Annotated in this window: 38 protein-coding genes (1 of these 38 running past the window's edge); 23 read left to right on the top strand and 15 right to left on the bottom strand. The window is 68.2% G+C overall.

Annotated elements, in window-relative coordinates:
• Window positions 1-229, top strand: a 229-nt coding sequence (locus J2X20_RS28155; RefSeq protein ID WP_310272846.1) for a hypothetical protein, incomplete at its 5' end; no start/stop codon positions are given.
• A 148-nt stretch (window positions 230-377) separates the two neighbouring features.
• On the opposite strand, the gene J2X20_RS28150 is transcribed toward J2X20_RS28155, so the two are convergent.
• Window positions 378-560 carry a hypothetical protein gene (locus J2X20_RS28150; RefSeq protein WP_310272844.1) on the bottom strand — a complete coding sequence of 61 codons (183 nt, stop codon included), beginning with the start codon at window positions 558-560 and terminating at the stop codon, window positions 378-380.
• Window positions 561-693: 133 nt separating this feature from the next.
• Here J2X20_RS28150 and J2X20_RS28145 point away from each other — a divergent pair, with 133 nt between their 5' ends.
• The 5 genes from J2X20_RS28145 to udk all read left to right on the top strand — a co-directional run bounded on the left by J2X20_RS28145 (window position 694) and on the right by udk (window position 3,231).
• On the top strand, window positions 694-1,083 hold the full coding sequence (locus tag J2X20_RS28145; protein ID WP_310272842.1) for a hypothetical protein: 390 nt from the start codon (window positions 694-696) through the stop codon (window positions 1,081-1,083).
• 76 nt (window positions 1,084-1,159) lie between these two features.
• A complete protein-coding gene (locus J2X20_RS28140; RefSeq protein WP_310272841.1) occupies window positions 1,160-1,555 on the top strand; it encodes a hypothetical protein in 396 nt (131 codons plus the stop codon).
• Between the two features lie 20 nt (window positions 1,556-1,575).
• Entirely contained in the window at window positions 1,576-2,004 is a 429-nt protein-coding gene (locus J2X20_RS28135; protein WP_310272838.1) for a hypothetical protein, read from the top strand.
• 95 nt (window positions 2,005-2,099) lie between these two features.
• Window positions 2,100-2,348, top strand: a complete 249-nt coding sequence (locus tag J2X20_RS28130; RefSeq protein WP_310272837.1) for a hypothetical protein — start codon at window positions 2,100-2,102, stop codon at window positions 2,346-2,348.
• Between the two features lie 241 nt (window positions 2,349-2,589).
• Window positions 2,590-3,231 (top strand): uridine kinase, encoded by a 642-nt coding sequence (gene udk, locus J2X20_RS28125; RefSeq protein WP_310272835.1) that lies wholly within the window; start codon window positions 2,590-2,592, stop codon window positions 3,229-3,231.
• Between the two features lie 45 nt (window positions 3,232-3,276).
• Here the strand turns inward: udk and J2X20_RS28120 are convergent, their stop codons facing one another.
• The 3 genes from J2X20_RS28120 to J2X20_RS28110 all read right to left on the bottom strand — a co-directional run bounded on the left by J2X20_RS28120 (window position 3,277) and on the right by J2X20_RS28110 (window position 6,884).
• Window positions 3,277-4,995 carry a M14 family metallopeptidase gene (locus tag J2X20_RS28120; protein ID WP_310272833.1) on the bottom strand — a complete coding sequence of 573 codons (1,719 nt, stop codon included), beginning with the start codon at window positions 4,993-4,995 and terminating at the stop codon, window positions 3,277-3,279.
• Window positions 4,996-5,094: 99 nt separating this feature from the next.
• Complete coding sequence (locus J2X20_RS28115) at window positions 5,095-5,853, bottom strand: LytR/AlgR family response regulator transcription factor (RefSeq protein ID WP_310272831.1); 759 nt, start codon at window positions 5,851-5,853, stop codon at window positions 5,095-5,097.
• Window positions 5,850-6,884 (bottom strand): sensor histidine kinase, encoded by a 1,035-nt coding sequence (locus J2X20_RS28110; protein WP_310272829.1) that lies wholly within the window; start codon window positions 6,882-6,884, stop codon window positions 5,850-5,852. The genes J2X20_RS28115 and J2X20_RS28110 overlap by 4 nt, the downstream gene beginning before the upstream one ends.
• 116 nt (window positions 6,885-7,000) lie before the next feature.
• On the opposite strand from J2X20_RS28110, the gene J2X20_RS28105 reads away from it, so the two are divergent.
• The 3 genes from J2X20_RS28105 to pcaF all read left to right on the top strand — a co-directional run bounded on the left by J2X20_RS28105 (window position 7,001) and on the right by pcaF (window position 10,659).
• Entirely contained in the window at window positions 7,001-7,798 is a 798-nt protein-coding gene (locus J2X20_RS28105) for an enoyl-CoA hydratase-related protein (RefSeq protein ID WP_310272827.1), read from the top strand.
• Window positions 7,795-9,210, top strand: a complete 1,416-nt coding sequence (locus J2X20_RS28100) for an FAD-dependent oxidoreductase (RefSeq protein WP_310272825.1) — start codon at window positions 7,795-7,797, stop codon at window positions 9,208-9,210. The genes J2X20_RS28105 and J2X20_RS28100 overlap by 4 nt, the downstream gene beginning before the upstream one ends.
• Window positions 9,211-9,456: 246 nt before the next feature.
• On the top strand, window positions 9,457-10,659 hold the full coding sequence (gene pcaF / locus J2X20_RS28095; protein WP_310272823.1) for a 3-oxoadipyl-CoA thiolase: 1,203 nt from the start codon (window positions 9,457-9,459) through the stop codon (window positions 10,657-10,659).
• Window positions 10,660-10,663: 4 nt separating this feature from the next.
• Here the strand turns inward: pcaF and J2X20_RS28090 are convergent, their stop codons facing one another.
• The 3 genes from J2X20_RS28090 to J2X20_RS28080 all read right to left on the bottom strand — a co-directional run bounded on the left by J2X20_RS28090 (window position 10,664) and on the right by J2X20_RS28080 (window position 17,241).
• A complete protein-coding gene (locus J2X20_RS28090; RefSeq protein ID WP_310272821.1) occupies window positions 10,664-11,860 on the bottom strand; it encodes an NAD(P)/FAD-dependent oxidoreductase in 1,197 nt (398 codons plus the stop codon).
• A gap of 108 nt (window positions 11,861-11,968) precedes the next feature.
• Entirely contained in the window at window positions 11,969-14,686 is a 2,718-nt protein-coding gene (locus tag J2X20_RS28085) for a TonB-dependent receptor (RefSeq protein ID WP_310272819.1), read from the bottom strand.
• Between the two features lie 383 nt (window positions 14,687-15,069).
• Entirely contained in the window at window positions 15,070-17,241 is a 2,172-nt protein-coding gene (locus J2X20_RS28080) for a malate synthase G (RefSeq protein WP_310272817.1), read from the bottom strand.
• 158 nt (window positions 17,242-17,399) lie between these two features.
• Here J2X20_RS28080 and J2X20_RS28075 point away from each other — a divergent pair, with 158 nt between their 5' ends.
• Both J2X20_RS28075 and J2X20_RS28070 read left to right on the top strand, forming a co-directional pair.
• Window positions 17,400-18,305, top strand: a complete 906-nt coding sequence (locus J2X20_RS28075; RefSeq protein ID WP_310272815.1) for a LysR family transcriptional regulator — start codon at window positions 17,400-17,402, stop codon at window positions 18,303-18,305.
• A 172-nt stretch (window positions 18,306-18,477) separates the two neighbouring features.
• A complete protein-coding gene (locus tag J2X20_RS28070) occupies window positions 18,478-20,082 on the top strand; it encodes an outer membrane protein assembly factor BamB family protein (protein WP_310272813.1) in 1,605 nt (534 codons plus the stop codon).
• Window positions 20,083-20,084: 2 nt separating this feature from the next.
• Here J2X20_RS28070 and J2X20_RS28065 read toward each other — a convergent pair whose 3' ends face one another.
• From J2X20_RS28065 to J2X20_RS28035, 7 genes are all read right to left on the bottom strand, one after another.
• A complete protein-coding gene (locus J2X20_RS28065; protein WP_310272811.1) occupies window positions 20,085-20,576 on the bottom strand; it encodes a P-loop nucleotide/nucleoside kinase family protein in 492 nt (163 codons plus the stop codon).
• Window positions 20,577-20,766: 190 nt separating this feature from the next.
• Window positions 20,767-22,467: an AMP-binding protein gene (locus J2X20_RS28060; RefSeq protein WP_310272809.1), complete on the bottom strand. Its 1,701-nt coding sequence runs from the start codon at window positions 22,465-22,467 to the stop codon at window positions 20,767-20,769.
• A gap of 122 nt (window positions 22,468-22,589) precedes the next feature.
• Window positions 22,590-25,373, bottom strand: coding sequence for a serine/threonine-protein kinase (locus J2X20_RS28055; RefSeq protein WP_310272807.1), 2,784 nt, complete (start codon window positions 25,371-25,373; stop codon window positions 22,590-22,592).
• 25 nt (window positions 25,374-25,398) lie between these two features.
• Window positions 25,399-25,983, bottom strand: coding sequence for an ECF-type sigma factor (locus J2X20_RS28050; protein ID WP_310272805.1), 585 nt, complete (start codon window positions 25,981-25,983; stop codon window positions 25,399-25,401).
• Between the two features lie 83 nt (window positions 25,984-26,066).
• Entirely contained in the window at window positions 26,067-27,350 is a 1,284-nt protein-coding gene (locus tag J2X20_RS28045; protein WP_310272803.1) for a tryptophan--tRNA ligase, read from the bottom strand.
• Between the two features lie 36 nt (window positions 27,351-27,386).
• Window positions 27,387-28,409, bottom strand: a complete 1,023-nt coding sequence (locus J2X20_RS28040) for a LacI family DNA-binding transcriptional regulator (protein ID WP_310272801.1) — start codon at window positions 28,407-28,409, stop codon at window positions 27,387-27,389.
• A 31-nt stretch (window positions 28,410-28,440) separates the two neighbouring features.
• Window positions 28,441-30,375, bottom strand: a complete 1,935-nt coding sequence (locus J2X20_RS28035; protein ID WP_310272799.1) for a glycoside hydrolase family 3 protein — start codon at window positions 30,373-30,375, stop codon at window positions 28,441-28,443.
• A 217-nt stretch (window positions 30,376-30,592) separates the two neighbouring features.
• Here J2X20_RS28035 and J2X20_RS28030 point away from each other — a divergent pair, with 217 nt between their 5' ends.
• The 9 genes from J2X20_RS28030 to J2X20_RS27990 all read left to right on the top strand — a co-directional run bounded on the left by J2X20_RS28030 (window position 30,593) and on the right by J2X20_RS27990 (window position 44,246).
• Window positions 30,593-33,349, top strand: coding sequence for a TonB-dependent receptor (locus J2X20_RS28030; RefSeq protein WP_310272798.1), 2,757 nt, complete (start codon window positions 30,593-30,595; stop codon window positions 33,347-33,349).
• A gap of 62 nt (window positions 33,350-33,411) precedes the next feature.
• Window positions 33,412-34,758, top strand: a complete 1,347-nt coding sequence (locus tag J2X20_RS28025) for a GH1 family beta-glucosidase (RefSeq protein ID WP_310272796.1) — start codon at window positions 33,412-33,414, stop codon at window positions 34,756-34,758.
• A gap of 132 nt (window positions 34,759-34,890) precedes the next feature.
• Window positions 34,891-36,123 carry an ABC transporter substrate-binding protein gene (locus J2X20_RS28020; protein WP_310272794.1) on the top strand — a complete coding sequence of 411 codons (1,233 nt, stop codon included), beginning with the start codon at window positions 34,891-34,893 and terminating at the stop codon, window positions 36,121-36,123.
• On the top strand, window positions 36,123-36,998 hold the full coding sequence (locus J2X20_RS28015; RefSeq protein ID WP_310272793.1) for a carbohydrate ABC transporter permease: 876 nt from the start codon (window positions 36,123-36,125) through the stop codon (window positions 36,996-36,998). The genes J2X20_RS28020 and J2X20_RS28015 overlap by 1 nt, the downstream gene beginning before the upstream one ends.
• Entirely contained in the window at window positions 36,998-37,861 is an 864-nt protein-coding gene (locus J2X20_RS28010) for a carbohydrate ABC transporter permease (RefSeq protein ID WP_310272791.1), read from the top strand. Before J2X20_RS28015 ends, J2X20_RS28010 begins: the two co-directional genes overlap by 1 nt.
• On the top strand, window positions 37,858-38,910 hold the full coding sequence (locus J2X20_RS28005) for an ABC transporter ATP-binding protein (protein WP_310272789.1): 1,053 nt from the start codon (window positions 37,858-37,860) through the stop codon (window positions 38,908-38,910). Before J2X20_RS28010 ends, J2X20_RS28005 begins: the two co-directional genes overlap by 4 nt.
• Window positions 38,907-40,394 carry a tryptophan halogenase family protein gene (locus tag J2X20_RS28000; RefSeq protein WP_310272787.1) on the top strand — a complete coding sequence of 496 codons (1,488 nt, stop codon included), beginning with the start codon at window positions 38,907-38,909 and terminating at the stop codon, window positions 40,392-40,394. Before J2X20_RS28005 ends, J2X20_RS28000 begins: the two co-directional genes overlap by 4 nt.
• Window positions 40,395-40,405: 11 nt before the next feature.
• Window positions 40,406-41,791, top strand: coding sequence for a glycoside hydrolase family 30 protein (locus J2X20_RS27995; RefSeq protein ID WP_310272785.1), 1,386 nt, complete (start codon window positions 40,406-40,408; stop codon window positions 41,789-41,791).
• Between the two features lie 157 nt (window positions 41,792-41,948).
• A complete protein-coding gene (locus tag J2X20_RS27990; protein ID WP_310272783.1) occupies window positions 41,949-44,246 on the top strand; it encodes a putative bifunctional diguanylate cyclase/phosphodiesterase in 2,298 nt (765 codons plus the stop codon).
• Here J2X20_RS27990 and asd read toward each other — a convergent pair.
• A complete protein-coding gene (asd, locus tag J2X20_RS27985; RefSeq protein WP_310272781.1) occupies window positions 44,188-45,024 on the bottom strand; it encodes an archaetidylserine decarboxylase in 837 nt (278 codons plus the stop codon). The genes J2X20_RS27990 and asd overlap by 59 nt on opposite strands.
• A 71-nt stretch (window positions 45,025-45,095) precedes the next feature.
• On the opposite strand from asd, the gene trhO reads away from it, so the two are divergent.
• From trhO to J2X20_RS27970, 3 genes are all read left to right on the top strand, one after another.
• Window positions 45,096-45,893: an oxygen-dependent tRNA uridine(34) hydroxylase TrhO gene (gene trhO, locus J2X20_RS27980; protein WP_310272779.1), complete on the top strand. Its 798-nt coding sequence runs from the start codon at window positions 45,096-45,098 to the stop codon at window positions 45,891-45,893.
• A 226-nt stretch (window positions 45,894-46,119) separates the two neighbouring features.
• A complete protein-coding gene (locus tag J2X20_RS27975) occupies window positions 46,120-47,421 on the top strand; it encodes a UDP-N-acetylglucosamine 1-carboxyvinyltransferase (RefSeq protein WP_310272778.1) in 1,302 nt (433 codons plus the stop codon).
• On the top strand, window positions 47,422-47,869 hold the 5' portion of the coding sequence (locus J2X20_RS27970) for a TIGR02285 family protein (RefSeq protein ID WP_310272776.1). It continues 455 nt past the right edge of the window; only the first 448 of its 903 coding nucleotides appear in the window; the start codon lies at window positions 47,422-47,424; its stop codon lies beyond the right edge, outside the window.

The following is a 47,869-nucleotide window of genomic DNA, read 5'->3' as shown; positions in this document are numbered from 1 at the left end:
CCAATCCGCCCCGGAGGGCGGCGAGCCTGCGGATAGAGGCCTAGACAATGACCTCCGCGACGCAACTGAAGGAATGCCGGGCTTGCCGGCATTGTTGATGCTGTATAAATTAACAGTCAAACAGCTTGAAATCAAGCAATGGCGCGGCCTGCGGGCCAGAGAGGTGTCCGATGTTATGCAGACAGGTGCCGGTGTTATGCAGCAAAACAGCGCCCTACAACCTAGTTAGGTCTCAGATGCTGTCGCCATCCACGCTGTCATTATTATCCGAGCTTCAAGAGAAGTCGCACGCCGCTTATTCAGAGGGTGGCTTGCTCTATACATATGTAGAGGCATCCAATCAAGCGCACTCTCGGTATCCGGAAAGCGCAGTTGGCTCAACGATTCGACGGCCGAGCGAACTTGCGGACCTCGGTAGATTCCTTCAAGCCTCGCAGGGCGACTACGTTTCTGAAGCCGCTGCCCCGCAATTTCTCTTGGCCGCTCAGCAACTCATGGAGCACCTGCGAGCCGATCTCCACTTCGACGAAATGATTCTTCTCCTTGAGGATGGAGGGCACGACATGGAGGCAACAGTGAAGATGGCTCGCCGTTCAGATAATCGCTTCTTCGAACTGGAGTTGTGGTGGTCAATAGACTGACACCTAACCTGTTGCTGCAGCGGACGGCTTCGCCGCCCGCTGAGCGCACACGTTGAGCATCATGAAAAGGCGTGCTGCTTTTATCGGGCTTGTTGCCTTCGCGACCGCGGTCTCTGCACAGTCGGTCGACGTCTCGTTAATCAGCCTCATCGCTACGCCGAGGGAGTTCGACGGCAAGCAGGTCAGAGTAATAGGCTTCGCGCGGCTGGAGTTCGAAGGCAATGCGATCTACCTCCATCGGGAAGACTACTTGCAGGGCATCACGAAGAACGGGCTTTGGCTCGATGTCGAGCGCTTGCCAAAGAAGTCAGCGGCGAGCGCCAACAATCAATATGTCATCGTGGAGGGTGTCTTCTCGATGACGGATAAAGGCCACTTGGGTCTGTGGTCTGGCTCTATCCAGAAGGTCACCCGAATGGATCCTTGGTCGGCGCCGAAATGATGCTCAACCGGTCATTGCAGCCGACCTGCGCCAGCTCCGCTGGCTGGTCGGCTGAATTCCAACGTTGGGCAGCGCAGTGCTGAAGCTCTTCGTCGCACATTTCATCCTCACCGAAGAGGCTCCGGGATCCACCGTGCACTACATAACGTCGTCGTTGTTCACTGCAGCGAATGCTGAGCAGGCCTACAACACCGCGCAGAGCTGGATTCCGGGCCATGAGGACTCAACACACAACGCAGCTGGGGAACTCGTTCGCTTCTACTCCAGCGGTCTTTACGACCTTGAAGAAGTCCCCGTTGCGCTGGATCAATTGCAACGCCAGACCTGCGAGCGGTATGGCGTAGACGTCGGGCACATAAAGGTGGCCGATCCTTGCGCTCTTCCTATGCCCAAGGAGAAAGAGAAGCTGGCCGTTTTCGCGAACTGCCCTGCCCAACCTGTTGCTGCAGCGGCCGGCTTCGCCGCCCGCTGAGCGCGAACGTTAGGCATCAGATGAATATTTCCCAGCTACTTGGATTGGCGCTAAAGGACGATCAGATCGTCGATCTCCTCGAGCACTACGGGGTCGATGTCATCTATGACTTTGATCGGCTCCGCGAAAACACCCCAGACAGATACTCGGCGTCGTTCCACGACGGAGGCTTCGAATTCATATTTAGCGATGCACAACTACTGCGGACCATCTTCCTGTATGCATCGTCGCGGGGAAAATTCAAACCGATCAGGCCAGATTACGCTGGGGTGCCGCTCTACCAATCTTTCAGAGAAGCAAAAGGCGCCTTTGAACGAGCAGGTATCCCGATCCAGGTTTCGAAATCTGACGAAGGCTATGTTAAAGGCAGCTTTGGGGATCGCACAGTTCACTACGAGTTCAGAGCTGAAGCGCTTGTTCTTGTCACTATCAGCCTTGCTAATGCCTAACACTGCAGTCAACCGGACACCCAAACTGCTGCGCAGTTTGGGTTCCCTCCGCTGGCGCTGCGGTGCCGGTTACTTTCAACGTTAGCCATCAGCAGATGAACATCCGCAACTTCGCCCGTGTAGCGCTTGCAGTGCTCGCAATGCTTATGTTGTGCACGGCGGCGTACTGCTTCTTGTGGATTGCGTCGTCCTATTCAATGGCCTTCACCGAATGCGGCAGCAACAGCAGCTTGTTCTCCGAAAATCCGCGCTGCCGTCAGCCGGCGATAGCCAGCTTGCTGTGCCTGGCGTCATTGGTCGCTGCAGTCGCCGCAGCGGTTGGTGCTTGGAGGCTTGGCCGATGAGCAGCTGGCTAACCTGTCTTTGCAGCGGACCGGCTGCGCCGTCCGCTGAACTTGCACGTTGAACGGCAGCGTTCTGAAGGCCTGGTAGGCCTGCGCCGACGTCCGCTTCGGGCACTTTGCTGACTCTCGGACGCCAACTGCCAAGGACAGCAACCAGCCTGAAGCGGACCCCGAGGCCGCTCAAAATCCGCTCGCCAGCTTGTAAATTCCCAGGCATCGCCCACGCCCACCCCACGACCTCATGCCCAAAACCCCTCACAAGCCTTTCGTCATCGGTGTGGCCGGGGGCAGCGGCAGCGGCAAGTCGACGGTGACGCGTCAGGTGCTGGCCGCCATCGGGCCGGAGAAGGTGGCGGTGGTGATGCAGGATGACTACTACCGGGACCAGTCCCACATGCCGCCCGAGGACAGGCGCAAGCAGAACTACGACCATCCCGATGCTTTTGACTGGCCGCTGATGGCGCAGCACCTGGCCGCGCTGCGCAAGGGCGAGGCGATCGAGATGCCGGTGTATGACTTCTCGGCCGACAACCGCTCCAGCGACACCATCACCGTGAAGCCGGCGCCGGTGATCGTGGTCGAGGGCCTGTTCGCCTTGTACGACACCAAGCTGCGCAACATGATGTCGCTGAAGATCTATGTGGACACGGCCTCGGACGTGCGGTTCATCCGCCGGCTGCAGCGCGACATTTCGGAGCGTGGCCGCAGCACCGAGTCGGTGGTGAACCAGTACCTGGAAACCGTGCGCCCCATGCACAAGCAGTTCATCGAGCCGACCAAGCGCAACGCCGACGTGATCCTGCCGCACGGGGCCAACGGTCCGGCGGTGGACATCATCACCACCAAGGTGATGAGCCTGCTGCGCGATTTCGAGCAGGGCTGAGCCCCGGGCGCCCGTCGCCCCGACAGGCGAGCCGCAGGAGTCTCTTCAGTCCAGCACCACCTCGGTCCGCACCAGGCCGGCGCGCTCGGCGCTGGCCGACAGCGCCAGCCGCGTGCCCACCGGCGCGCGCACCACCCATTCCGCCACGGCGCGGTCGCCGGTGGGCTGCTTGTTGAACAGGAAGGCGAGCTGGCTCTGCTTGGGCGCATGGCCCTCCAGCTGCGGGCCTTCCATGCGCTCCTTGCCGCTGACCAGGCTGATGGCCGGATCGCCGCTGGGCAGGTGCAGCTCGAACATGACGCCGCGCACCGTCTTGCGCTCCAGCGCGCGCTGGGTGACATAGGCCGGCAGATAGCCCGCATTGGCGACGGCCATGCGCACCCGCCACATGTCGGGGCCCAGGGCGCGGACTTCGGTGCGGATCAGCTCCAGCTTGGGCAGGCTCATCGCGATCTGCGTCATCCAGGCCGGGAAGCGCGCGGCTTCGCGTTCGCGCAGGGCCGGCGGCGGGTTGCGCCAGTAGTTCATCTTGTCCCAGCCGCCGATCTCCACCGCACCCAGCTGCGGGTGCTGGAAGGGCGTCCAGGCGACATGGGCCTGGCCGCCGCATTTCTCGTCGCTCCACTTCAGCAGCTTGACGTCGTCCTCGACGGGATGCTCGCGGTACCAGTCGATGAACTTCTCGACCTCCAGGCCCGCCTCCTTGCTCGGCGACCACAGCTCGACGACCCAGAACAGCGCGCCCAGGTGCTCGTAGACCCAGTCCTGGGTGCCGGTGATGACGTCCTTGGGGTGGTAGCGGAAGTCCTCGTAGATGCTGACGGCCGGGTAGCCCGTGTGCTTCTCGCCCAGCTTGGAGAAGTTCTGGAACAGCCACAGGTCCTCGGGCGTCATGTCCTTGTCGCTGCGCGTGCCGCAGGGGCGCAGGATGACGCCGCTGTGGGTGTGATAGCTGATGGCCGCGCCGATATTGGGATGCTGGGTGATGAAGTCCACCATGGCCCTCACCTCGGGCTCGCTGGTCGGATAGGGGCCGGCGCCGAGCTGCTGGAATTCCTGGCGCCATTCGCCGGGGAAGTTGCGGTTCAGGTCCAGCCCTTCGCGGTCCGAATTGACCTTCACGGTCAGGCCGTCGTGGTTCTTGATGAAGCCCTCGGGGATGAGACGGTAGTACTCGCCGCCCTGCTCGCCCGGCTCGCGCGCCACCATCAGCCGCGGATCGTTCGGGTGCTTCTTGTAGCCGCCATGCGGGTCGGGCACGCGCATGGTCAGGATGCGGCCGTCGCCGTCCACGTCCTCGATGGTCAGGCCGTCGACGGCCTCCTCGGTGTAGGGGTAGGGCCGGGTCGAGCTGCGGATGTGGCGCGGCCGGTCGGCCAGGGCCAGCTCGGCGCCGTCGGGGTTCAGGCGCGGCACGATGTAGAGGGTGCGGGAGTCGAGCAGGCGGTTCACCTGCTGGGCTTCGGCCGAGATGCCGCCGTGCAGGCTCAGCAACTGGTGCACGTAGTAAATGCAGGTCGTCGACGCCGTCAACTCGGCCGCATGGATGTTCCCGTCTATCCACATCGCCGGCTTGTCGATGTCCATGCCGCTGGCGAGATTGGTGACGACGATGACCCAGATGTCGCGGCCCTCATAGCTCTTGCCGATGGAGCGCACCGACACCAGGTTGGGCCGCGCCTCGGCATAGGCGAACAGCAGGGCGGTGAGCTCGTCGTAGCGGTAGAAATGGTCGAAGCGGGGTGAGGGCAATGAAGAGGGCATGGCGCGGCGGGTCTCTTTGTGTGGCCCCCAAAACTAGGGGCTATGAAGTGCCGCGGATTGTCCGAAGCCGGCCCCTGCGGGAGGCCAAGGGTTTGCCCTTCATTGCCCCTTGAACAGGGCCTGGAATTGGCGCGACACCGGCAGCTTGTCGTCGCGCCCGCGCAGGGTCACGACCATGGTGCCTTCGTCCACGCGCACGGCCCGCGCGATGCAGCGGCTGTTGACCAGCACCGAGCGGTGGATCTGCCAGAACTGCTCGGGGTCAAGCTGGGTCAGCAGCTCGCGCAGCGGCGTGCGGATCAGCGCGTCGCCGCCCTGGTGGACGACGCGGGTGTAGCGCTGGTCGGCCTCGAAATAGATGACTTCCTCGGGCGGGATCAGATGCACCTCGCGGCCGACACTGGCCTGGATGGGTCGCATGGCCGGCCGCGCCTGGGGCAGGCTGGCCAGCAGGCGCTGCAGGGCCGTCGTATCGGGCGTGGGCTGACTCAGCCGTGGGCGCAGCCGCGTCAGGGTCTGGGCCAAACGCTCGTCATCAACGGGCTTGAGCACGTAGTCCACCGCGCCGGCGTCGAAGGCCGCCAGGGCCTGGTCGTCATAGGCCGTCACGAAGACGATCAGCGGCGGCGCCGCCAGGGATGACAGCCGGCGTGCCACGTCCAGGCCGGTCAGGCCGGGCATGCGGATGTCGAGGAAGGCGATGGCCGGCTCGAGGGCCAGGCAGTCGTCCCAGGCCTCGGCGCCATTGCTGCTGGCGGCAACGATGTCGAGCTCGGGCCAGAGGCGGGCGAGGGCGGCGCGCAGTTGCTCGCGCGGCGCTTCCTCGTCATCGGCGATCAGGGCGGTGATGGCATTCATAGGGTCAGGGTGGCGATGCAGCCGGGATGGGCGTCGGCCAGGGTCAGGGTGGCGTGAGGGAAGGCCGCGGCCAGGCGGCGCCGTGTGTTGGACAGGCCCACGCCTTCGGCCCATCCGGCGGCAAGGCCGGGGCCGTCGTCGCTGATGGTCAGCACGAGGCGGCCGGCCTCCTCGCGCGCGGCAATGTCGAGGTGGCCGCCGCGCAGCTGGGGCTCGATGCCGTGGGCAATGGCGTTCTCCACCAGGGTCAGCACGAGGCCCGGCGGCAGTTCGACGTCCAGGTCGGCCGGCACATCGATGTTGAAGGCCAGCCGCGCGCCCAGCCGTGCCTGCATGATGGCCAGGTAGCGCCTCACCATCTCGATCTCATCGGCCAGGGGCTGCAGCTCGCGCTCGAACATCGGCAGCGTGGCGCGCAGATAGGCCGTGAAGTCGCGCAGCAGCGGCGCGGCGCGGGCGTCGCCGGTGTCCACCCAGTGCTGCAGCGAGGCCAGGGTGTTGAACATGAAGTGCGGCTGGATCTGCGCGGCGGCCAGGCGGGTGGACAGCTTCAGCGCGGCCTCCTGCTCCGCCAGCTCGCGCAGCCGCGCCTCGATCTGTTCGACGCGGTAGAGCGTCAGGATCCACCAGCCGGACAGCACGGCCGTCAGGATGGCCAGCAGCATGGGCATGCCGTCCAGTACCTGCTCGCGCCAGCCGCTGCGCGCCAGCCCCATCGCCATGACGAAGATCAGGCTGAGCACGGCGTAGCAGGCCACGTTGAGACGCTTGCGCGTTGGCTGCCGCCACAGCCAGCGCGCCACGGCCAGCGTGGCCCAGCCCAGGCCAAGCACCAGGGGCCAGGTCCAGCCGGCGCTGTGGCTGCCGTAGATGGCCAGCAGCAGGATGAGGTTGACGTAGGCGTAGTGGTCGATGCCGGTCGGCCAGGGCTGGCTGCCGGCGCGCGCCATCTCCTCGGCGCTGAAGACGCGGCGCGGGCCGGGGTAGAGCCACTGGTCCCAGTCCAGGAAAAAGCGATGGTGTGACGACATGGCTTGCAGTCTAGGAGGCGCATCACGCCGGCGGCCGCCACTGGCGGCGAATGGCAGGCCGGGGCGTCTGAACGGCACAGTCGACCGATCGGTCGGGAAAAGTGCAGAATGTCCGGATGCCTTCCTGGACCTCCCTCGACCTGCAACGCCGCGACGACGGCGTGGCCGTGCTGACGATGAACCGGCCGGCGGTGTTCAACGCCTTCGACGAGACCCTGATCGCCGAGCTGGACGCGGCCTTTGCCGAACTGGGCGGCGATGCCGGTGTGCGTGCCATCGTGCTGGCCGGTGCCGGCAAGCACTTCAGCGCCGGTGCCGATCTGCAGTGGATGCAGCGCGCCGCCGCCGCTTCGCAGGAAGACAACCTCGCCGACGCGCGCCGCTTCTCGGCCATGCTGGCGCGCATTGCCGAGTGCACCAAGCCGACGCTCGCCCGCGTGCAGGGTGCGGCCCTGGGCGGTGGCGTCGGCTTGGTGGCCGCCTGCGACATGGCCGTCGCCTCCGAGGCCGCCAGCTTTTCGGTCAGCGAGGCCAAGATGGGCATCCTGCCCGCCGTCATTGGCCCGCATCTCGTCAATGCGGTCGGCCTGCGCGAGGCGCGCCGCCTGGCGCTGACGGCCAGCCGCATCGACGCCGCCGAGGCGCAGCGCGTCGGCCTCGTGCAGCGCGTGGTGCCGGCCGAGGGGCTGGATGCGGCCATCGAGGCCTTCATCGCCGACCTGCTGGCCTGCGGCCCCGCCGCCCAGGCCGAGATCAAGCAGCTCTATGCCCGCCTCGCGCCCGGCCCGGTCACGGATGAAGTGCGCGAGCTGACGGCCGGAGCAATTGCCCGCGTGCGCAAGACGCCTGAAGCTCGTGAAGGTTTCGACGCCTTCCTGGCCAAGCGCAAGCCCAACTGGACTTCCAAAGCATGACTTCCCTGAACGACTCCCGCATCCTCGTCGTCGGCGCCGGCCTGATGGGCGCTGGCATCGCGCAAGTGGCCGCCCAGGCCGGCCATCAGGTCGCGCTCTTTGACGCCCGCGCCGGCGCGGCCGAGGCGGCCAAGAGCAAGCTCTCCAGCATGCTCGACGGCCTCGTCACCAAGGGCAAGCTGACGGCCGACGCCGCGCAGACGGCGCTGGTTCGCATCACGCCGGTGGAGGCCCTTGGCAGCGCCGACCTCGTCATCGAGGCCATCGTCGAGAACCTCGACATCAAGCGCGCCCTGTTTGCCGAGCTGGAGGCCCTGCTGCCGCCCGACGCCGTCATCGCCACCAACACCTCCTCCATCTCGGTGACGGCGCTGGCGCGTGGCATGAAGCAGCCCGAACGGCTCGTCGGCATGCATTTCTTCAACCCCGTGCCGCTGATGAAGCTGGTCGAAGTGGTGTCGGGCTTGGGCACCTCGCCCGAGGTCGCGCAGGCCGTCTTCGAGCTGGCCGGCCGCTGGGGCAAGACGGCGGTGCACACGCGCTCCACGCCGGGCTTCATCGTCAACCGCATCGCCCGACCCTATTACGCCGAGACGCTGATGCTGCTGCAGGACCGCGCCGCGGCGCCCGAGCTCATCGACGCAGTGCTGCGCGCCGCGGGTTTCCGCATGGGCCCCTGCGAGCTGATGGACCTGATCGGCCACGACACCAATTTCGCCGTGACCCACTCGGTCTTCGCCGCCAACTTCTACGACCGCCGCTTCACACCGTCGCTGGTGCAGCAGGAGCTGGTCGATGCCGGCTTCTTCGGCCGCAAGAGCGGGCGCGGCTTCTACCGCTACCCCGAAGGCGCACCAGCCCTGCCGGCCGTCAACATCGCGCCGCCGCGGGCGGCCCGCCTCGTCGTGCATGGTCGCGGCGCCCTGGCCGAGCGCTTTGTCGCCAACCTGCCCGAGGCGGTGCGGGAGCTGGACAGCGACTGGGTGGGGGTGGCCATCGATGGCCGCGAGCTGCGCCTGACCGATGGCCGCCGCGCCCGCGACTTCGGCCCCGGTGCGGCCGTCTTCGACCTGCCGCTGGCGCCCACCGGCGACATCGCCTATGCGGGCGATGCCCACACCGCCGAATGGCTGACCCGCCTGGGCCTGGTGCCGCGTGCCATGGCCGACCTGCCCGGCCTCGTCGTCGCCCGCACCATCGCCATGCTGATCAACGAGGCGGCCGACGCCGTGGCCCAGGGCGTCTGCGACGAAGCCGGCGCCGACGCGGCCATGAAGCTGGGCGTCAACTATCCCGCCGGGCCTTTCGAATGGCTGGCCTTCTGGGGCGCGTCGCCCGTCGTCGCGCTGCTGGACCGACTCGATCAACACTACCGCGGTGAACGCTATCGCGTGTCGCCGTACTTGCGGTGAGCCCCTCGCCCAGCCTTGCGCCGCTGAACGCGGGCATGCCTGGTCGGTCTTGCAGACCGCGCAGCCGACCAGACGGCCGCTCTTCGGCAGGCACGACAAGTCCACAGGACTTGCCGTGTCCGGCCTCAGCCCCCGCGGGGACGGCGATGCTTGCGGCGTCAAGCCGCAAGCACATCGCCAGCCGGGCCGGCTAGGGAGCGGCCCGGCGCTCGGCCCGCAAATCCGAACATCGAATTGGAGACTTCAATGACTCAAGCCTTTATCTGCGACGCGATTCGCACCCCCTTCGGCCGCTATGGCGGCGCTCTGTCCTCCATCCGCACCGACGACCTCGGCGCCCTGCCGATCAAGGCGCTGATGGCGCGCAACGCCAATGTCGACTGGGCCCAGGTGGCCGACGTCATCTATGGCTGTGCCAACCAGGCCGGCGAGGACAACCGCAACGTGGCGCGCATGGCCGCCCTGCTCGCCGGCCTGCCGGTGGACGTGCCCGGCAGCACGGTGAATCGCCTCTGCGGCTCGGGCCTGGACGCCATCGGCACGGCTGCGCGCGCCATCCGCGCTGGCGAGGCCGGGCTGATGATTGCCGGTGGCGTCGAGAGCATGAGCCGTGCGCCCTTTGTCATGCCCAAGGCGGAGAGCGCCTTCAGCCGCGCCAATGCCGTCTACGACACCACCATCGGCTGGCGCTTCATCAACAAGCAGATGAAGGCCCAGTACGGCGTCGACGCCATGCCCGAGACGGCCGAGAACGTCGCGGCCGATTTCGGCATCGAGCGCGAAGCCCAGGACCGCATGGCCCTGGCCTCGCAGATGAAGGCCATAGCGGCCCAGAAGCGTGGCTTCTTCGAGCGCGAGATCGTGCCCGTCGAAGTGCCGCAGAAGAAGGGCGAGCCGGTGCGCGTGCTGCTCGACGAACACCCGCGCGAGACCAGCCTGGAAGCGCTCGCCAGGCTCAAGGGCGTGGTCAAGCCCGAGGGCAGCGTGACGGCCGGCAATGCCAGCGGCGTCAACGACGGCGCCTGCGCGCTGCTGCTGGCCAGCGAGGCCGAAGCGGCCCGCCACGGCTTGAAGCCGCGTGCCCGCGTCGTCGGCATGGCCACGGCCGGCGTGGCGCCGCGCATCATGGGCATCGGCCCGGCGCCGGCGACGCGCAAGGTGATGGCGCTGACGGGCCTGACGCTCGCGCAGATGGATGTCATCGAACTGAACGAGGCCTTCGCGGCGCAAGGCCTGGCCGTGCTGCGTGACCTGGGCCTGGCCGACGATGACGCCCGCGTGAACCCGAATGGCGGCGCGATCGCCCTGGGTCACCCGCTGGGCGCGAGCGGCGCGCGGTTGGTCACTACGGCGATCAACCAGCTCGAAATGACGGGCGGCCGTTATGCCTTGTGCACGATGTGCATTGGCGTCGGGCAGGGCATCGCGCTGATCGTGGAACGCGTCTAACGCGTCATTCAAAGAACAGCCTGGAGATGCCCTTCAGGCTGACCAGATTGCCCGGATTGCTGGTCTCATTGAGGACGCCGCTCATCCGCGTCAGCAGCCGTGGGCTCTTCTTGGCGCGCCAGATCAGCAGGTCGGCCAGCCAGGGGTGGGCATTGACGCGGTTGGCGCGTTCGTAGAGGTCGAACTTGGGCTTGAGGGCCGTCAGTCCGGCCTCGTAGGCCGCGCGGGCCGCGGCGTCGTCTTCGCGATGCTTGAGCAGCGCGTCGGCCGCCAGCATGCCGGTCTCCATGGCCTTGCCTATGCCCTCGCCGGTGAAGGAATAGGTGCTGCCCGCGGCCTCGCCGGTGACGAGCAGGCCGGGGCGTGTCCACTTGGCGCCGGTCAGCGTGCAGCGCAGCGGCGCGCCCTTGAGCTCGCCGACCAGTTCGCCGACGCGCATCAACTCGGCCGCCGGCGCGTATTTGGCGACGAAGGCATCGAAGATGGCGCGCAGGTTGACGTCCTTCTTGACGCCCTTGCCGCCGCCGAGGTCCCGATGCGAATCGGTCACGCCGACGCCGATGTTGAAGTGGCCGTCCGGCGCCGGGAAGATCCAGCCATAGCCCGGCCGCACCGATTTGTCCCAGACCACTTCCAGCGCCTTGATCTTGCCGACCATCTGCGGCGCCTTCACATAGCCGCGCAGGGCCACGCCGCTGGGGGTGTGGCGCTCGCACATGCCGGCGGCCGTCAGCGCCTTGGGCACGGCGCCGGTGGCGAGGACGACCCAGCGGGCGCTGATCTCCACGCTGTCGTCACCGCGCTTGAGGCGAGCTCCCACGACCCGGCCCTCGCTCTCCAGCGGGGACTCGAAGCGCGCCTGCTCGAAGCGCGCCCCGGCCTCCTGCGCACCTCGCAGCAGCAGGGCATCGAGCTCCTTGCGCGGCAGCACGGCCAGCGAGCCCGGCACGTCGATGCGCCCGCCACGCGGGCCGATGCAGCCGACATGGGCCACAGCCTGGGCGCGGCGCATGACCTCGTCCAGCAGGCCCAGCCGGGCCAGCGCCTTGTGGGCGTCGGGAATCAGGCCGTCGCCGCAGGTCTTGTCGCGGCCCGGTGGGTGCTGGTCGACCAGCAGGACGTCAATGCCGGCGCGGGCCAGCGTGCGTGCACAGGCGCTGCCGGCGGGGCCGGCACCGATGATCAGGACTTCAACGGACATCGGAAGGGCTAGGAGCTGAACGACAAAGGCAATCGGCGATTGTCGTCGGTCAGGCCTGGCCATGAAAAAAGGCCCGCCGAAGCGGGCCTTGAATCGCAGCGCCTGGGCTTAGAAGCCGTAGGCAGCGCGAACGAACAGCGCGCGACCCAGGGGGTCGGTGTAGCGCGGGTCATAGCCACGCTGCGAGCGGTTCGATTGGTTGGAGAACGGGGGATCCTTGTCGAACAGGTTCTTGACGCCGATGGTCAGCGACGTCATCTTGTTGAACTTGTAGGAAGCCGACAGGTCGACCAGCGTGTAGGACTCGACATTGCCGTAGAACGACGCGCCACCGACGACCGTGGACGGATCGTTCTGGTCGCGATAGCCGCTCTGGTGACGCAGGCTCATGCGGGCGCCGAAGTTCTCCAGGGCCCAGGCCGCGCTCAGGTTGTGCTTCCACTTGAAGACGGGGTTGCCGTCGCTGTAGATGCCGACGTTCTCCTTGAACGGATCGCTCGGGTTGGTCTGGTACTTGTAGCTGCGGACGTAGGTGCCGTCGTAGGCCAGGGCCAGCGAACCCATGCCACCCAGCTTCATGTTGTAGCCGGCGGTCAGGTCGAAGCCATTGGTCTGGATCTTGCCGATGTTGTCGTTGGTCTGGATGATGTAGCCGATGGCGGGGCTGTTGTTGTCCAGGCCAGAGCAGCGGTTCAGCGTGTTCTGGACGGCGAGCGGCAGCGTGTTGCAGCGCACGAAGTTGGCGGCGTAGCGGGTCGGGTCCGCGATGATGGTGTCGAGCGGCAGGACGTTGATCTGGTCGCGCAGCTTGATGTTCCAGTAGTCGATCGAGAACGTCAGGTCCTTCATCGGCTCGATGGCGACGCCGACCGTGACGGTCTTGGACTTCTCGGGCTTCAGGTTGGCGTTGCCGCCGTTCTGGACCTGGGGCTGCAGGCCGCAGTCGCGGCTTTGCACGCCGCCCAGCGAGCCGATGGCCTTGCCGTTGGCGTCGCAAAGCAGCGGGTCGTTCTTGGCGCCGGACGAGAAGGTGACGGTTTGCGGGGCGTACAGGTCATCCAGGCCCGGGGCGCGGAAGCCCGTGTTGTAGGAACCGCGCAGCACGACTTCCTTGATCGGCTGGAAGCGGATGCCCACCTTGGGGTTGGTCGTCTTGCCGGCGTCCGAGTAATCGTCGGTACGCAGGGCCACCTGGACTTCGACGTTCTTCCACACCGGCAGCAGCAGCTCCGCGCCGTAGGCCTTGACGTTGCGGTCACCGCCCTTGTGGTTGACCGAACGGCCGGCCGACGGGATGTTGGTCACGACATCGTCGTTGGTGTCGAAGCGGTACTTTTCCTTGCGGACTTCGGCGGCCAGCGCCACGGCGGCGTTGCCACCCGGCAGTGCGAACAGGTCACGGCTGGCGCGGATGTCGACGCCGTGGGTTTCGCCGGTGGCAAAGCCGAACACGCCCTTGCGCTTGGCTTGTGCAATGACGCCCAGCTCGGTCGGCGTGGCATCGCGGAAGGGGTTCAGGTTGCCGGCGGCCACCTGCTGGCGCACGAAGGGGGCGCTGACGTATCCGTCGACGGCGGCGTCATTGCCGGTGCTGCGCGACAGCATGGCGCCCAGGCGGTAGTCCCAGCTCGAGATGACGCCGCTCAGGTCGGCGACGACGCGCTTGGCCGTCGAGTTGGATTCGTTGGTGCGCGGGCCTGCCGGCACCATGCGCCAGCCGACATTGATCGGCTTGGTGGTGTCCAGGTTGGGCACGCCCGTCGGGTAGGCCGGGTTGCCGGGGTTGATGGTGATGCCGCTGACCGGGTCGGGAGCGACGCGCGAGGTGTTCTTGTTCTCGGTGGCCAGGCCTTCGAGGGTCAGCACATGGTCTTCGGCGAGCTTGAGGCCCACGCGGCCGGCGATGGTGTTCTGCTTGACGTCCGGGATGATGTCGATGGTCGAGCTGAAGTCGAACACGCAGGCGTTCGGGTTCGTCGGGTTCACCAGCGACAGCGGGGCCGCGCAGTTCGGCGCGGTCGGGTTGAAGGAGCGGCTTTCACGGCCGTTCGGGAAGTTGGCCGACACCGGGACGATGAATTGACCCGTGAAGTTGCCCGGGAAGGTCGTGCCCGAGTTGCCGTTCACGCCGCGGCTGGGAATGATGCCGGTCTTGGCGAAGTCGCGGTCCAGGGCGCGCACGCGCTGCTGGCGGCGGGTGTCGAACGAACCCCAGAAGTTGAACTTGTCCTTGTCCAGGTCGCCGAAGCCGAAGATGACCGAGCCACCTTCCTTGTCGCCACCATCCTTGCGCGGCTTGGTCATCTCGGCTGTGATCTGGCCGCCGCGGAAGTTGGACTTGGTGATGAAGTTGATCACGCCGCCGATGGCATCCGTGCCGTAGACGGCGGAGGCGCCGTCGCGCAGCACTTCGACGCGCTCGATGACGGCAAAGGGGATGGAGTTCAGGTCAACGGCGTTGGCGTCGAAGGCGAACGACGTCATGCGACGGCCGTTCAGCAGCACCAGGGTCTTGTTGCTGCCCAGGGCGCGCAGGTTGGCATAGGCGGCGCCGCCGGTGCCGGAGCCGATGGAGTTGGTGCTGGGCGTGCTGGACTGGCTGGCCGACAGCAGGTCGAGGATGCCTTCGACGCTGGTCACGCCTTGCTGACGCAGATCGTCAACCTTCACGACGGTGATGGGCAGGGCGCCTTCGTCGGTGACGGAGCGGCGGATGGCCGAGCCCGTGATCTCGACGCGCTCCAGCGTTTGCTGGGCGAAGGCCGGCTGGGTGACAGCGGCAAGGCTTGCCAGCGCGGCCGCGCTGACGACATGACGTTTGAACATCGAAGAACTCCTAACAAAAATGCGGCTTGCCACCTGGTGGGTGGCAAGTACGGTCCAGCCCGGCCGTAGTGCCGGGAGAGCGCGCGAAGTGTGAGGAAAGTTTTCTGCGCGGTTTTGCGGGTTCGCCCCAATTGAGCGTCCGCGGACCGGAGCGGGCCAGGATTTATGGGCAGTCGATGCGGGATTCCCTGGGCGCCGCCCACCTGTCGCCAGCCTGTGTGTCGCAGGCCGACAACAGTGGCCCCCTGCCACACACGGGCGTTCTTGCGGTGAAAGCAACACCCCACCCCCTCAACTGGAGCATGACTTTCGGCATGTTCCGCCCGTCATTTCGTTAACGGAGTGTGTTTTGGCGGTTTCTGTTCGTCTCCAAGCGTCTCCCTTCAGGCGCCGGCCTTGACCTTCAACCGCCAGGCGTGCAGCAGCGGCTCGGTGTAGCCGCTGGGCTGGGCCTCGCCCTTGAAGACCAGGTCCAGGGCCGCCTGCATGGCCGCGCCCTGGGGGTTGGCTGCCAGGGACTGGTAGGCCGTGTCGCCGGCGTTCTGGCCGTCGACGACCTTGGCCATGCGGGCAAAGGTCTCGCGCACCTGCTCAGCCGTCACGACGCCGTGGCGCAACCAGTTGGCGATGTGCTGGCTGGAAATGCGCAGCGTCGCACGGTCTTCCATCAGGCCGATGCCGTTGATGTCGGGCACCTTGGAGCAGCCCACGCCCTGGTCGACCCAGCGCACCACATAGCCCAGGATGCCCTGCACGTTGTTGTCCAGCTCCTGCTGGCGCTGCTCGGGCGTCCAGTCCGCCTTGGGGGCGACAGGGATGGTCAGCAGCGCGTTCAGGATGGCCTCGCGTTCGGCGGCGAGGTCGACCCTCTCCAGCTCCTGCTGCACGGCCGCGACGCTGACCTGGTGGTAGTGGAGGGCATGCAGGGTCGCGGCGGTGGGCGAGGGCACCCAGGCCGTGTTGGCGCCGGCCTTGGGGTGGCCAATCTTCTGCTCCAGCATGGCGGCCATCAGGTCGGGCATGGCCCACATGCCCTTGCCGATCTGGGCACGGCCGCGCAGGCCGCAGGCCAGGCCAGTCAGCACATTGCTGCGCTCATAGGCCTGGATCCAGCTCGAGGTCTTCATGTCGCCCTTGCGCAGCATGGGGCCGGCGCGCATGGCGGTGTGCATCTCGTCGCCGGTGCGGTCCAGGAAGCCGGTGTTGATGAAGGCAACGCGGCTGGCGGCCGCGGCGATGCAGGCCTTCAGGTTGACCGAGGTGCGGCGCTCCTCGTCCATGATGCCCAACTTGACGGTGCTGTCGGGCAGGCCCAGCAGCTGCTCGACGCGGCTGAACAGCTCGGCGGCAAAGGCCACTTCGGCGGGGCCGTGCATCTTGGGCTTGACGATGTAGACCGAGCCGGTGCGGCTGTTGCCGCGACGCTTGAGGTCATGCATGGCGATGGTCGTCGTGACGACGGCGTCCATGATGCCCTCGGGGATCTCGCTGCCGTCGGCCAGCAGCATGGCCGGGTTGGTCATCAGGTGGCCGACATTGCGTACGAACATCAGCGAGCGGCCATGCAGGGTCAGCGTGCCGCCGCCCGGCGCCGTGTAGACGCGGTCGGCGTTGAGGCGGCGCGTGAAAGTCTTGCCGCCCTTGGCGACTTCCTCGGTCAGCGTGCCGAGCTGGATGCCGAGCCAGTTGCGGTAGGCCAGCAGCTTGTCCTCGGCGTCCACCGCGGCGACGGAGTCTTCGAGGTCGAGGATGGTGGACAGGGCCGATTCGACGACGACATCGGCCACGCCGGCCGCGTCGCTCTTGCCGATGGCCGTCGAGCGGTCGATGCGGATGTCCAGATGCAGGCCATGGTGGACCAGCAGCACGCTGCTCGGCGCTGCGGCATCGCCCTGGTAGCCGGCAAAGGCAGTCGGGTCCGTCAGGCCCGTGGTCTCGCCGGACGCCAGCGTGACGGCCAAGCGGCCGCCGTCGACGCGATAACCGGTGGCCTGGGCATGCGAGCCCGTGGCCAGTGGCGCGGCCTGGTCGAGCACGTGGCGCGCGAAGGCGATGACCTTGGCGCCGCGCACCGGGTTGTAGGGGCCGGCGCGGGTGGCGCCGTCGGCTTCGGAAATGGCGTCGGTGCCGTAGAGGGCGTCGTACAGCGAGCCCCAGCGCGCGTTGGCGGCGTTCAGCGCATAGCGGGCGTTGAGGATGGGCACGACGAGCTGGGGGCCGGCCTGCAGGGCCAGTTCGGCGTCGACATTGGCCGTCGTCGCCTGCACCTGGGTCGGCGGCTCGACGAGATAGCCGATGCGCTGCAGGAAGCTGCGGTAGGCCGGCATGTCGGCGATGGGGCCGGGATGGGCCTCGTGCCAGGCGTCCAGCTCGGCCTGCAGGCGGTCGCGCTCAGCCAGCAGAGCGCGGTTCATCGGCGCCAGTTCATGGGCCAGCTTGCTGAAGCCGGCCCAGAAGCTGTCGGTCGCGATGCCGGTGCCGGGCAGGACCTCGGTGTCGATGAAGCGGGCCAGGTCGGTATCGACCTGCAGGCGGTGGAGGGTGGTGCGAGGCATGGCGAGCAACTCCTGCAAGAGGCAACAACGGATGTCGCCAATCTAGCCGCGCCGCGTGTCGGGATTCGCTGCGAGGCGTGCCATTCATCTGTGACAAAAACGCAAAGATCTTTCATGAAACCGCTGTCTTTGCGTCGACAGCCCAGCACAATCCCGGCATGGACAAGCTCAAGCAGATCGAGTCCTTCGTCCTGGTCGCCGCCAAGGGCAGCCTGACGGCGGCGGCCCAGGCCGAGGGCGTGGCGCCGGCCGTCATGGGGCGGCGTCTGGACGCGCTGGAGGCCCGCCTGGGCGTCAAGCTGATGCTGCGCACGACGCGGCGGCTGACGCTGACGCCCGAGGGCCAGGCCTTTCTGGAGGACTGCCAGCGCCTCGTCGCCTCCCTGGCCGACGCCGAGGCCGCGGTCAGCGCCGGCGGGCTCAAGGCCAGCGGCCATCTGCGTGTGACGGCTCCGGCCGGCTTCGGCCGCCGCCATGTCGCGCCGCTGGTGCCCGGCTTCCTGGCCGAGCATGCCGACCTCAGCCTGTCGCTCAACCTCAGCGACCGCGTCGTCGACATCGTTCACGAGGGTTTCGACTGCGCGGTGCGCGTCGGCGACCTGCCCGACTCCAGCCTTGTCAGCACGCGCTTGGCCGACAACCGGCGCTTGTGCGTTGCGGCACCTTCCTACCTGAAGCGGGCCGGTACGCCCAAGCACCCCGACGAACTCGGCCGCCATGCCTGCCTGACCTTGAGCTCGGAAGCCAGCCAGACCCGCGGCTGGGCCTTCCAGATCGATGGCGCCGTGCAGCATCTGCGGCCCGTCGGCCGGCTGGATTGCAGCGATGGCCAGGTGCTGCACGACTGGTGCGTGGCCGGCCTCGGTATCGCCTGGCGCAGCACCTGGGAGGTCGAGGCCGACCTGGCGGCCGGGCGCCTGGTCAGCGTGCTGGACGCCTTCGCGGCGCCGCCCAACGGCATCTACGCCATCCTGCCGCAGTCACGCCATCTGCCACTGCGCACGCGGCTGTGGGTCGAGCATTTGCGTGCCCACTACGGGCGAGCGGATTACTGGCGCGGCTAGCCACCGTCCTCAACCGAGAGGACAGCGACGGGTATGCCCCGATGCAGCGGTCCCTGCTGCGTCCTCTGATGCCCTTTCGCCTTGCTGTAGCGCCAGGCGTCTGCTGTGGCGGGTTGCGCGATGCCCACCTGCCCACGGCCCGTGCATCGGGCATCGCAAACGGAGAACTTCCATGAAGACCTGTTTTCGAGAGCCGACCGCGCCGACGCGCACCCTCATTGCGGCTGTGGCCATGGCCTTGCCGCTGGTGGCAGCAGCGGCGCAGGGCAATGAATGGAGCAGTGCGGGGGGCGACCGCGAGAACACACGCAGCCAGGCGTCCGAGCACAAGCTCGGCGTCGGCAACGTCAACCAGCTGGCCGTCAAATGGGCGCTGACGACGGCAGGCGACGTCTCGGCCACGCCGGCCGTCGACGGCGACACGGTCTATGTGCCCGACTGGGCCGGCTATCTTTACGCGGTCAACCGCAGCAACGGCAGCGTGCGCTGGGCCGTCTACCTGCCGTCGGTGACGGGCATTCCCCGTGACAAGGCCCGCGCGACGCCGGCCCTAGGCGGGGGCAAGGTCGTCATCGGCACCCAGGGTTCCATCCTGGCCGGCGGCGGCCCCGGCGCCAAGGTGCTGGCCTTCGACAAGGACACCGGCGCCCTCGTCTGGAGCACGCAGGCGGACCCGCACATCGCGGCCGTCATCACGCAGTCGGCCACCATCCATGGCGAACAGGTCTTCGTCGGCGTCGCCTCGCAGGAAGAGGCCCTCGCCGCCTTCGTGCCGGGCTACCAGCTGTCCTTCCGCGGCAGCATGCTGGCGCTGGACCTGAAGAGCGGCGCCATCCGCTGGAAGACGACGCTGGCGCCGGCCGGCTATACCGGCAACGCGGTCTGGGGCAGCTCGCCCGCCGTCGACACCTCGCGCGGCGCGGTCTATATCGCCACCGGCAACAACTACTCGGTGCCGCCGGCCGTGCTGGCCTGCGTGGCGGCGGCCGGTGCCGATCCGGTGGCCAAAGCCGCCTGCCTGCCGGCGAACGACCATTTCGACAGTGTCCTCGCCCTCGACATGAAGACCGGCGCCGTGCGCTGGGCGACCCGCGCCATCCCCTACGACGCCTGGACGGTGGACTGCATCCCCTTCGTTGGCGACGGCAGCAACTGTCCCTCGCCAGCGGGCCCGGACTACGACTTTGGCCAGGCCCCGGCGCTGTTCAAGTCCAAGGCCGGCAAGGGCAAGCCGGTCGAGCTGCTGGGTCTCGGGCAGAAGAGCGGCCAGTACTGGGCGCTGAACCCGGACACCGGCGCCGTGGCCTGGGTCACCCAGGCCGGCCCGGGCGGCACGGCGGGCGGCCTGCAATGGGGCTCGGCGGTGGACGGTACGCGCGTGTACACGGCCAATGCCAACAGCAACGGGGTGCCCTGGATGCCGATGGGCGCTGGCGCGCCGACGACACGCGGCGCCTGGTTCGGCCTGGATGCCGCCACCGGCGCCATGCTGTGGCAGACGCTCGACCCGCTGCCGCCGGGCGGCTTCGGCGGCGGCCCCTCGGGCCCGGTGACGACGGCCAATGGTGTCGTCTACGCCTGCTCGCTGGACGCCAGCGGCCGCATGTATGCGATGAATGGCGCGAGCGGGGCCATCCTGTGGAGCTATCCGAGCGGGGGCTCCTGCCTGTCGGGCGCGGCCATCGCCGACGGCACGCTGTACTGGGGCTCGGGCTACAGCAACTTCGGCTTCGGCACGCCGAACAGCAAGCTGTACGCCTTCTCCTTGCCCGACTGAGCCTAGGGGCGCGAGTGCCGGATGACGACGAAGCCTTCGTCGTCGTCCGGCGGCTGGAAATAGGCGGTGATGGCGTCGAACTCCGCCTCCGTGGTCCAGGGCGCGCCCTCGGGCAGGCCCTGACTGCGCTGGCGCAATTGGCGCTTGCAGAGATCGTCGGGCGCGTCGATGAAATGCAGCTCGTGGGCGACGTCGGCCTGCTCGAAGAGCTCGCGGAACCAGGCCCGCTGGGAGCGCGTATTGGCGGGGAAGTCGAGCACGACAGGCAGGCCGCGCGACAGCAGGGCCCGCACATGCGGCGCCAGCGCGTCGCGCAGCCGCGTCGAGCAGCGCACGAAGTCCGGGATGCTCAGGATCTCGCCGGGGAAGAGCTTCTCCAGCCAGTCGTCCTGTACCAGCAGCACGGCGTCATGACGCGTGGCCAACTCGCGCGACAGCGTGGACTTGCCCGCGGCCATCTTGCCGCAGAGGAAGAACAGGGTGGGCTGTGCCATGCCGCGAGCTTAGCCGCGCCGAAGGGGCGAGGAGCCTCATGCCGGCCGCCCTGCATGGCGGCCGTCCTTCGCAGGCTGTCGGACAAGCCGCAGGGCTTGTCCTCGGTGCCTGCTCATGCCCGCTGCCCTGCATGGCAGCGGTCCTTCGACGGGCGTCGAACAGGCCGCAGGGCCTGTTCTCGGTCCTGTCTCAGTCCCCGAGCTGCACCTTGGCGCGCTTGCCCGCCCACGCATCGAACTTGCCCGCATAGGCCTCCTCGATGCGGTTGCGCTTGACCTTGAAGGTCGGCGTGATGAAGCCGTTGTCCACGGTCCAAGGCGTCTTGATCAGCACCAGGGTGTCGAGCTGCTCATGCGGGTCCAGGCGGGCGTTGACGTCGTCCAGGTGCTTGCTCAGCTCGGCCATCAGCGCGGTGCGCTCGGCCTCGGAGCTGGCGCGCTGCACGCCCTGCGGCGACAGCATGGCGATGCCCAGGGGCTGGCCCATATTGGCGCCGGCCACGCAGCAGGCCTCGATATTGGGGTTCATGCCCAGCTTGTCCTCGATGGGCGCGGGGGCGACGTATTTGCCCTTGCTGGTCTTGAACAGGTCCTTCACGCGGCCGGTGATGCGCACGCACCCATCGGCGTCCTGCGTGACCTTGTCGCCGGTGTGCAGCCAGCCGTCGGGCGTCAGTGCGTCGGCGGTCAGGCCCGGCTCCTTGTAGTAGCCCAGCATCAGCGCCGGGCTGCGCATCTGCAGCTCGCCATTGGCGGGGTCGATGCGGGTCTGCACGCCGGGGTAGGCCGGGCCCACGGTGCCGCGCTGGTTCTTGCCGGGGATGGTGATGTGGGACAGCGCCAGGTTCTCGGTCATGCCATAGCCTTCGTTGACCGGCAGGCCCAGGTTGGCATACCACTCCAACAGCGCCACCGGCATGGGCGCGGCGCCGCCGACGGCGATGCGGCACTGGTCCAGGCCCAGGGCCTTGAGCACCTTCTTGCGCACCAGGCCGCCGATGATGGGCAGGCGCAGCAGCTTGTTCATCTTCTGCGGCGGCATCTTGGCCTGCACGCCCTGCTGGAACTTGACCCACAGCCGCGGCACGCTGAAGAAGATGGTCGGGCGGGCACGCTGCAGGTCGGCCGTGAAGGTGTCCAGCGACTCGGCGAACCACAGCCGCATGCCGGTCTTCAGCCAGCCATGCTCGACGAGCACCCGTTCGGCCACATGGGCCAGCGGCAGATAGGACAGCATGCGGTCTTCGGCCGTCATCGGGAAGCGCGTCAGGCCCTCGGCCACGGCCCAGGCGAAGCCGCCGAAGTTGTGCATGACGCCCTTGGGGTTGCCCGTCGTGCCCGAGGTGTAGATCAGTGTGCAGAGTTCGTCGGCATTGCGCGTGACCTCGCCCTTCATCGGCTCGGTGCGGGCGCAGATGGCGTCCCAGCTGTCGTAGGTCTTCTTGGCGTCGTCGGGCGACAGCGCATAGCTGGCACCGGCCAGGCTGGGCGGCACGCCGGGCTTCATGCCTTCCCAGCCGTCGAGCTTGCCGACAAAGATGAACTTGGCCTCGCTGTGCGTGAGGATCTGCGTGATGGTTTCGGCCGCCAGCGTCGGGTACAGCGGCACGCTGACATAACCGGCCATCCAGATGGCGAGGTCGGTCATCAGCCACCAGGCGCAGTTCTTGGACAGCAGGGCCACCTTGGCGTCGGCCGGCCAGCCCTCGGCCTGGCCCCTGGCCTTCAGGAAGGCCGCCATGCGGCGTACCTGGTCGCCGACCTGGGCCCAGGTGAAGTCCTTGACGTCGGTGCCGCCCATGGGCTGGGTCAGGGCGATCCGGCTCCCCGCCGTGCGCTCCCAGTGGTACAGGCGTTGCAGGGCGAGCGTGTCGGCGGCGATGGTGGCCATGGGTGCGTCTCCTCGGACATTCTTTTCGGGAAGCGCAAAGTTAACCGCGTGTAAACGCCGGCCCACCCCGGGTAAACACCCTACGGCGTGACAGCCTGCCCAGAGGGCCTAGACGCAAAGCTCTAGAAACGCCAGTCGCAATCCGGCGCCGCCGTGCCGGCCGCCAGCCGCGCGGCGACCTCGGTCAGCGGATGCAGCTGGGGCGTCAGTTCGGCCAGGTTGGGCGGCCGTGCGGCCTCGGCGCGCGTGAGGGTCTCCTGCCAGGGCTCGCCGGTGGCGCGCAGGGCGCAGGCGAGCTGCAGGCGGGAGGTCCACTCGGGCAGGCCCTGCGGCTCGGGCAGGCCATCGAAATAGGCCACCCGCACCCGCGTTGCGGCCAGCCAGGCCGCGGGCGTGGCGGCGGTGCGGCCCTTGAAGAGGTCGATGCGCGTGGCCAGGTTGCGCGATTGCGCCAGCAGCGGGCGCAGCGTGTCCAGGCGATGCTCGATATTGCGCGCCAGCATCTGGCCGGCCTCGCCGGCGCCGGGCGCCAAGGCGATGCGGGCCAGCGTCAGCAGGCCCTCGGCGCGGCGCACGTCGCCGATCAGCGGCGCGCCGTCCAGGGCGGCCAGGGCCTGGACGGCAGCCTGCACGGTGGCCGGGTCGGCGCGGCCGGCGCCCAGCACGCGGGCCTCCAGCACCAGGGTGCGGCGCAGCAGGCCGGTCACCGCGTCGTCCGCACCGGCGGCCTCGGTCTCGGCCTGGGCCTTCTCCAATTGGGCCAGGGCCGGGCCGAACTCGCCGAGTTGCTGCAGATAGGCCGCCAGCAGCTGGCGCATCAGGGTGCTGGCGTGGTTGCCGGGACGGGCGATAGCGTCCCAGCGGCGGATCAGGTCATCGCTGCGCGCCGTGGCCTCGGCGGCACTTTCGCGCGCCAGGCGCCAGCGCACGAAGGACAGATTGCGCTCCAGGACCAGGGCCGGCCGGATGCGCTCGGCCTCCTGGGGATTCCAGAAAGGCTTGGCCGCTTCCAGTGAGCGCTCGGCCTCGCGCAGCCGGCCTTCATAGACATAGAGCACGTTCTCGTAGGTCGCAAAGCGTGCGTGCTCGAAGGGATTCTTGGCGTAGATGGTGTCATTGGAGCGCCGGGCCAGCGCCAGCTCGCGCTCGGCGTCGGCGAAGCGGCCCACCCGGCCATAGGCGGCCAGCAGCTGCAGGCGCAGGCCGTGGGATTTTTCGCTCTGCGGGCCATAGCGGCTGTCCCAGCGCAGCAGCAGCGGCTCCAGCAGGTCGATGACGGGCTGGCCGCCGGCCACCGCCGTGTGGATGCCGGCCAGCGACAGGGTCGCATCCTCGGCGCGTGGATCCTCCTCGCCAAAGGCCTGGCGGGCATGGGCCAGGCGCTGCTCGGCCAGCGGCGCGGCGACGTCGAAGCGCTGCAGCGCGAAATAGGTCTTGACCAGGGTGTCGAAGATGCGGTCCTTGACCTCGGGCTGGTCGTTGAAGCGCGTGGCCAGTTCCTGGCGCTTGCGGTCCAGCAGCTCGACGACGGTGGGCTGGCGGCCGCCGTTTTGGTCGGGGCTGGCGGCGCCGAGCAGCTCGGCCAGATAACCCGTCACCTGCTCGGACTCGCGCGCGGCGGCCTGGGCCTCGCGGCGCTGCCAGAGGCTGACGGCCAGGCCCAGGCTGAGGGCGGCAAACACCAGCAGGCCACCGACGGCGACGGCCGCATTGCGCCGCGCCCAGAGATGGACGCGGTGGCGCCAGTCCTCGGCGCGCACGCTGACCGGGCGCTGCTCCAGCCAGCGCTGCAGGTCGTCGACGAAGGCGCCGACGCTGGCGTAGCGCTCGGCGGGGTCCTTGCGCAAGGCCTTGGCGGCGACGGCCTCGAGGTCGCCCGCGGCGCGTTCGGCATCGGGCGGCCGCCCGGGGCCGTGCTCGCGTTCGTCGGGGCCCGGCCCGGTCGAGCGCGTCGTGCGTGTCAGGCGCGCGGGCTCGGTGTGCAGCACGGCATGTTCCAGTTCCGTGCGGCTGCGGCCCTTGCCGCCGAAGGGCAGCTGGCCACTGGCCAGCTCGTAGAGCATGACGCCCAGGGAATAGATGTCGGCGGCCACGCCGATGGCGCCGCCGGTGATCTGCTCGGGCGCGGCATAGGCGGGGGTCAGGCGCCGGCCGGTGATCAGCGTCAGCTGGCTGTCGGCCTGCATGCCGGAGTCGTTGAGCAGGCCGGCAATGCCGAAGTCCAGCAGCTTGGCGCAGCCGCTCTCGTCCAGCATGACGTTGCTGGGCTTGAGGTCGCGGTGCACGATGAGCTGGGCATGGGCATGCTCGACGGCGCGGGCCACCTCGACGAGCAGCTTGACGCGGGCCGCCAGCGGCAGAGCGTGGTCGCGGGCGTGGGCGCTCAGGGTCTGGCCGGCCACGTACTCCAGCACCAGGTAGGCGCGGCCGTCCTGCTCGCCGGCGTCCAGCAGGCGGGCGATGCCGGGGTGGGTGAGGCGGCCGAGCACGGCGCGCTCGCGGGCGAAGCGGGCCGCCAGGCCCGGGCTGGCGTAGTCGTCGCGCAGCAGCTTGATGGCGGCCTCGCCCTGGTAGAGGCCGTCGGCCCGCTCGGCGCGCCAGACCTGGCCCATGCCACCTTCGCCGAGCAGCTCGGCCAGGCACCAGGAACCGAAGCGGTCGCCGGGCTCGGGCCGCTTGTTGCTGGGGCGCTCGGACAGGGCGTCGGCCAGCTGGGCATTGAAGGCGGTGCCGCCGACGAGGACAGTGGCGTCCGGGTCCTCGGGCAGGGAGGCCAGCATGCGCGCCAGCCGCGCGGCCAGCTCGGGCGGCTGCAGTTCGGCCAGGCGGGCCTGGCGTTCGGCGGCGGGCAGTTCGGCCAGCTCGTCGAAGAGGGCGGAGATGCGGGGCCAGTCGGTCGCGTCCATGGAGCGGGACCTCAGCGCAAGCCCATCAGTAGACGGTGTCGGGTTTGTCGCCGAGCAGCTCCTGCAGCAGGGCCCGGGCCTTGAGCAGCTCGCGGTTGATGCTGCGCGTGGACAGCTTGCGCAGTTCCGCCACCTCGGCAATGGACAGGCCGGCGAAGCCCACCATCTCGATGAGTTCGTAGAGCCCCTTGTCCAGGGCCTTCATGCGCTCCAGCGCCTGGTCCAGGCCGATCAGGTCGACGGCCTGGCTCTGCACCGCGGCCACGTCGCCGGCGGCCGACAGCGTGACCATGACGGCGTCGCCGCCGCGCTTGTCGCGGCCCTCGGTGCGCAGGTGGTCGATGACGACGGAGCGCAGCACGCGGCCGATATAGGCGAAGAACTGGCCGCGCGTCTCGCCCTGCAGGCCCTGCTGGTCGGCCATGCGCAGAAAGCCTTCGTGCACCAGGGCCGTCGTGTCCAGGCCGGCCGCGCGGCCATTGGGGCCGCATTGCGCCAGGCGGATGCGGGCCACCCGCTTGATCTCGGGGTAGAGGAGGGCGTAGAGCTGCTGCAGCGCCGCCGGGTCGCCTTTGGACGTGCCGATCAGCAGTTCAGTGACGTCGGCCATGTCAGTGCCGCCCGGCCGCCCGAAGGCACTGACACGCCCCCTCGGGGGGCAGCACGCGAAGCGGGCGTGGGGGTCGCTTCATTTCAGTCTTCCTGGAAGGCGGCCAGGGCCGCGGCGATGTCGGCCTCGCTCGCTTCGCGCTGCACCGGCGCGTCAGCCACCCACCCCTCGCGCTTCAGCCGCGCCACCCACTGGCCGGCGTCGCGGCCCTGCTCGAAGCCGCTGCTCTGCAGCAGCAGCTCGCCGCCGGCCGAAAGCAGCTTGAAGTAGAACTTGCCGTCGGCTTCGCGGTATTGCTTGAAGACGGGCAGGGCGGCTTTCTCGGTCTTGGCCGCGGCCGTCGTCGCGGTGGACGTGTAGGGCCGCAGGCCGCAGGCCTCGCGCAGCGTCTTCAGGAAGGGCACGGCGATGGCGCGCGCCTTGGCGGCGCCGGCCTGCAGCGTGGCCTCGAGCTTCTCGGGATGGGCCATCAGCTCGGCATAGCGCTCGCGCATGGGGCCGATCTGGCCTTCGATGAGGGCGACCAGCTGCTGCTTGGCCTCGCCCCAGCCCAGGCCGCCGCGCAGGGCGGCGCGGAAGGCGGCGCGCTGCTCGGTGGTCGCGAAGGCGTCGTAGATGGTGACCAGGGCCTGGCCCTGCGGGTCCTTGGGCTCGCCGGGCAGCTTGCTGTCGGTGACGATGCGCGCCACTGCGTCCTTCAGGGCCGCGCTGCCGCCTTCGAACAGAGGAATGACGTTGTCATAGCTCTTGCTCATCTTGCGGCCGTCCAGGCCCGGCAGCAGCTCCATCTCGGCATCGGTGACGGCCTCGGGCAGGGTGAACAGCTCCCTGCCCTGGCCAAAGAGGTGGTTGAAGCGCTGGGCCACGTCGCGCGCCATCTCGATGTGCTGGACCTGGTCCTTGCCCACCGGCACCTTGTGCGCGTTGAACATCAGGATGTCGGCGGCCATCAGCACCGGGTAGCTGAACAGGCCCATGCTGACGTTGGCATCGGGCTCCTCGCCGGCAGCGACGGCCGCATCCACCGCGGCCTTGTAGGCATGGGCGCGGTTCATCTGACCCTTGGCCGTCACGCAGGTCAGCAGCCAGGTCAGCTCCGGGATCTCGGGCACATCGCTCTGGCGGTAGAAAGTGACGCGCTCAGGGTCCAGGCCGGCGGCCAGCCAGGTGGCGGCGATGGCGCGGCTGGAATGGGCCAGGCGGTCCGGCTCGTCGCACTTGATCAGCGCGTGGAAGTCGGCCATGAAGAAAAAGCTCTCCACGCCGGGCTTGCGGCTGGCTTCAATCGCCGGGCGGATGGCGCCGACGTAATTGCCAAGATGCAGGGTGCCGGTGGTGGTGATGCCGGTCAGGACGCGTTGAGGCATGGGTTTGGTGAAAAGTAACCAAACCGGATTGTGGCCTCAGCTTCGCTTGCGGGAAGGGGGTGCTGCTACCGAGGCGCGCCAGGTCACGGAGATGTCGAACTGCCGCGAGACGGGCAGCTCCTGCCCGTAGCAGCGATTCAGCAGCCAGTTCAGGCCGGCCAGCGTCACCTCGTGGCTGGGAATGTGCACCGAGGTCAACCTGGGGGCGGCGAATTCGGCGCTGGGAGAGTCGTCATAGCCCAGCACCGAAACCTCGTGCGGCACCGACACGCCGCGCTCCTGGAAATGCGCCAGCAGGCCGATGGCCATCTCGTCGTTGGCGCAGAACACGGCCGTGGGCAGGCGCTTTTGCTTCAGCAGGGCCTCGGCGGCGTCCCAGCCGGCCTGGTTGGAGAAGTCGCCGGGCACGGTGACGATCTTGGCCGTGTCCAGGCCGCGCAGGGCCAGCTCGCCCATGAAGCCGTTCAGGCGGGCGACGTTGTCCGGCGAGGTCGTCGGACCGGAGACGACGGCGATGTCCTTGTGCTTGTGCTGCAGCAGGGCACGCGCGGCCTGCACGCCGCCCTGCACATGGTCGGCCGTGAAGCACTGGTCCTTGATGCGGTCGAAGTGGCGGTTCAGCACGACGACCTGGCGGGCCGCCGGGCCCAGGGCCTTGAGGTCCTCGTCCTGCAGGGCGTTGGACAGCACGATGAGGCCGTCGCAGTCGCGGTCCAGCAGAAAGCGCATGCCGTCGTTGGTCTCGACGCGCTCGTCCTCGATGCCCTCGCCAAACGCCACCACCATGTGCAGGCCCTGGGTGCGCAGCACGGTGTCGATGACGCGCAGGATGGGCGTGTAGTAGGTGCCGCGCAGGAAGGGGATGTAGACCCCGATCAGCTTGGAGGTGCCGGCGCCCAGCGAGCGTGCCGTCTGCGAGGGCCGGAACTTCAGCTGGGCGATGACCTTGCGCACCCGCTCGGCCGTGGCCGGCGCGACGGAACCGTTTCCGCTGATGACGCGCGACGCGGTGCCCACGCCCACGCCGGCCAGTCGCGCTACATCCTTGATCGTTGCCATTCGCCCTCTGCTTTTTCTGGGGCGGATTGAATCACAGGGGGCAGATCGGAGCGGGGTCGACCGGCTCGGGCAGGGGCTTGGTGTTTACCTGGGTCTCCTTGCCGCTCAGGCCGCCGCCGACCGGCCACCAGGGCTTGGCCTCGTGGGCGCTGAACTGGCAGGGGCCGGCGGGCCAGGGGAAGGACAGGCGGCCGGTGAAGCCGGGCCAGGGCTTGCCGTCGGCGGCGGCGATGAGCACGTCCGTGAGGCCCGCGCCTTCGGTACCCGGCTGCCAGGCGGCGATGAAAGCGTCGCTCCTGTTGGCCAGGTCGTTCACGTAAAGCGGCCGGCCGGAGTACAGCAGCGTGACGACCGGCGCACCGCGGCCGGCGACGCGCTGCAGCACTTCGGCGTCCTTGGGATGGCGGCGGCTGTGGCGCAGGTTCTCGGTGATGCGCACATCGCCCTCGCCCTCGGCATAGGGCGTCTCGGCCAGCACGGCGATGACGGCGTCGAAGCTCTTCGGATCGCTCCTGCTGCCGTCGGCATCGAAAGTGACGTTGGCCGCGCCCAGGCGCTGGCGCAGCGCGGCCAGCAGCGTCGTGCCTTGCGGGTAATCGACATTGGTGGTGTCACGGCCCTGCCAGGTCACGCTCCAGCCGCCGCTCTGGTGGGCGAGGCTGTCGGCCGCGGCACCGACGACGAGGACGCGGGCATTGGCCTTCAGCGGCAACAGCCCGGGCTTGTGCTTCAGCAGCACCAGGGACTCGCGCACCGCGCGACGGGCCAGTTCGGACGCCTGCAAGGCCTCCACGGTGGCGGGTACGGCCGGCTGCATGCCGATGCTGAACTTGGCGCGCAGGATGCGGCGCACCGCGTCATCGATGCGGGCCATGGGGATGCGGCCCTGCTCGACGTCGCGCAGCGTGTTCTCGTAGAAGGCCTTCCACTTGAAGGGCACCATGACGACGTCGATGCCGGCATTGATGGCGGCCGGGCAGTGCTCGGGCGTGCAGCCAGGCACCTGGCCGACACCGTCCCAGTCGCTGACGATGAGGCCGTCGAAGCCCAGGCGCTCCTTCAGCACTCCGGTCATCAGCGTGGCATTGCCGTGCATCTTGCCGTGCTCGACGTAGCCAGCGCTGTCAGTCCAGCTGCTGAAGGACGTCATGACGGTCAGCACGCCGGCGTCCAGCGCGCCGAGGTAGCCGGCGCCGTGGACGTTGGCGAGAGCTGCCGGTGAGGCCTGGGTCACGCCCTGGTCGATGCCGCGGCGCGTGCCGCCGTCACCGACGTAATGCTTGGCCGTCGCGAGCACGCCCCGGCCCTCCTTCATGCCTTCCTGCAGGCCCTCGACCGAGGCCTGGCCCAGCTGCTTCACGAGTGCGGGGTCGACGCTGAAGCTCTCGTAGGTGCGACCCCAGCGCACGTCCTGCACGACGGCCAGCGTCGGCGCAAAAGCCCAGTGCAGGCCAGAGGCGCGTATGGCGCGGGCGGTGGCGCGGCCGATGTCGCGCACCAAGTCTGCATCGCGCGTCGCACCCAGCGCGATGTTGTGCGGGAACAGGGTGGCGCCGCGCACATTGTTGTGGCCGTGGACGGCGTCCGTGCCCCAGATCAGCGGGATGCCCGGTGTGGCCTGCAGGGCCGCGGCCTGGAACTTCTCGGACAGCTCGCGCCATTGCGCCGGCGTGGCCGCGCGATCCTGGCCGGGCCAGCCGCCGCCGCCGTTGAGGATGGTGCCGATGGCGTAGTCGCGCACCTCGTCCGGCGTGACGGCACGGATCTCGGGTTGGGTGATCTGGCCGATCTTCTGGCGCAGGTTCAGGCCCTTCAGCGCGGTCTCCACCCTGGCTTCCAGCGCCGCGTCGCGCACGGGCTTGCGGGCCGGCCAGGCCTGCACGATGGAATCGGTTTCACTGGCGCCTGCGGCGGTGGCCGCCCACAGGGCCGTGGCGAGGAGAAGGGGGAGGGGTTTGCGCGTCATCGTCATCTTCAGTTGGGGTCGCGACGGTAGTGGGTGAAGCAAAAAAACGTCAACCCCCGGGCCGACGAGATTGACAGCCCCGACTGTGCCGCATTAGATTTGCGCCGCGGTTGGAACCGGTTCCAATTGTGATGCCAAAACTGCCAGAGAGCAGCGAGGCGTCACTGCAAAAAGGCCGGCCGAGCAGCGAACAAGACGAACCAGGAGACGAAACAAAATGCCCAAGCAAGCCCAGCGCGCGGCAGCGCGCGCCCTCGCCCCCCATTGGCCCCAACACCCGCGCCAGCGGCGTAACCGCCTCACGCCCGTCGCCCTGTGCGTCGGCCTGCTGGGCGCGCCCGTGCTGGCCCTGGCCCAGGCCGCGCCGGCCGGCGACCAGAAGCTGGAGACCGTCACCGTCACGGGTTTCCGCGCCAGCCTGGAAACCTCCATCAGCACCAAGCGCAACGCCGACGCCATCGTCGAGGCCATCTCGGCGGAAGACATCGGCAAGCTGCCCGATGTGTCCATCGCCGACGCCATCTCGCGCCTGCCGGGCCTGACAGCCCAGCGCGTGGCGGGCCGCTCGTCAGTCATCAGCATCCGCGGCATGGCACCGCGCTTTGGCGTCACGCTGCTGAACGGCCGCGAGATCGTCTCCACGGGCGACAACCGTTCGGTGGAATACGACCAGTTCCCCTCGGAGCTGATCAACGCCGCCACGGTCTACAAGACGCCCGACCCCAGCCTGTCGGCACAGGGCCTGTCCGGCACCATCAACATGAAAACGCTGCGGCCGCTGGACTTCGCCAAGTCGCAGATGGTGGTCGGCGCCCGCCTCGAGCGCAACTCCAACGGCTCGCTGAACCCCGAGATCTCCGGCACCGGCAACCGGCTGAGCGCCTCCTGGGTCACGCAGTCGGCCGACCGCACCTGGGGCGCGGCCGTCGGCTTCGCCCATCTCGATTCGCCCAACCAGGAGCAGCATTACAAGAGCTGGTGGTGGGCCAACACCAACAACTGGGGTGCGCCGCTGCCGGGCGCGCCGCTGGATGCCGTGGCCCTGCAGGGCTTCGAGCTGGGTGCCGCCTCTTCACGCCAGAAGCGCGACGGCCTGATGGGTGTGCTGGAGTACAAACCCGGCAACGGGTTCCATTCCACGCTGGACCTGTACTACTCCAAGTTCGACCAGACCGAGGCGCGCCGCACGGTGATGTCCGACATGTCGACCTGGTCGGGTGCGGGCTGGACCAATGCGCAGACGACCGACATCAACGGCGACAAGATCATCACCAGCGGCAACGTCGTCAACACGACGCCGGTGGCGCTGACGACCTACAACAAGCGCCAGGATGACATCCGCGCCGTCGGCTGGAACAACGAGCTCAAGCTGGGCGACTGGAAGCTGGCCGGCGACCTGAGCTGGTCCAAGGCGCAGCGCGACGAGCAGAACGCCGAGGTGCAGGCCGGCTCCAGGAACCGCGTCACGCTGAACCAGGCCAACATCGTCACCGGCGACGGCCGCTCCACCTTCGCGCCCAACTTCGACTTCTCCGACCCCAAGAGCGTCTACCTGACCGACCCGGCCAACTGGGGCCGCGACGGCCGCAGCCAGTTCCCCAAGGTGCGCGACGAGATCAAGGCGCTCAAGCTCAGTGCCGGCCGCAACTTCGAGAGCTGGATGAACAGCATCGAAGGCGGCGTGGACTACTCCGAGCGCGACAAGTCCATGAACCGCACCGAGGTCTACTACAACCTCAAGAACAACCGCGCGCCGGTGCTGATCCCGGCCAATCTGCTGCGCGAGCCGACCGACCTGAGCTTTGCCGGCAGCCCCATCCGCATGGTCAATTTCGACCTGCCCAGCGTGCTCAGCCTCTACGACGTGGCGCCGGCCGCGGCCGATCAGGCGCCGGGCCGCGTCTGGTCGGTGCACGAGAAGGTGACGGCGGCCTTTGCCAAGCTGGGCCTGGAGTTCGACTGGGGCGTGCCCATCCACGGCAGCCTGGGCCTGCGCGTCGTGCATGCCAAGCAGTGGAGCAATGGCCTGCTGTGGAACCCCAAGACCAATGCCAGCGACCCCACGACGGGCGGCACCAGCTACACCGACACCCTGCCCAGCCTCAACTTGTCGGCCGACCTGACGGCCAACACCATCCTGCGCTTCGGCCTGGCCAAGGTGCTGGCGCGGCCCAATATGGAAGACATGCGCGCCGGCTTCTCGGGCATCAACGTCAGCAGCACCGACCGCACCTGGTCGGCCAGCGGCGGCAATGCCAAGCTGGAGCCCTGGCGCGCCGACGCGGTGGACCTGTCGGTCGAGCATTACTTCAGCAAGCGCAGCTACGTGGCGGCCGCGGCCTTCCACAAGAACATCAAGAACTTCGTCTACTCGCAGTCCATTCCCTTCGACTTCACCGGCTTCCCCAACCCGACGACCTACACGCCGATCAGCAATATCGGCCTGCTGAGCACCAAGGCCAACGGCCATGGCGGCATGGTGGCGGGCACGGAGCTGAGCGGCTCGCTGGACGGGGGCCTGATCAGCCCGGCGGTGGACGGCATCGGTGTGAGCTTCAGCTACTCCAACACGCGCAGCTCCCTGCATGAGGACAACAACCTCAACAACCCGCTGGACGGCCTGTCGGGCGTTGCCACCAACTTCACCGTCTATTACGAGCGTGACGGCTTCTCGGCCCGCCTCGGCAGCCGCCACCGCTCCGCCTTCGTGACGACGGTGCGCGGCACCTTCGGCGAGAACGTGCCCAGCATGATCTCGGCCGAGACCATCATGGACGCGCAATTCGGCTATGCCTTCGAGTCGGGCGCCTTCAAGGGCTTGTCGCTGACGCTGCAGGTCAATAACCTTCGCGACCGGCCCTATCGCACCCGCGTGGGCATCTCCACCGGCGCCAAGGATCCCAATGCCACCCTGCCCGAGCGCTACACCTCCTATGGCCGCCAGGTCCTGATCGGCGGCACGTACAAGTTCTAAGCCGGTTCTTCTGTTCCCGAACCCGCGCCGGCTCTCGTGGCCGGCGCCACTACATCCGCAGCATGAGCTCCCACAACGCCCCGACCCGCAAAGACTTCCCCGCCGACTTCCGTTGGGGCGTGTCCACCTCCTCCTTCCAGATCGAAGGCGCCGGCCAGGAGGATGGCAAGGGCGAGTCCATCTGGGACCGCTTCTGCCAGCAGCCGGGGCGTATCCGTGACGGCTCCAACGGTCTGGTCGCCTGCGACCACTACCACCTCTGGCCCCAGGACCTGGACATGGCCAAGGGCCTGGGCGTCAACGCCTACCGCTTCTCCATCGCCTGGCCGCGCATCCTCCCGAACGGCCGCGGTGCCGTGAACGAAGCCGGCCTGGCCTTCTACGACCGTCTGGTCGACGGCATGCTGGAGCGTGAGCTGGACCCCTGGTGCACCCTCTATCACTGGGACCTGCCGCAGCTGCTGCAGGAGCAGGGCGGCTGGACCTCGCGTGACACGGTCGCGGCCTTCCTCGAATACACCGACATCGTCACCCGCCGCCTGGGCGACCGCGTCAAACACTGGATCACCCACAACGAACCCTGGTGCTCCTGCATGATGGGCTACTGGGAAAACATCCACGCGCCTGGCGGCAGCAGCCTGGCCGACGCGATGCAGGCCTGCCACCATGTGCTGCTGTCGCATGGCCAGGCGATTCCCGTCATCCGCCGCAACTCCAAGGATGCCCAGGTCGGCATCACGCTGAGCCTGCACCCCATCACCGCGGCCTCGAACAGCGCCGAAGACCTTGCCGCGCTGAAGCGCCACGACGGCCTGCGCAACCGCTGGTTCCTCGACCCGCTGTTCGGCCGCGGCTATCCGGCCGACACGCTGGAACTGATCGGTGACGCCGCGCCGAAGATCGTCGAAGGCGACCTGAAGGCGATCGCGACCGCGACCGACTTCCTCGGCGTCAACTACTACTTCCCCGAGATGGTCAAGAACGATCCCGCCGGTGGCCCCATGCGCGCCAGCCTCGTCGAGAAGCATGGCGTCGAGCGCACCGGCTTTGGCTGGGAGGTCTCGCCCCAGGGTCTGGTCGACCTGCTGACCCGCATCCAGCGCGACTACCACCCGCCCGTCATCCAGCTGACCGAGAACGGTTCCACTTTCGAGGACGTGCTGACCGCGGAAGGCCGCGTGCACGACAAGGAGCGCCTGTCCTATCTGCAGCGCCATCTGGCCGCGCTGAAGCAGGCGTTGGACGCCGGCGTGCCGGTCAAGGGCTACTTCGCCTGGAGCCTGCTGGACAACTTCGAATGGGCCGAAGGCTATCTGCGCCGCTTCGGCATCGCCTATGTCGACTACGCCTCCCAGAAGCGCATCCTGAAGGACAGCGGCCTCTGGTACGGCCAGTTCCTGAACGAATAATTAACGTCGAAGAGGCAGTTTGTTCAAGGGTACGGGCGGTTTCTAAATGAAATATTACAGGGTCCACCCTCAGGCGCGTTCCACCGCGACGGGGCAAACTGCGCAGGCTGCCCCACAAGATCCGGAGACAAGATGAAGTTCCCCCGCCATGCCCTGGCCGCTGTCGCGCTGCTCCTTGCAACCGCTTCCAACGCCGCCGAACCCCTGAAGGCCGAGGTCATCCACTGGTGGACCTCGGGCGGCGAATCCGCCGCCGCCAAGACCCTGGCGGAGGCCTACAAGGCCCAGGGCGGCATCTGGGTCGACACCGCCGTCGCGCTGGGCGAGCAGGCGCGCTCGGTGGCCATCAATCGCATCGCCGGCGGCAACCCGCCGACGGCCGCCCAGTTCAACACCACCCAGCAGTTCCGCGACATCGTCGACCAGGGCCTGCTGAACAACGTCGACGCCGTGGCCCAGCGCGACGGCTGGGACAAGTTCCTGCCCGAGACCGTGCTGAGCGCCATCCGCGTCAACGGCCACTACTACGCCGCGCCGGTCAACATCCACAACATGAGCTGGTTCTGGTTCTCCAAGGCCGCCTTCAAGAAGGCCGGCATCGCGGAGGAGCCCAAGAACTTCGACGAGCTGTTCGCCGCCCTGGACAAGCTCAAGGCCGCCGGCCTCGTGCCCCTGGCCCATGGCGGCCAGCCCTGGCAGGACGGCATCGTCTTCACCGCCACGCTGGCCCATTACGGCGGCCGCGACCTCTACCTGAAGATCTTCCGCGACCGCGACCCCAAGGCCATCCAGGGCGAGGAGTTCAAGAAGGTGCTGCTGGCCTTCAAGAAGCTGCAGAGCTACACCGACAAGGGCTCGCCGGGCCGCAACTGGAACGACGCGACGGCCATGCTGATCAGCGGCCGCGCCGGCGTGCAGATCATGGGCGACTGGGCCAAGGGTGAGTTCGCCCAGGCCAAGCAGGAGGCCGGCAAGGACTATGGCTGCGCCCCCGGCTTCGGCCCCAAGGCGCCCTACATCATCCAGGGCGACGTGATGGTCTTCCCCAAGACCGACAAGCCCGACCAGGTCAAGGCCCAGCAGCTGCTGGCCAGCGTCATCACCCAGCCCGCCACCCAGGTCGCCTTCAGCATCAAGAAGGGCAGCATCCCTATCCGCACCGACGTCGACGTCAGCAAGATGGACCTGTGCGCCCAGATGGGCGTGGCGGCCATGAAGGACAAGTCGCGCCAGCTCGGCAACGGTGAGATCTACATCACCCCCGACCAGAACGGCGCCCTGCAGGATGTGCTGACCAGCTACTGGAACCGCAACATCCCAGTTGAAAAAGTCCAGAAGGACATCGTCTCGGCGCTGAGGAATTGATGAAGCGCCGTGGTCTCGCGGCCTGGGGCGCGCTGCTGCCCCTTGGCTTGATCGTCTGTGTCGGCTATGTGGGCACGGTGCTGTGGACGCTGCGCACCTCGGTGTCCAGCTCGCGCACCTTCCCCAAGGACGACTTCGTCGGACTGCAGCAGTTCGAGCGCCTGCTCGACAACGACCGCTGGCAGCACGCCATCCACAACCTCGCGGTCTACGGTGTGCTCTACATCGTCGCCGCCATGGCCATCGGTTTCCTGCTGGCGGTCTTCATCGACCAGAAGGTGCGTGGCGAGGGCGTGCTGCGCACGGCCTTCCTGTACCCGTATGCGATGTCCTTCGTCGCCACGGGCCTGGTCTGGCAATGGGTGCTCAACCCCGACAGCGGCCTGCAGAACGCCATGCAGCAGATGGGCTGGAAGGACTTCAGTTTCGACTGGATCGTCGACCAGGACATGGTCATCTACACCGTCGTCATCGCCGGCACCTGGCAGGGTGCTGGCTTGGTGATGGCGCTGATGCTGGCCGGCCTGCGTGGCATCGACGAGGAGATCTGGAAGGCCTCCAAGCTGGACGGCATCCCGACCTGGCGCGTCTACCTGTCCATCGTGCTGCCCATGATGGCCCCGACGCTGGCGACGGTCTTCACGCTGCTGGCCACCGGCGTCGTCAAGGTCTTCGACACCGTCGTTGCCATGACCCAGGGCGGCCCGGGCACGGCCAGCGATGTGCCGGCCAAGTTCATCATGGACCACCTGTTCGGCCGCGCGAATCTCGCACTCGCCTCCGCGGGCGCCGTGATGTTGCTGCTGACGGTCCTGGCCCTGGTCGCGCCGCTGGCTTACGCCCGCAGCCGGCAAAAAGCGCAGGGAGGCCATTGATGAGCAAGCGCAAGGCAACTGCCCTGTGGGCACGGGTCGGCGTCTACGCCTTCCTGATCTGCGCCGCGGCCTTCTTCCTGCTGCCGCTGTACGTGATGCTGACGACCTCGTTCAAGAGCATGGACGAGATCCGTCTCGGCCAGATCTTTGCGCTGCCGTCGTCCATCACCTTCGACGCCTGGCGCGCCGCCTGGAGCGAGGCCTGCACGGGCGTCAGCTGCGAAGGCGTGCGCGGCGGCTTCTGGAACTCGGTGAGCATCGCCGTGCCGTCCGTCGTGCTGCCCATCCTGCTGGGCGCCATCAACGGCTATGCGCTGTCGTGGTGGAAGCCCAAGGGCAGCCAGTGGCTGTTCGGCGTGCTGATGCTGGGGGCCTTCATCCCCATCCAGGTGATGATCTACCCGCTCGTCAAGCTGGAAGCGGCCATCGGCATCTACAGCAGCCTGCCCGGCATCGTCGTCGTGCACCTGGTGTTCGCCATGCCCATCATGACGCTGCTGTTCCGCAACTACTACGCGGGCCTGCCGGCCGAGCTCTTCAAGGCGGCGCGGGTGGACGGCGGCGGCTTCTGGCGCATCTTCTTGCAGCTGGTGCTGCCGATGTCCACGCCCATGCTGATCGTCGCGGCCATCATGCAGATCACCGGCGTGTGGAACGACTACATCCTGGGCCTGACCTTCGCCGGCCGCGACAACCTGCCGATGACGGTGCAGCTGAACAACGTCATCAACACGACGACGGGCGAGCGTCTCTACAACCTCAACATGGCGGCCACCATCCTGACGTCGGCCGTTCCCCTTCTTGTCTACCTGATATCCGGCCGCTGGTTCGTGCGCGGTATCGCTGCCGGAGCCGTCAAATGAGTGGCGTCAACATCCAGGGCCTGAGCATCAAGTTCGGCCACAACGAAGTCATCAAGGGCCTGGACCTGCAGGTCCATGAAGGCGAGTTCCTCGTGCTGCTCGGCCCCTCGGGTTGCGGCAAGTCGACGCTGCTGCACAGCATCGCCGGCCTCATCGATGTCAGCGGCGGCAGCATCCACATCGGCGGCGCCGACATGACCGACGCCGAGCCCGCCGAGCGCGGCATCGGCATGGTCTTCCAGAGCTATGCGCTGTACCCGACCATGACGGTGGAGCGCAACATGAGCTTCGGCCCGCGCGTGGCCGGTGTGCCCAAGGCGGAGATCGAACGTCGCGTGGCGCGCGCGGCCGAGATGCTGCAGCTGACGCCGCTGCTCAGCCGCAAGCCGGCCCAGCTGTCGGGCGGCCAGCGCCAGCGCGTCGCCATCGGCCGCGCCTTGGTGCGCGAGGCGGGCGTCTTCCTGTTCGACGAGCCCCTGTCCAATCTCGACGCCAAGCTGCGCGCCGAGCTGCGCCGCGAGCTCAAGCTGCTGCACCAGAACCTGGGCAACACCATGATCTACGTGACGCACGACCAGGTCGAGGCCATGACCCTGGCCTCGCGCATCGTCGTCATGAAGAGCGGTGTCATCCAGCAGATCGGCACGCCGGCCGAGGTCTACGAGACGCCCGCCAATCTCTTCGTCGCCGGCTTCCTCGGCGCGCCGGCCATCAACTTCGTGTCGGCCCAGGTCGGCGCCGACGGCCGCTCGCTGCAAGGCGTGCTGCCGCTGCAATTGGCCGAGGGCCGCGTGAAGGCGGGGCAGAGCCTTGTGCTCGGCATCCGCCCCGAGCATGTGCGCCTGCAGTCCGACGGCCGCTGGCGTGCGACCGTGCAGCTGGTCGAACCCATGGGCAACCACCAGGTCGTATGGATGAAGCTGGGCGAGCAGAGCTTCTCGGTGCTCGTGCACGACGGCCGCCGCATCACGGCGGGCGACGAGCTGGCCTTCGACATCGAAGAATCGGCCCTGAGCATCTTCGACGCTGGCACCGAGCAGCGCCTGTGAGCGGGCTGCGCCGCATCGTCATCGTGGGCGGCGGCAGCGCCGGCTGGATGAGCGCGGCGGCGCTGGCGGCCCGGCTGGGGCAGGGGCGCTGGCAGATCAGCCTGGTCGAGTCCGACGAGATCGGCATCGTCGGCGTCGGTGAGGCCACCATCCCGCCCATCCGCGGCTTCAATGCCCGCATCGGGCTGGACGAAGACGAGTTCCTGCGCGAGACCGGCGGGACCTTCAAGCTCGGCATCGAGTTCGTCAACTGGGGTGCTGTTGGCGAGCGCTATATGCATGCCTTTGGCGATGTCGGCCGGCCGCTGGACGAGCTGCCCTTTCATCAGCACTGGCTGCGCCTGGGAGCTCAGCTGCCGCTGGCCGAGTTCTCCATCAACAACCAGGCCGCGCTGGCCGGTCGCTTCATGCGGCCGCGGCCCGACATGGCCGGGTCGCCGCTGGCGGAGATTGCCTACGCTTTTCATTTCGATGCGTCGCGCTACGCGGCGCTGCTGCGTCGGCATGCCGAGAAGCAGGGTGTTGAGCGCATCGAAGGCCGCGTCGAGCGTGTCGACTGCGAGGGCGGCCACATCCGCGCCCTGCATCTGAACGGCGACCGCAAGGTCGAAGGCGACTTCTTCATCGACTGCTCGGGCCTGCATGCCCTGCTGATCGGCAAGACGCTGGGCGTTCCTTTCGAAGATTGGTCCAACTGGCTGCCCTGCGACCGCGCCTGGGCGGTGCCCACAGCCTCCCACGGTCCGCTGCTGCCCTACACGCGGGCGACGGCGCATGACGCCGGCTGGCAATGGCGCATCCCGCTGCAGCACCGCACCGGCAACGGCCATGTCTTTGCCAGCGCCTTCACCGACGAGGCTGCGGCGCGCGACACGCTGATGCGCAACCTGGAGAGCGAGCCCCCGGCCGAGCCGCGCCTCATCAAGTTCCGCACCGGGCGGCGCCAGCAGGCCTGGGTCGGCAACTGCGTCGCCATCGGCCTCGCCAGCGGCTTCCTGGAGCCGCTGGAGTCCACCAGCCTCCACCTGATCCAGAGCGCCGTGCTGCGCCTGATCGACCTCTTCCCGAGCGACGGCCTGGAGCCCGCCGACATCACCGAATACAACCGCCAGACCGCAGCCGAGATGGCGTCGGTGCGCGACTTCATCATCCTGCACTACAAGCTGACGCGCCGCGACGACTCGGCCTTCTGGCGCCACTGCCGCGCCATGGCCGTGCCCGAGTCGCTGCAGGCCCGCATGAACCTTTTCGCCAGCCATGGCCGCTTGTTCCGTCACGGCCAGGAGCTGTTCTCAGAGCCCAGCTGGCTGCAGGTGCTGATGGGCCAGGGTTTGATGCCGCGCGGCCACCACCCGCTTGCCGCCATGCGTTCTCCCGAACAAGCCCAGCAAATCGTCGACGACGTGCAGCGCGTCGTGCGCCGCTGCGTGGACGTGATGCCCAGCCACGCCGATTTCATCGCCGCTCACTGCGCGGCACCTTAGCCAGAGACCTCATGAAGACATTGCTTCTGACGCTGACAGCCGCGCTCGCCACGGCCGCTAACGCTGCGCCTGTACGGGCTTTCCTCACCACGGCCGACCAGCAGCAGCTGCTCGCGCCGAGCGCGGTCGACAAGGCCGCCGCCAAGACCGGTGACGTCATCCGCATCGACCCCAGGCGCAAGCACCAGCGCATCGCCGGCTTTGGCGCCGCCATCACCGAAGGTTCGGCCTGGCTGATCCGACACGGCATGAGCGAAGTCCAGCGCAACGCGCTGATGCGCGAGCTTTTCACGCGCGAAGGCAAGGGCCTGGGCTTCGAGTTCACGCGGCTGACCATCGGTGCGTCGGACTTCTCACGCCGCCACTACAGCCTGGACGACATGCCCGCGGGCCGGACCGACCCCGAGCTGAAGAACTTCTCGCTGGTGAACGAGCGCGAAGACGTCATCCCCGCCGTCAAGCAGGCCCTGGCGCTGAATCCCAAGCTGCAGGTCATGGCCTCGCCCTGGAGTGCGCCGGGCTGGATGAAGACGACCGACAGCCTGGTGCAGGGCCAGCTGCTGCCCGAGTTCTATGGCGCCTTCGCCAACTACATGGTGCGCTATGTCGAGGAGATGAAAGCCGAAGGCGTGCCCATCTTCGCGCTGACGCTGCAGAACGAGCCCCACTTCGAGCCCGGCGACTACCCCGGCATGCGCATGACGCCGCGCACCCGTGCCGCCGTTGTCGGCCAGCACCTCGGCCCGCTGCTCAAGGCCAAGGGTATGAAGACCCAGCTGCTGGAGTGGGACCACAACTGGGACGAGCCCTGGAGCCCGTTGTCCATGCTGTCCGATGCGACGGCGCGCCAGTACGTGTCGGGCGTGGCCTGGCATTGCTATGCGGGCGATGTGGCGGCCCAGTCCCAGGTGGCGCAACAGTTTCCCCAGCTCGACGTCTGGTTCACCGAATGCTCGGGCGGCGAATGGAAGCCGCAATGGGCCGAGACCCTGCCGTGGATCACGCGCAACCTCATCATCGGCAGCACCCGCCACGGCGCGCGCGGCGTGCTGATGTGGAACCTGGCCCTGGACCCGGCCTACGGGCCGCATCTGGGCGGCTGCAAGGATTGCCGCGGCGTCGTCACCATCGACCCCAAGACGGGCCAGGTCACGCGCAACATCGAGTACTACGCCTTCGGCCATGCCAGCCGCTTCGTGCACCAGGGGGCGCGGCGCGTGGACTCGGAAGGCGGCGCCAAGGGGCTGGACCACGTCGCCTTCATCAACCCTGATGGCAGCACGGCCCTCATCGTCAGCAACTCCGCGGCCGAGCCGCGCCGCTTCATGGTGCAGGCGCCCGGCCAGCGCTTCAGCTACGAGCTGCCGGCCAGCGGCGTCGTCACCTTCACCTGGTGATGGCGGGGCGCGACCGCGCCGAGAGCGAAGCTGTCGCGAAACCTTCTGCGTCGTGAGCCGCTGGCCCTGGGTCACGCGTGATATCCGTCCTGAGTTCTAACGACTCCGAGCGTGGCTGATGTCACGCCGCCAGGTCCATCCTGGCTAGGATGTAACGATGACGGGATCCCTGCTGATCAGCACCAGCTTGATCGCCCTTCTGGGCGTCGCGCTGCTGGTGCTGGCCCGTCTGGAGCCCGGCCATCCCCACATCAGCGACTGGGGCTGGAGCCACGTCCTGCTCGCTGTCGGCCTGACGCTGGGCATCGCCCTCGTGCCGGCAGACCCGGAGTCCTTGCACTACAAGGTCCAGGCCACGGCGGCGACGGCCGCCATCATCGCTTCGCTGGCCCTGCAGCTGGCCGGCGCCGCGCGCTATCGCGGCCGGGCCTGGCGCTGGCGCGTCAATGCGCCGATCTTCCTGACCCTGCTCGGCTTCATCCTGGCGCTGGCCCTGGTGCAGCAGCGCCATGCCGTCGTCGCCGCGGCCCTGATCCTCACGGGTGGCGCCTGGCTGGCTGCGGCCTGGCTGTGGCGTGATGGCGCCACCGGCGAGCGCTTTGTCGCCGCCTGCTTTGCGGCCTCGGGCCTGGTCCACCTCAGCGGCCCACTGCTGGACCCGCTGGCCCGCTCTCCCATCACCCACATCCTGGGCACCTATGTGCAGGCCGTGCTGGCCATGGCCCTGATCCTGCTGTCGGTGCGCCGCGCCCATCACGAGACCCAGCGAGTCAATTCACGGCTGCGCCAGCTTTACGAACAGTCCATGCAGGGCCTGCTCGTCGTGCGCGATACGCGTGCCGTGTATGCCAATCCGGCGGCGCTGGCGATGTTCGGCTTCGAGCAGGTCGAGGACATCGGCCCCATCGGGCCAATGATCGCCAGCTCCGACATCGAGGGCGCCCGGGCCCGCTATGCGCGCCTGCTGGAGGAGCGCAGCGGCCAGATCCCCTGGGAGGGGGAACGCTATCGGCGCGATGGCAGCGCCATCTATCTGCGTGGCAGTTCCAGCTATATCGAGTGGGAAGGCGGCCCGGCCCTGCTGGTGCTGATCCTGGACGACACCGAGAGGCAGCGTGCGACTGAGGCGCTGCGCCGCCAGGCCCTGCACGACGAGCTGACCGACCTGCCCAACCGCCACGCCGCTCTGGCCCGGCTGGCCGAGCTGACGGCGCCGGGCAGCCCCGGCTTTGCGCTGCTGTCGGCCGACCTGGACCGCTTCCAGCTCGTCAACGAAAGCCTGGGCCATGAGACCGGCGACGCCCTGCTGCAGGCCATCGCCGCCCGTCTTCGTGAGGCCCTGCCGCCTGACGCCCTGCTGGCCCGCCTGGGCGAGGACCAGTTCCTGCTGCTGCAGCCTGGCGTGGAGGACGACGCGGCCGCGCTGCTGGTGGGCCAACGCCTGCTGGCGCTGATGAACCTGCCCTTTGCCGTCGCGCACCGGGCCCTGTATGTGCACCTGTCGGTCGGCATCGCGCGCTTTCCGGCCCATGGACAGAACGGCGCGGCCCTGCTGCGCGCCGCCGACATCGCCATGCACCAGGCCAAGCAGCAGGCCGGCGCGGCCGTCGTGGCCTTCCGGCCGGGCATGGCCGCGGCGGCCGGCGGCCTGCTGGAGATCGAGCAGGCCCTGGCTTCGGCCATCGACCGCGAGGAGTTCCAGCTCGACTACCAGCCCAAGTTCGAGGCCGGCGCGCACCGCCTGGCCGGCTTCGAGGCCCTGGTGCGCTGGCAACGGCCGGGGCGGGGCCGTGTCAGCCCGGCCGACTTCATCCCGGCCGCCGAGCGCACCGGCCAGATCGTGCCCCTGGGCGCCCTCATCCTGCGCCAGGCGGCCCAGCAGCTGCGCGCCTGGCAGCAGCAAGGCCTGGCCGTCATGCCGGTGGCGGTCAATGTGTCGCCGCTGCAGTTCGAGGACACCGGTTTTGCGGACTGGGTGCTGGACCTGGTGCGCGCCCATGGCGTGGACCCGGCGCTGATCGAGGTCGAGATCACCGAGACCGCCGCGATGACGCATATGGATCGCGTGCTGCCCCAGCTGGCACGGCTGCGCGAAGCCGGGGTCGGTGTCGCCTTCGACGATTTCGGCACCGGTCAGAGCTCGCTGACCCTGCTGCGCCGGCTGCCCATCACGACGCTGAAGCTGGACCGCAGCATGGTCGACCCGTTGCCGGAACCCTCGGCCGGTGCCGTTGTGCAGGCCGCCTGTGTCGTTGCTGAGGCCCTGGGCCTGGCCATCGTGGCCGAAGGCGTGGAGACCGAGGCCCAGGCCGCCGAGGTCGAGCGCCTGGGCTGCACGCATCTGCAGGGCTGGCTGCTGTCCAGGCCTTTGCCGCCTGATGCAGCTGCCAAGCTCCTCAGCGAGCCATCAGTTCACCCATCCGGATCGAGCCACCCGGCTGCCACGCCGGGTTGAACTGCAGCCCGCTCTTCTCGAACAGCATGACGACGGTGGAGCCGAGCAGGAAGCGGCCCATCTCGTCGCCCTGGGCCAGCGTGACCTGCCCCGGGGCGTAGTCCCACTCGCGCACGGGGCCGCTGCGTTTGATCTGGCCGTGCCAGGTCGTGGCCATGCTGCCGACGATGGTGGCGCCCACCAGCACCAGCACCCAGCGGCCCAGGGCGTCGTCGTCGAAGACGCAGACGACGCGCTCATTGCGCGCGAACAGGCCCGGCACGCCGCGCGCCGTCGTCGGGTTCACCGAGAACAGCTCACCCGGCACATGCACCATGCGCACCAGCTTGCCGGCGGCCGGCATGTGGATGCGGTGGTAGTCCTTGGGGCTGAGGTAGAGGTTGGCGAACAGGCCGTCCGTAAAGCGCGCGGCCAGCTGGGCGTCGCCGCCGACCAGGGCCGTCGTCGTGAAGGTCTGGCCCTTGGCCTGGTAGACCTGCTCGCCCTGGATGCGGCCGACCTGGCTGATGGAACCGTCCACGGGGCAGATCAGCGGGGCCTGCGCCAGCGGCCGGGCGCCGGGCTTCAGCGCGCGCGTGAAGAAGTCGTTGAAGGTCTTGTAGGCTGTGATGTCCGGCTCGGCCGCCTCGGCCATGTTGACGCCATAGCGCGCGACGAAGCGGCGGATGGTCGACGTCGTCACGCCCCCCATGGGCTTGGACGCGTAATGCCCGGCCAGGCGCGTCATGGCCAGTTTGGGCATCAGGTATTGGGGCAGGACTTTGAGGCGGTCGGACATGGCGATGGCGCCCGATACAAAGCCGGGTGCCGCTGTTTTTCGGGCAGTGTACGAGCCGACAATTCCCTCCCATGGCCTTGCTGCACAGCTCCTTCTACCGTTTTACCCCGATGCCGGATCCGACCGGCTTTGCCGAAAGCCTGCGCCTGCGCGGCGCTGAACTGGCCCTGGGCGGCGTCGTGCTGGTGGCCGAGGAAGGCCTCAGCGCCGCCATCGCCGGCGAGGCCGAGGCCGTGCGCGCCTTCGAGGCCGAGTTGCAGGCCCACCCGGGCCTCGCTGACCTGCATTTCAAGCACAACGCCTGCGAGCGCCGGCCCTTCAGCCGGCTCAAGGTCTCGGTCAAGCGCGAGATCGTTGCCTTCGGCATTCCCGGCGTCAGCGGGGGTGAGGCGACCGACACCCATGTCAGCCCGCAGCGCTGGCGCGAGCTGCTGGCCGACCCCGACACCGTCGTGCTGGACAACCGCAACAGCTTCGAGTTCAAGCTCGGGCGCTTTCGCGGCGCCATCGACCCCGGCGTGGCCCACTTTCGCGACTTCCCGGCCTATGTCGAGGCGCATCGCGACGCATGGCAGGGCAGGACGGTGGCCATGTACTGCACCGGCGGCATCCGCTGCGAGAAGACGGCGGCCTGGATGCAGGCCCGCGGCCTGAAGGTGGCCCAGCTCGACGGCGGCATCCTGAACTATCTCGAAGCCTTCCCCGAGGATGCGGCCGGCGACTGGCAGGGCGAGTGCTATGTCTTCGACAAGCGCATCGCCATCGACGCTGCCGGCCGCGAGACGGGCACGACGGCCGAGGCCGTCTTCACCGACCCGGCCGATGCCTGGCGGCTGGCGCGGGCCAAGCGCCTGGATCCCGAATCCTGATCGAGCCGGCATCGGCGAGCCGGTGACGGCCGTGTAACGGGCGTGACGGTGGATGTCGCGCCTCCCCGGGCGTATCGAGGTCGCCCCTTGCCTGCGACCAGCCGCGCCACGGAGGAATGATTCCCCCGCTTCGGAGCAAAGCTTCCGGCCCGCGGCCGATGCTCGGCGCCGCAAACCCCGACAATGCCACCGCGCGCCGCTTGCGCGCACCGCAAACTGTCATTCGATGTCTCACCTGATCGTCCACGGCGGCACGCCCCTCTCGGGCCGCATCACCCCCTCGGCCAACAAGAACGCCGTCCTGCCCATCCTGTGCGCGACGCTGCTGACCAAGCAGCCGGTGCGCCTGCGCGGCGTGCCCGAGATCACCGACGTGAAGAAGATCGTCGAGGTCTTCCGCAAGCTCGGCTCCAAGGTCGAGCTGGACTTCAAGACCGGCATCCTCGACGTCCACCACGAGCACACCCATTTCGACCCCAACGTCGACCGCCTGCCCGAGGAGATGCGCTCTTCCATCATGCTGGTGCCCGGCCTGATGGCCCGCTTCGGCGCCGCCCGCATCGAGGACGACGTCAAGGGCTGCACCCTGGGCGCGCGCGAGATCGACCCCCATGTGGAAGTCTTCGAGCGCTTCGGCGCCCAGGTCGAGCGCCTGCCCGACGGCCTCATCCTGCGCGTGCACCGGCCCCTGACGGCCAATGCCCACTGGACCGACTACGCCTCGGTGACGACGACCGAGAACTTCGTCCTCTGCGCGGCCCTGGCCGACGGCGTGTCCACGCTGACCAATGCCGCCAGCGAGCCCCATGTGCAGGAGTTCTGCAACTTCATGTCGCTGCTGGGCGCCAGGATCGAAGGCCATGGCACGTCCAAGCTGAAGATCACCGGCGCCGACGAACTCGGCGGCGCGGACTACACCTTCACGGAAGACTTCCACGAGATCGTCACCTTCCTGGCTCTGGGCGCCATCACCGGCGGCAATGTGCAGGTCAAGAACGGCGCGCCGGAGATGTTCCCGCTGCTGGACCGCACCTTCGCCAAGTTCGGCGTGCAGATCGTCCACGAGGACGGCTGGAGCCGCTGCGTCACCAATGGCCCGCTGAAGGTGAAGGAGCCTTTCACGCGCAACATCCTGCAGAAGGTGGAAGCCGCCCCCTGGCCCTATGTGCCGGTGGACCTGCTGCCCATCTTCGTCGCCCTGGGCGTCAAGGCCGAGGGCAGCGTGATGTTCTGGAACAAGGTCTATGACGGCGCCATGGGCTGGACGTCGGAGCTGGCCAAGTTCGGCGCCCACGCCTTCCTCAGCGACCCGCACCGCATGATCACCTTCGGCGGCAAGCCGCTGAGCCCGACCGAGGTCGAGAGCCCCTACATCATCCGCGTCGCCATCGCGCTGCTGATGGTGGCGGCCAGCATCCCCGGCAAGAGCGTGATCAGGAACGCGACGCCCATCCGCCGCGCCCACCCCAATTTCGTCGAGCACATCTGCGAGCTCGGCGCGCGAATTGAATGGGTGGAAGGGGATTAAGTGCGGCGCTGGCTCGCGGCCGCATGCCTGGTGGCTTCGGCCGCCCAGGCGGAGCCGCCGCCGGCTGAAACCATCCGCTGGGTGGCCCAGGATGTGCCGCCTCATTTCAGCTTCGTGCAGGGCAAGCCGCCGCGCACCATTGCGGAGCTGGGCCGCGGCGAGGTGGACGGCTTCATGCGTGTGCTGCTGGCCCGCATGCCCGAGTTCCGGCATGAGTTCGTCGAAGCCAGCACGGCCCGCTACGAGGCCGAGAGTCGGCGTGGCGAGACGCTGTGCTCCACCATGCATGTGCGCACGCCGGCGCGCTCGGAGTGGCTTTACTTCTCCCACCTCTATCCGCCGCTGATCTCGCGCGAGATCCACGTCATCGTCAGGCGCGAGGCCATGGAGAAAGTGGCCCAGGGACGGCCGCCGGATGGCCGCCTCGTGCTGGCCGAGTTGCTCAAGC

The organism is Roseateles saccharophilus (genome assembly GCF_031458095.1).
Classification (GTDB): Bacteria; Pseudomonadota; Gammaproteobacteria; order Burkholderiales; family Burkholderiaceae_C; genus Pelomonas; species Pelomonas saccharophila_A.
This window is presented reverse-complemented; position numbering and strand designations above follow the sequence as displayed.

What these genes read in the sequence shown, in the direction of transcription:
- J2X20_RS28120 (WP_310272833.1), bottom strand. Translation starts at nt 4,995, where the DNA reads ATGCCCTCTTCATTGCCCTCACCCCGCTTCGACCATTTCTACCGCTAC.
- J2X20_RS28100 (WP_310272825.1), top strand. Translation starts at nt 7,795, where the DNA reads ATGACTTCCCTGAACGACTCCCGCATCCTCGTCGTCGGCGCCGGCCTG.
- J2X20_RS27995 (WP_310272785.1), top strand. Translation starts at nt 40,406, where the DNA reads ATGAAGACATTGCTTCTGACGCTGACAGCCGCGCTCGCCACGGCCGCT.
- J2X20_RS28065 (WP_310272811.1), bottom strand. Translation starts at nt 20,576, where the DNA reads ATGGCACAGCCCACCCTGTTCTTCCTCTGCGGCAAGATGGCCGCGGGC.
- J2X20_RS27990 (WP_310272783.1), top strand. Translation starts at nt 41,949, where the DNA reads ATGACGGGATCCCTGCTGATCAGCACCAGCTTGATCGCCCTTCTGGGC.
- J2X20_RS28055 (WP_310272807.1), bottom strand. Translation starts at nt 25,373, where the DNA reads ATGGACGCGACCGACTGGCCCCGCATCTCCGCCCTCTTCGACGAGCTG.
- J2X20_RS28035 (WP_310272799.1), bottom strand. Translation starts at nt 30,375, where the DNA reads ATGACGCGCAAACCCCTCCCCCTTCTCCTCGCCACGGCCCTGTGGGCG.
- J2X20_RS28045 (WP_310272803.1), bottom strand. Translation starts at nt 27,350, where the DNA reads ATGCCTCAACGCGTCCTGACCGGCATCACCACCACCGGCACCCTGCAT.
- J2X20_RS28105 (WP_310272827.1), top strand. Translation starts at nt 7,001, where the DNA reads ATGCCTTCCTGGACCTCCCTCGACCTGCAACGCCGCGACGACGGCGTG.
- J2X20_RS28020 (WP_310272794.1), top strand. Translation starts at nt 34,891, where the DNA reads ATGAAGTTCCCCCGCCATGCCCTGGCCGCTGTCGCGCTGCTCCTTGCA.
- pcaF (WP_310272823.1), top strand. Translation starts at nt 9,457, where the DNA reads ATGACTCAAGCCTTTATCTGCGACGCGATTCGCACCCCCTTCGGCCGC.
- J2X20_RS28070 (WP_310272813.1), top strand. Translation starts at nt 18,478, where the DNA reads ATGAAGACCTGTTTTCGAGAGCCGACCGCGCCGACGCGCACCCTCATT.
- J2X20_RS28130 (WP_310272837.1), top strand. Translation starts at nt 2,100, where the DNA reads ATGAACATCCGCAACTTCGCCCGTGTAGCGCTTGCAGTGCTCGCAATG.
- J2X20_RS28115 (WP_310272831.1), bottom strand. Translation starts at nt 5,853, where the DNA reads ATGAATGCCATCACCGCCCTGATCGCCGATGACGAGGAAGCGCCGCGC.
- J2X20_RS28080 (WP_310272817.1), bottom strand. Translation starts at nt 17,241, where the DNA reads ATGCCTCGCACCACCCTCCACCGCCTGCAGGTCGATACCGACCTGGCC.
- J2X20_RS28060 (WP_310272809.1), bottom strand. Translation starts at nt 22,467, where the DNA reads ATGGCCACCATCGCCGCCGACACGCTCGCCCTGCAACGCCTGTACCAC.
- J2X20_RS28025 (WP_310272796.1), top strand. Translation starts at nt 33,412, where the DNA reads ATGAGCTCCCACAACGCCCCGACCCGCAAAGACTTCCCCGCCGACTTC.
- udk (WP_310272835.1), top strand. Translation starts at nt 2,590, where the DNA reads ATGCCCAAAACCCCTCACAAGCCTTTCGTCATCGGTGTGGCCGGGGGC.
- J2X20_RS28135 (WP_310272838.1), top strand. Translation starts at nt 1,576, where the DNA reads ATGAATATTTCCCAGCTACTTGGATTGGCGCTAAAGGACGATCAGATC.
- trhO (WP_310272779.1), top strand. Translation starts at nt 45,096, where the DNA reads ATGGCCTTGCTGCACAGCTCCTTCTACCGTTTTACCCCGATGCCGGAT.
- J2X20_RS28030 (WP_310272798.1), top strand. Translation starts at nt 30,593, where the DNA reads ATGCCCAAGCAAGCCCAGCGCGCGGCAGCGCGCGCCCTCGCCCCCCAT.
- J2X20_RS28085 (WP_310272819.1), bottom strand. Translation starts at nt 14,686, where the DNA reads ATGTTCAAACGTCATGTCGTCAGCGCGGCCGCGCTGGCAAGCCTTGCC.
- J2X20_RS28010 (WP_310272791.1), top strand. Translation starts at nt 36,998, where the DNA reads ATGAGCAAGCGCAAGGCAACTGCCCTGTGGGCACGGGTCGGCGTCTAC.
- J2X20_RS28005 (WP_310272789.1), top strand. Translation starts at nt 37,858, where the DNA reads ATGAGTGGCGTCAACATCCAGGGCCTGAGCATCAAGTTCGGCCACAAC.
- J2X20_RS28050 (WP_310272805.1), bottom strand. Translation starts at nt 25,983, where the DNA reads ATGGCCGACGTCACTGAACTGCTGATCGGCACGTCCAAAGGCGACCCG.
- J2X20_RS28110 (WP_310272829.1), bottom strand. Translation starts at nt 6,884, where the DNA reads ATGTCGTCACACCATCGCTTTTTCCTGGACTGGGACCAGTGGCTCTAC.
- J2X20_RS28015 (WP_310272793.1), top strand. Translation starts at nt 36,123, where the DNA reads ATGAAGCGCCGTGGTCTCGCGGCCTGGGGCGCGCTGCTGCCCCTTGGC.
- J2X20_RS28040 (WP_310272801.1), bottom strand. Translation starts at nt 28,409, where the DNA reads ATGGCAACGATCAAGGATGTAGCGCGACTGGCCGGCGTGGGCGTGGGC.
- asd (WP_310272781.1), bottom strand. Translation starts at nt 45,024, where the DNA reads ATGTCCGACCGCCTCAAAGTCCTGCCCCAATACCTGATGCCCAAACTG.
- J2X20_RS28075 (WP_310272815.1), top strand. Translation starts at nt 17,400, where the DNA reads ATGGACAAGCTCAAGCAGATCGAGTCCTTCGTCCTGGTCGCCGCCAAG.
- J2X20_RS27975 (WP_310272778.1), top strand. Translation starts at nt 46,120, where the DNA reads ATGTCTCACCTGATCGTCCACGGCGGCACGCCCCTCTCGGGCCGCATC.
- J2X20_RS28090 (WP_310272821.1), bottom strand. Translation starts at nt 11,860, where the DNA reads ATGTCCGTTGAAGTCCTGATCATCGGTGCCGGCCCCGCCGGCAGCGCC.